Annotated in this window: 53 protein-coding genes and 2 tRNA genes (1 of these 55 running past the window's edge); 30 read left to right on the forward strand and 25 right to left on the reverse strand. The window is 36.2% G+C overall.

Features of this window, described 5'->3' with window-relative positions; all coding sequences use genetic code 11:
* Positions 1-355: 355 nt before the first annotated feature.
* A complete protein-coding gene (locus F3J23_RS17760) occupies positions 356-517 on the reverse strand; it encodes a bacteriocin-like protein (RefSeq protein ID WP_167032129.1) in 162 nt (53 codons plus the stop codon).
* Positions 518-744: 227 nt separating this feature from the next.
* On the opposite strand from F3J23_RS17760, the gene F3J23_RS17765 reads away from it, so the two are divergent.
* Entirely contained in the window at positions 745-1,017 is a 273-nt protein-coding gene (locus F3J23_RS17765) for a hypothetical protein (RefSeq protein ID WP_167032132.1), read from the forward strand.
* A gap of 56 nt (positions 1,018-1,073) precedes the next feature.
* Here F3J23_RS17765 and F3J23_RS17770 read toward each other — a convergent pair whose 3' ends face one another.
* Positions 1,074-2,024 (reverse strand): isopenicillin N synthase family dioxygenase, encoded by a 951-nt coding sequence (locus F3J23_RS17770; RefSeq protein ID WP_167032134.1) that lies wholly within the window; start codon positions 2,022-2,024, stop codon positions 1,074-1,076.
* Between the two features lie 84 nt (positions 2,025-2,108).
* Here F3J23_RS17770 and menD point away from each other — a divergent pair, with 84 nt between their 5' ends.
* Positions 2,109-3,779: a 2-succinyl-5-enolpyruvyl-6-hydroxy-3-cyclohexene-1-carboxylic-acid synthase gene (menD, locus tag F3J23_RS17775; protein WP_167032137.1), complete on the forward strand. Its 1,671-nt coding sequence runs from the start codon at positions 2,109-2,111 to the stop codon at positions 3,777-3,779.
* Between the two features lie 5 nt (positions 3,780-3,784).
* Here the strand turns inward: menD and F3J23_RS17780 are convergent, their stop codons facing one another.
* Positions 3,785-4,411 carry an aminotransferase class IV gene (locus F3J23_RS17780; RefSeq protein WP_167032139.1) on the reverse strand — a complete coding sequence of 209 codons (627 nt, stop codon included), beginning with the start codon at positions 4,409-4,411 and terminating at the stop codon, positions 3,785-3,787.
* Positions 4,395-5,372 carry an aminodeoxychorismate synthase component I gene (locus F3J23_RS17785; RefSeq protein WP_167032142.1) on the reverse strand — a complete coding sequence of 326 codons (978 nt, stop codon included), beginning with the start codon at positions 5,370-5,372 and terminating at the stop codon, positions 4,395-4,397. The genes F3J23_RS17780 and F3J23_RS17785 overlap by 17 nt, the downstream gene beginning before the upstream one ends.
* Positions 5,373-5,419: 47 nt before the next feature.
* Here F3J23_RS17785 and F3J23_RS17790 point away from each other — a divergent pair, with 47 nt between their 5' ends.
* From F3J23_RS17790 to F3J23_RS17805, 4 genes are all read left to right on the forward strand, one after another.
* The gene (locus F3J23_RS17790) at positions 5,420-6,142 is read left to right on the forward strand and encodes a hypothetical protein (RefSeq protein ID WP_228455374.1); all 723 of its coding nucleotides are present in this window, start codon (positions 5,420-5,422) and stop codon (positions 6,140-6,142) included.
* A gap of 72 nt (positions 6,143-6,214) precedes the next feature.
* The gene (locus F3J23_RS17795) at positions 6,215-6,943 is read left to right on the forward strand and encodes a beta-carotene 15,15'-monooxygenase (RefSeq protein ID WP_167032147.1); all 729 of its coding nucleotides are present in this window, start codon (positions 6,215-6,217) and stop codon (positions 6,941-6,943) included.
* Positions 6,944-6,956: 13 nt separating this feature from the next.
* Entirely contained in the window at positions 6,957-8,036 is a 1,080-nt protein-coding gene (locus F3J23_RS17800) for an AI-2E family transporter (RefSeq protein WP_167032150.1), read from the forward strand.
* A gap of 21 nt (positions 8,037-8,057) precedes the next feature.
* A complete protein-coding gene (locus F3J23_RS17805) occupies positions 8,058-8,285 on the forward strand; it encodes a DUF3820 family protein (RefSeq protein ID WP_167032507.1) in 228 nt (75 codons plus the stop codon).
* Positions 8,286-8,361: 76 nt separating this feature from the next.
* On the opposite strand, the gene F3J23_RS17810 is transcribed toward F3J23_RS17805, so the two are convergent.
* Complete coding sequence (locus F3J23_RS17810) at positions 8,362-10,062, reverse strand: LuxR C-terminal-related transcriptional regulator (protein WP_167032153.1); 1,701 nt, start codon at positions 10,060-10,062, stop codon at positions 8,362-8,364.
* 352 nt (positions 10,063-10,414) lie between these two features.
* Positions 10,415-12,406, reverse strand: coding sequence for an excinuclease ABC subunit UvrB (uvrB, locus tag F3J23_RS17815; RefSeq protein WP_167032157.1), 1,992 nt, complete (start codon positions 12,404-12,406; stop codon positions 10,415-10,417).
* A 237-nt stretch (positions 12,407-12,643) separates the two neighbouring features.
* On the opposite strand from uvrB, the gene F3J23_RS17820 reads away from it, so the two are divergent.
* Positions 12,644-13,861 (forward strand): PQQ-dependent sugar dehydrogenase, encoded by a 1,218-nt coding sequence (locus F3J23_RS17820; protein ID WP_167032160.1) that lies wholly within the window; start codon positions 12,644-12,646, stop codon positions 13,859-13,861.
* 41 nt (positions 13,862-13,902) lie between these two features.
* Here F3J23_RS17820 and F3J23_RS17825 read toward each other — a convergent pair whose 3' ends face one another.
* The 8 genes from F3J23_RS17825 to F3J23_RS17860 form a co-directional block, all read right to left on the reverse strand.
* Complete coding sequence (locus F3J23_RS17825) at positions 13,903-16,332, reverse strand: TonB-dependent receptor plug domain-containing protein (protein ID WP_167032163.1); 2,430 nt, start codon at positions 16,330-16,332, stop codon at positions 13,903-13,905.
* A gap of 162 nt (positions 16,333-16,494) precedes the next feature.
* Complete coding sequence (locus F3J23_RS17830; protein WP_167032167.1) at positions 16,495-17,652, reverse strand: pyridoxal phosphate-dependent aminotransferase; 1,158 nt, start codon at positions 17,650-17,652, stop codon at positions 16,495-16,497.
* Between the two features lie 4 nt (positions 17,653-17,656).
* A complete protein-coding gene (locus F3J23_RS17835; protein ID WP_167032170.1) occupies positions 17,657-18,733 on the reverse strand; it encodes an FAD-dependent monooxygenase in 1,077 nt (358 codons plus the stop codon).
* Positions 18,734-18,990: 257 nt separating this feature from the next.
* Entirely contained in the window at positions 18,991-20,367 is a 1,377-nt protein-coding gene (locus tag F3J23_RS17840; protein ID WP_167032173.1) for a tryptophanase, read from the reverse strand.
* Between the two features lie 90 nt (positions 20,368-20,457).
* A complete protein-coding gene (locus F3J23_RS17845) occupies positions 20,458-21,075 on the reverse strand; it encodes a DUF502 domain-containing protein (RefSeq protein ID WP_167032176.1) in 618 nt (205 codons plus the stop codon).
* Positions 21,076-21,102: 27 nt separating this feature from the next.
* The gene (locus F3J23_RS17850; RefSeq protein WP_167032178.1) at positions 21,103-21,681 is read right to left on the reverse strand and encodes a tRNA-(ms[2]io[6]A)-hydroxylase; all 579 of its coding nucleotides are present in this window, start codon (positions 21,679-21,681) and stop codon (positions 21,103-21,105) included.
* Positions 21,682-21,755: 74 nt separating this feature from the next.
* Positions 21,756-22,844 (reverse strand): acyltransferase family protein, encoded by a 1,089-nt coding sequence (locus F3J23_RS17855; protein WP_167032181.1) that lies wholly within the window; start codon positions 22,842-22,844, stop codon positions 21,756-21,758.
* 121 nt (positions 22,845-22,965) lie between these two features.
* Positions 22,966-23,853: a metalloprotease gene (locus F3J23_RS17860; protein WP_167032184.1), complete on the reverse strand. Its 888-nt coding sequence runs from the start codon at positions 23,851-23,853 to the stop codon at positions 22,966-22,968.
* 185 nt (positions 23,854-24,038) lie between these two features.
* On the opposite strand from F3J23_RS17860, the gene rplU reads away from it, so the two are divergent.
* The 4 genes from rplU (at position 24,039) to F3J23_RS17880 (ending at position 26,610) form a co-directional block, all read left to right on the forward strand.
* Entirely contained in the window at positions 24,039-24,614 is a 576-nt protein-coding gene (rplU, locus tag F3J23_RS17865; RefSeq protein ID WP_081983514.1) for a 50S ribosomal protein L21, read from the forward strand.
* Positions 24,615-24,626: 12 nt separating this feature from the next.
* Positions 24,627-24,884: a 50S ribosomal protein L27 gene (gene rpmA, locus F3J23_RS17870; RefSeq protein ID WP_002984034.1), complete on the forward strand. Its 258-nt coding sequence runs from the start codon at positions 24,627-24,629 to the stop codon at positions 24,882-24,884.
* A gap of 191 nt (positions 24,885-25,075) precedes the next feature.
* The gene (locus tag F3J23_RS17875) at positions 25,076-25,243 is read left to right on the forward strand and encodes a hypothetical protein (RefSeq protein WP_167032187.1); all 168 of its coding nucleotides are present in this window, start codon (positions 25,076-25,078) and stop codon (positions 25,241-25,243) included.
* A 158-nt stretch (positions 25,244-25,401) separates the two neighbouring features.
* The gene (locus tag F3J23_RS17880; protein ID WP_167032190.1) at positions 25,402-26,610 is read left to right on the forward strand and encodes a T9SS type A sorting domain-containing protein; all 1,209 of its coding nucleotides are present in this window, start codon (positions 25,402-25,404) and stop codon (positions 26,608-26,610) included.
* 146 nt (positions 26,611-26,756) lie between these two features.
* On the opposite strand, the gene F3J23_RS17885 is transcribed toward F3J23_RS17880, so the two are convergent.
* The 3 genes from F3J23_RS17885 to F3J23_RS17895 form a co-directional block, all read right to left on the reverse strand.
* On the reverse strand, positions 26,757-29,288 hold the full coding sequence (locus F3J23_RS17885) for a DUF5686 family protein (RefSeq protein ID WP_228455375.1): 2,532 nt from the start codon (positions 29,286-29,288) through the stop codon (positions 26,757-26,759).
* A gap of 379 nt (positions 29,289-29,667) precedes the next feature.
* Positions 29,668-29,741: transfer RNA gene (locus tag F3J23_RS17890), tRNA-Asn, on the reverse strand.
* A 203-nt stretch (positions 29,742-29,944) separates the two neighbouring features.
* Positions 29,945-30,787 carry an AraC family transcriptional regulator gene (locus F3J23_RS17895; protein WP_167032196.1) on the reverse strand — a complete coding sequence of 281 codons (843 nt, stop codon included), beginning with the start codon at positions 30,785-30,787 and terminating at the stop codon, positions 29,945-29,947.
* 109 nt (positions 30,788-30,896) lie between these two features.
* On the opposite strand from F3J23_RS17895, the gene budA reads away from it, so the two are divergent.
* The 4 genes from budA to F3J23_RS17915 are packed head-to-tail and all read left to right on the forward strand — an operon-like array spanning position 30,897 to position 34,498.
* A complete protein-coding gene (gene budA, locus F3J23_RS17900) occupies positions 30,897-31,661 on the forward strand; it encodes an acetolactate decarboxylase (RefSeq protein ID WP_167032198.1) in 765 nt (254 codons plus the stop codon).
* A 49-nt stretch (positions 31,662-31,710) separates the two neighbouring features.
* Positions 31,711-33,117: an L-dopachrome tautomerase-related protein gene (locus F3J23_RS17905; protein ID WP_167032201.1), complete on the forward strand. Its 1,407-nt coding sequence runs from the start codon at positions 31,711-31,713 to the stop codon at positions 33,115-33,117.
* Between the two features lie 52 nt (positions 33,118-33,169).
* Complete coding sequence (locus F3J23_RS17910) at positions 33,170-34,186, forward strand: SBBP repeat-containing protein (RefSeq protein WP_167032204.1); 1,017 nt, start codon at positions 33,170-33,172, stop codon at positions 34,184-34,186.
* A 15-nt stretch (positions 34,187-34,201) separates the two neighbouring features.
* The gene (locus F3J23_RS17915) at positions 34,202-34,498 is read left to right on the forward strand and encodes a putative quinol monooxygenase (protein ID WP_167032207.1); all 297 of its coding nucleotides are present in this window, start codon (positions 34,202-34,204) and stop codon (positions 34,496-34,498) included.
* 62 nt (positions 34,499-34,560) lie between these two features.
* Here F3J23_RS17915 and F3J23_RS17920 read toward each other — a convergent pair whose 3' ends face one another.
* From F3J23_RS17920 to F3J23_RS17935, 4 genes are all read right to left on the reverse strand, one after another.
* Positions 34,561-37,758, reverse strand: coding sequence for a S41 family peptidase (locus tag F3J23_RS17920; protein WP_167032210.1), 3,198 nt, complete (start codon positions 37,756-37,758; stop codon positions 34,561-34,563).
* Between the two features lie 388 nt (positions 37,759-38,146).
* Positions 38,147-38,220 (reverse strand) — tRNA-Asn (locus tag F3J23_RS17925).
* Positions 38,221-38,301: 81 nt separating this feature from the next.
* A complete protein-coding gene (rseP, locus tag F3J23_RS17930; RefSeq protein WP_167032213.1) occupies positions 38,302-39,792 on the reverse strand; it encodes an RIP metalloprotease RseP in 1,491 nt (496 codons plus the stop codon).
* Between the two features lie 107 nt (positions 39,793-39,899).
* Entirely contained in the window at positions 39,900-40,340 is a 441-nt protein-coding gene (locus tag F3J23_RS17935) for a DUF6646 family protein (RefSeq protein WP_167032216.1), read from the reverse strand.
* 220 nt (positions 40,341-40,560) lie between these two features.
* On the opposite strand from F3J23_RS17935, the gene F3J23_RS17940 reads away from it, so the two are divergent.
* Positions 40,561-41,313 (forward strand): nitrilase-related carbon-nitrogen hydrolase, encoded by a 753-nt coding sequence (locus tag F3J23_RS17940; protein ID WP_167032219.1) that lies wholly within the window; start codon positions 40,561-40,563, stop codon positions 41,311-41,313.
* Between the two features lie 37 nt (positions 41,314-41,350).
* Here F3J23_RS17940 and F3J23_RS17945 read toward each other — a convergent pair whose 3' ends face one another.
* From F3J23_RS17945 to F3J23_RS17960, 4 genes are read right to left on the reverse strand one after another with little or no spacing between them, the layout of a single operon-like run.
* Entirely contained in the window at positions 41,351-41,650 is a 300-nt protein-coding gene (locus tag F3J23_RS17945; RefSeq protein WP_167032222.1) for a thioredoxin family protein, read from the reverse strand.
* Between the two features lie 13 nt (positions 41,651-41,663).
* Positions 41,664-42,041: a rhodanese-like domain-containing protein gene (locus F3J23_RS17950; RefSeq protein WP_167032224.1), complete on the reverse strand. Its 378-nt coding sequence runs from the start codon at positions 42,039-42,041 to the stop codon at positions 41,664-41,666.
* Between the two features lie 3 nt (positions 42,042-42,044).
* A complete protein-coding gene (locus F3J23_RS17955; protein ID WP_167032227.1) occupies positions 42,045-43,454 on the reverse strand; it encodes an MBL fold metallo-hydrolase in 1,410 nt (469 codons plus the stop codon).
* Positions 43,455-43,512: 58 nt separating this feature from the next.
* Positions 43,513-43,677, reverse strand: a complete 165-nt coding sequence (locus F3J23_RS17960; RefSeq protein WP_167032230.1) for a hypothetical protein — start codon at positions 43,675-43,677, stop codon at positions 43,513-43,515.
* A gap of 125 nt (positions 43,678-43,802) precedes the next feature.
* Here F3J23_RS17960 and F3J23_RS17965 point away from each other — a divergent pair, with 125 nt between their 5' ends.
* From F3J23_RS17965 to F3J23_RS18030, 14 genes are all read left to right on the forward strand, one after another.
* Positions 43,803-45,329, forward strand: coding sequence for a helicase HerA-like domain-containing protein (locus F3J23_RS17965; RefSeq protein ID WP_167032233.1), 1,527 nt, complete (start codon positions 43,803-43,805; stop codon positions 45,327-45,329).
* A gap of 157 nt (positions 45,330-45,486) precedes the next feature.
* A complete protein-coding gene (locus F3J23_RS17970; protein WP_167032236.1) occupies positions 45,487-46,710 on the forward strand; it encodes a PolC-type DNA polymerase III in 1,224 nt (407 codons plus the stop codon).
* Positions 46,711-46,970: 260 nt separating this feature from the next.
* A complete protein-coding gene (gene lysA, locus F3J23_RS17975) occupies positions 46,971-48,173 on the forward strand; it encodes a diaminopimelate decarboxylase (RefSeq protein WP_185156477.1) in 1,203 nt (400 codons plus the stop codon).
* Between the two features lie 219 nt (positions 48,174-48,392).
* Complete coding sequence (locus F3J23_RS17980) at positions 48,393-50,126, forward strand: thiamine pyrophosphate-dependent enzyme (protein ID WP_167032239.1); 1,734 nt, start codon at positions 48,393-48,395, stop codon at positions 50,124-50,126.
* A gap of 156 nt (positions 50,127-50,282) precedes the next feature.
* Complete coding sequence (locus F3J23_RS17985; RefSeq protein ID WP_167032242.1) at positions 50,283-50,765, forward strand: hypothetical protein; 483 nt, start codon at positions 50,283-50,285, stop codon at positions 50,763-50,765.
* A gap of 3 nt (positions 50,766-50,768) precedes the next feature.
* A complete protein-coding gene (locus F3J23_RS17990) occupies positions 50,769-51,188 on the forward strand; it encodes a hypothetical protein (RefSeq protein WP_167032245.1) in 420 nt (139 codons plus the stop codon).
* Positions 51,181-51,960 (forward strand): hypothetical protein, encoded by a 780-nt coding sequence (locus F3J23_RS17995; RefSeq protein ID WP_167032248.1) that lies wholly within the window; start codon positions 51,181-51,183, stop codon positions 51,958-51,960. The genes F3J23_RS17990 and F3J23_RS17995 overlap by 8 nt, the downstream gene beginning before the upstream one ends.
* Before the next feature lie 112 nt (positions 51,961-52,072).
* The gene (gene miaB, locus F3J23_RS18000; protein WP_167032251.1) at positions 52,073-53,509 is read left to right on the forward strand and encodes a tRNA (N6-isopentenyl adenosine(37)-C2)-methylthiotransferase MiaB; all 1,437 of its coding nucleotides are present in this window, start codon (positions 52,073-52,075) and stop codon (positions 53,507-53,509) included.
* Positions 53,510-53,727: 218 nt separating this feature from the next.
* Positions 53,728-53,904 carry a hypothetical protein gene (locus F3J23_RS18005; protein ID WP_167032254.1) on the forward strand — a complete coding sequence of 59 codons (177 nt, stop codon included), beginning with the start codon at positions 53,728-53,730 and terminating at the stop codon, positions 53,902-53,904.
* Positions 53,876-54,673: a tetratricopeptide repeat protein gene (locus F3J23_RS18010; RefSeq protein WP_167032257.1), complete on the forward strand. Its 798-nt coding sequence runs from the start codon at positions 53,876-53,878 to the stop codon at positions 54,671-54,673. Before F3J23_RS18005 ends, F3J23_RS18010 begins: the two co-directional genes overlap by 29 nt.
* Before the next feature lie 36 nt (positions 54,674-54,709).
* The gene (locus F3J23_RS18015) at positions 54,710-55,996 is read left to right on the forward strand and encodes a sigma-54 interaction domain-containing protein (protein WP_167032259.1); all 1,287 of its coding nucleotides are present in this window, start codon (positions 54,710-54,712) and stop codon (positions 55,994-55,996) included.
* 13 nt (positions 55,997-56,009) lie between these two features.
* On the forward strand, positions 56,010-56,717 hold the full coding sequence (locus F3J23_RS18020) for a hypothetical protein (protein ID WP_167032261.1): 708 nt from the start codon (positions 56,010-56,012) through the stop codon (positions 56,715-56,717).
* Positions 56,707-57,258, forward strand: a complete 552-nt coding sequence (locus F3J23_RS18025; RefSeq protein WP_167032264.1) for an LptE family protein — start codon at positions 56,707-56,709, stop codon at positions 57,256-57,258. Before F3J23_RS18020 ends, F3J23_RS18025 begins: the two co-directional genes overlap by 11 nt.
* A 1-nt stretch (position 57,259) precedes the next feature.
* Positions 57,260-57,671 carry the 5' end (the start) of a hypothetical protein gene (locus F3J23_RS18030; RefSeq protein ID WP_167032267.1) on the forward strand. The gene runs 1,628 nt beyond the window's last position, so only the first 412 of its 2,040 coding nucleotides appear in the window; its start codon is at positions 57,260-57,262; the stop codon falls past the right edge of the window.

Raw genomic sequence — 57,671 nt, forward strand, 5'->3', positions numbered from 1 at the left:
TGTCATCCCGAAGGGATCCAAGCTATTCAATACTTATTCTATCCCCATCGGTACAGTTCCTTTTTTATTATGAACTACTTTTGTAAGTATTATAAGAATCTGTAATCCCTTCTTACTGTGTTTTCCCAAAGGGTGCTAAGCTAATTCAATATCTTTTTATCCTTAAACCTAACACTTATTATAATCCATTTTTTAATCTCATTTAAGCCTTTATATCGCTTATAACAAAAAAACTTACCTGAGGTTCCAACTCTCGATAAATCTCAGAGATAAACCCTATTTTAGGCCATAGGTAAATAAAAAACCGTCTCAGTAAAGAAACGGTTCAAATTTTATGGCATTTTGATTTTCAATCTTACATATCACTGTTAGTGTCCGGACATTTGAAATCATCACTGCAACCTGCACAAATAATTGTACCATTACAATAATACATACAGAAATCTTGTTCAGGAAGGTTAGTTCCTCCAGAAATGTTTTTTAATTGGTCTTTTCTTAGTTTTTTTAAATTTTTCATATTGTTTTAATTAAAATTTTGATAGTGATGTAAATGTAATTAAAATATTTTGAATTGGATTGCATGTGGTATATAAAAAATAAACTTATTTAGAATAATAATATTGTTAAGGTGTTTTTTGATTTATTTTAAGTTAATTATTTGAATATTAGTATAATAAATATTAAATTTAGACAAGCGTTATCCGAAAAGCTTATAGAGTAGGAGATACCAAAAAATCAAAAACTATGAAAAAACTTAAGAAACTTTCAAGAGAAGACAGAAAGAAAATTGTGGCAGGGATTGATTTCCCAGCTTACTGTTTTGACGGTGGAGGCCCTGGTGAAGGAGGCTGCTCTGCGGGATATATCTGTTCCGGAGGGCAATGTGTTCCTTACACAGGTAATCCGGGAGGAGGAGGAAACCCAGGTGGCGGCGGAGCTACATATACTTGCATTTGCCCTTGGGGAACCTTTACCCAATCTAGCCCTTGTCCGGAATTTTATTGTATTACAGGTTAAAAGATAAAAAAGAATAGCCAGTAATTTAATTACTGACTATTCTTTTTCTATTATCATTATTTCTTAATCAATCCCAATTCGATCAATCTTTCATGTAAGAATTCTCCTGCTGTTGTATCTTCGTATAACTTTGGATTGTTTTCGTCAATACAGTTTTCAAGAGCATTTAAAGACATTGCACTGATAGGGTGCATAAAGAAAGGAATAGAGTATCTTGAAGTGCTCCATAGCTCTCTTGGTGGGTTTACCACTCTATGGATGGTAGATTTCAATTTGTTGTTGGTATGTCTTGAAAGCATATCTCCAACATTGATCATTAATTCATCCGGTTCTGCAATTGCATCGATCCATTCACCATTGTGGTTCTGAACCTGAAGACCTTTACCCTGCGCTCCCATTAAAAGAGTAATAAGGTTGATATCTCCGTGTGCTGCTGCTCTTACGGCATCATCCGGTTCTTCATTGATTGGTGGATAGTGGATTGGTCTTAAAATAGAATTTCCTTCTGCGATCTTGTCGTCAAAATAGAATTCATTGAGACCAAGATGTAAAGCTAAAGCTCTTAAAACATATTGTCCAGTTTTTTCAAGCATCTGGAAGGCTTCTTTACCTACCTCGTTGAATTTCGGAAGTTCATCAACGATTACATTGTCGGGATACTCCTGTTTGTATTTTGAATCATCAGACAGGTACTGTCCAAAATGCCAAAATTCTTTTAAGTCTCCTTTTTTGAAACCTTTTGCAGTTTCTTTACCGAATCCTACATAACCTCTCTGGCCACCAATTCCTGGAATCTCATACTTTTGTTTCGTTTCCACTGGCTGGTCAAAAAAGTTTTTTACCTCTCCATATAAGTCATCTACTAGGTTGTCATCAAGAAAGTGGCCTTTTAAGGCAACAAAACCAATTTCTTCATAAGCTTTTCCGATTTCATTTACAAATTTCTGTTTGCGTTCCGGGTTGTCCGAAAGGAAATCACGCAGGTCTACACTAGGTATTTTATCCATTTTTAGAAATTTACGAATAGCAAAATTACATATTTTTTAAATTAAATGATTTTAAAATCATTATTTATAAGTTAAATTTGCTGTATGAAAAAATATTCTTCTAAGAGAAGTATCCAAATACTTGCACATCTTCTTCAGCAGTACGGAATTGCAGATATCGTAATTTCTCCGGGATCAAGAAATGCCCCTTTAGCGATTCATTTTTCAGAGATTGATAGTTTTAACTGTTACAGCATCGTAGACGAAAGAAGTGCCGCTTTTGTGGCAATGGGAATGGCTAAAAGCGAGAAGAAACCTGTTGCAATTACCTGTACAAGCGGATCTGCTGTTGTTAATTATTATCCTGCGGTCACTGAAGCATTTTATCAGAATATTCCACTTTTGATACTGACTGCCGATCGCCCTACGGATTTTGTTGATATTTTCGATGGACAGACCATAAGGCAGAAGGATGTTTTTCATCAGCATTCTTATGGTGATTTCCAACTTCTGGAAGACAGCAAAGAGAATGCGGAAGATATTAATTTCGATATTATTAAAAAGGCTATCGAGCTTTGTTTTGAAAAACAAGGGCCGGTGCATATTAATATTCCTCTGGAAGAACCTTTATATGAACTTGTTTCCGAACTTCCTACTTTTCCAACGGTTGAAAAGACTATCAAACATAAAGATTATGAAATTCCATCCAATCTTATTGCAGAATGGAATACATCTCAAAGAATTATGCTGTTGGTAGGAACAAAGGATTACAGTCCGGAATTGGAAAATCAGTTAACGCAATTGGTGAAAAATCACTCTGTGATCGTATTGTGTGAAGCCAATTCCAATCTGCACCATGAGAAGTTCTTTAAACATATTGACCGTTACATTTTCAATTTCACTGAAGAAGATTATAAAATGTATGCTCCGGACCTGTTAATCACAGTAGGGCAGAATGTAGTTTCTAAAAAAGTAAAGCAGTTTCTGAGAAGTGCACGGCCAAAGCAGCACTGGCATTTGGATGAAGTATGGCAGCCTGATACCTATTTTTCATTAACGGAAAAAATAGAGGTTAAACCTGAAGTTTTCTTTTCGAAACTCTTGAAGTTTATCAATCTTGAACCAAGACCTTATTTCAATCTTTGGGATGTTTTAAGGGATAAAAAAGATGCAAAACACGAACAGTTTTTAAATACTGTTGACTTTTCAGACTTTTATTTTTTCAATAAAGCGGCACAAACGATTCCTGAAAACTATAATATCCATTTCAGTAATTCGTCCGGTATCCGATATGCCCAGCTGTTCGATTTCGGTAAAAGAAAAATGTATTGTAACAGAGGAACCAGCGGTATTGACGGATCAACATCTACTGCAATGGGATTTGCCATCAAAAATGAAAATCCTACTTTGCTGATAACCGGAGATCTGAGTTTCTTCTATGATATCAACGGGCTTTGGAATCAATATATTCCACCGTTTGTAAGAATTATGATCTTCAACAACGGAGAAGGGAATATCTTTAAAATTATTCCGGGTCCGGGTAATGCCAATCCGAATACGCTGGATGAATTTATTGCAACCAAGCATCGAAAGAATGCGGAACATCTTGCAAAGCATTTCGGTTTCTCCTATATCAAAGTAGAAGATGAACTGACGCTGGACAGAGTTCTTGAAAATTTCTTCAAACCTGACGCACAGCCCAAAATCCTGGAAGTAAATACTTATGGGAAAAACAGTGCAGATGTACTGAAGTCTTATTTTGAATTCATGAAATAATAATATTAAAGATCAAGATATTCTTCATTATCGGGCAGATTGATAATTCTGTCAATTGGATAGATGAACATATCATCAAAATCATTTAATGCATTAATGATCTGGAAATGGGTAAATTGCTTTATATTCTGTAAAGTGATTTCCGTTTCTTTGATCTTTTTTTGTTTTAAAAGATACTGCCTTTGTACGCCGTTTAAAAGGTAAGTATTTGGGGTAAACCAGTCTTTTCCTTTTAAAAATAAAAGGTTGGAAAATGAGGTGTCGGTAATATGATTATTTTTAACAATAATAATTTCTTCGGCTTTGGCTTTCATCTTCATTTTATCCAGCTCCTTGCGGTCTTCGAACTTGAATGAATAATCGAAACTGTTGTTTTCTACCAACTGGAAATCCTGTATTTCAGGAATAGCATAAGGAATCATCTGTGTACGGACCCTTTTATCGAGATCATAAGCAATTCTTAGTTTGAAAAGACCATCTTCGTCATGCTGTAGATTTTTATAGATCTTGGCCAGATCAATAGAGTCTTCCTTCCCAAAATGAGAAAATGTTTGATTGACACGTTTTTGATGTAGATCTAATAAAAAAATCTTCTGATCTTCTACTTTAATGCTTTCAATGAATTGGGACATAGATTTTGTTTTTCATTTCCTGATATTCGTCTTCTAATTTACTCATGTGCGTTATTCCGCCTCCGCTTTTGAAATAAAGTTGATCTCCTTCTTTTTCAATAAAACGTATCATTACACAACTGTCTACATTCTGGCCGTCAAACCAGCCGCAAACTCCCGTATAATATCCTCTGTCATATCCTTCAGCTTCCAGAATTATTTCCAGGGTTTTAGGTTTGGGTGCTCCTAAAATAGATCCTGCCGGAAGAAGTTTCTGCATAATACTTCCTACTTTTCCATTATACTCAGGTTTTAATTTTCCTGATATTTCGGAACTCATTGCATACAAGCTTCTGTGAAACGTTTTGATGAAGTCTATGTATTGAAAATGATCAAGTTTTACCTCATCAGCCACCATACTCAGATCATTTCTTAGTAAATCTACTACTGTATAATGTTCTGCTTTCTCCTTTTTATCATTTTTCAGTATTTCTGCCGCATTTTCTAGAGAAGCGTCAATGGTGCCTTTCATGGGATACGTTAAGATTTTTCCGTCAATGATCTTCACAAAAGTTTCAGGAGAAAAAAATACAAAAAAATCTTTATAAAAAACTTTGTATTTCGCATTTGAGTGATAAAAAATTTCTTCGAGACTTAAATTCGTATCAATTTTAGTTTTTCTGGTATAATTTACCAGATAAGAATTTCCTAAACGAATATTTTTCTGAACTTTATCAAAACCTGTTTTAAAACTTTCAAGGGTCTCAGGATAAGATTTCCATTCTACTTTTTTATCTAATTCAGGTCTCTTTTTAGTGTTTGAAAATGATTGAAAATCAATAATTAAGCTTGATTTTTCAATTTCATTTTCTTTATAAATTTCAACATTCTCCGAGAGAAAGTCAATAACAAAAAAATAGGGAACTTTCTGGAGTGAAAGCTCATCCATTTCCATAAATTTTTGATGATTCATTGAAAACATTCTGCAAAAATACTTATTGATGTTTACTTTTGCATAAAATTTTTATGATGCAGAACAAATATCCCCAGAAACCGGGACTTGATTTTATATTGAAGCAGGCTTTTTTTTATTGGAATAAGACTCTGATCTTTCAGCTTATGTTTTCCATGGTCTTTTTTGGAATACTTCTTACCTCGTTGTTTTTCTTCGGTTCCAGATATGGAATATTAGAACAAAACCAGGTACTGGCAGAAGCTCTTAAAGATGGTGCCAAGGCTTATATGGAAAAGATTGCGGAATTAAGTGCTACTGAAAATTATCAGATGTTCACTCTTGCTATCTGGATGACCAGCGCATTTCTTTATCCGCTGAATCTTGGAATGTTCCAGATTTTCAGAAAGCTTGATCTTAATGAAAAAATTGTGTTGGGAGATTTGTTTGCAGGGTATAATGGGATTAACTTTTTTAAATACCTGGGGTATTACCTTTTCTGGTTCTTTATTTACAGATTTACAGTTCCTACAGTATTATTGGCGATACTTTGGGTAGCTATGACCATTTTTGTAGCTCCATTAATGTTTTTTACAGATAAAAGAATCTTTGAAGCTATTTCACTGAACTTTAAAGCTTTTAAAATGTATTTTGTAGAAATAATGGTTTGCATAATGGTGGCTGTTTTGTTTAAATATTTGGGCTTCACTCTGTTTTTGGTGGGAGGTCTTTTTACTTTTCCTTTCTGGAATGCCATGATTTATTCATTATATAAAACTGTTTTTTCAGAGAAAAGTTAAATTTCATGGATGTTTAATGTGTTTTTTTATCAAAAAAAGTTAAATTTGATAAAATCATTAAATATTTAAACTATGTCTGAATTTAACGAATTTGACCAGCAAGGATCTGTCCCAAATAGAGATACAGGATCAATTATTTCTCATGCTTTTGAAATGTATAAAGGGGTTTTCGGCTATGGAATCGTAGCGATGATCGTTTACCTGATTGGCGGGTCAGTTATTCAAATGCTTACTGGATTCAACTCTGCTTCTATGATGGAAGAGATGCGGTCTTCAGGAGGAGATTTCAATTACTGGAATACACCTGGGCTTTCTTTATATATGGGGGCTTCCAGTCTTTTCGGGATTTTACTGTCTCCGTTATATGTGGGATTGATCTATATGGTTAATAAATACAATACCAAAAATCCGATTGAATTTACGGATTTGTTTATTGGTTATCGCCAGAATTTTGTCAATATCCTGATCTATAGTTTCCTTTCGGGAATTATTTCTACAGTTGCATTAATGTTATGTGTTATTCCAATCATTTTTGTGTATCCTTTACTATTATTAGGGTATCCGATTTTGTTATTTGAAAATGCTTCAGCAACTGATGCTTTGTCAAAATCTTTCAATATTGCTAAAGAAAATTACGGAACTTTTTTATTGACCACTTTTTTAGGAGCTTTAATTTCCGTAGCTGGAGTAATTCTTTGCGGAATAGGTGTTATTTTAACCGCTCCGTTCATGATGATCGTTATGTACTCAGCCTATTGTGCCTTTCTAGGAAAACCAAGGCAGATCATGTACAGTAAATAATAAAAAAGAATAAATGATGAATAAAGATAAACAGATAAGCAGTGTTGCCATAAAGCAGGTGTCTTTGCTGGCAATTATTTTGGTGTTGGCAGGATTGATCTGTTTTAACCTTTCGTTGTTTATTCCTTCCGTTTTAGGAGCGATTACCATCTATGTTGTGTGCAGGAAATATAATTTTTATCTGCAGGAAGAAAAGAAATGGAAACCATCACTTGCTGCATTTGCTTTGATGTTTGCAAGTCTTATTGTCCTTATTCTGCCTATCTATTTCATTGCAGATCTGATTATTGATAAACTAGGAAACGCACAGGCTTATATGGCTAAGTTCAATGTTTTTCTGGATAAAATACACTCTTATATTTATTCTAAAACAGGATTTGATATTTTGAGTCAGGAAAATATGAATAAACTGAAGAACTCTGTAGGGAAAATATCTACTTCAGCACTCAGCGGAACATTTAATACCCTTACAGTGGTGATGTCCATGTATTTTATTCTTTATTTTATGCTGGAAAAACCAAGGTTGTTTGAAAGAATACTGAGCACTTCAGCTCCGTTGAAAAGATCAAACATTTCTTTGATAGGCGATAAAATGAGAAAACTTATCATGGCCAATGCTATTGGAATTCCTGTAGTGGCAGTTGGGCAGGGAATTGTAGCGCTTATCGGGTATCTTATTTTTGGAGCGCCAGGAGCGGTATTGCTTTTTGCTTTGACGGCTGCAGCCTCCGTAATTCCCGTAGTAGGAACTGCAATTGTGTACGTTCCCGTATGTATCTTTATGATTGCAGAAGGCAATACTGTTCAGGGATTAGGATTAGCTGCCTACTGTGTAATTGTGGTAGGGCTTACGGATAATCTGCTTCGTTTTACCCTTTTGAAAAAATTGGAAAATATTCATCCGTTAAATACGGTATTCGGGATTATTATGGGAATGAACCTGTTTGGCTTTATGGGACTTATTTTCGGGCCTATTTTGATCTCACTTACACTTCTTCTGATCCAGGTATACAGAAATGAGTTTTCTGACGAAAATGCCCCGCCTGATCTTGAATTACCCGATCAGAATAAACTGGACGAAAAATTAATTTAATTATATAAAAAAGTGGACGGAATAAATCCTGAGATATTAAAAGAAATCTGTGTTATTAAAATGCCTTTCGGGAAGTATGAAGGAACAGTACTTGCCGATCTCCCGGTAAGTTATCTGGAATGGTTTAACAGAAACGGAATGCCTAAAGGGAAACTGGGAATGCAGCTTTCTACAGTTTATGAAATTAAAATCAATGGTTTAATGGATTTGCTGATCCCTATAAGAGCATCAGTAAGAAACGGAATATAACAAAAATTTACCTGTAAACCAATTTCGGGCAGCATCGAAGATGCTGCCCGAAATTGGTTTATCCTTATATATTCAATTAAAGTAGAGCCAGAAAGGAATTCAGATCTTGATTTTTGGGCACATTAAGTTTGTTTTTAATTTTTGTTTTATACACTCTGATAGTTCCCGGTGAAGTATTTTCAATGGTAGCGATTTCCTTTGCAGAAAGATCCATTTTGAAATAATTGCACAGCTTTAATTCAGTTTTGGTAAGCTTTGAGATGGCAAGTAGTTTCTCAGTGAAAAGCTGATTTTCGACGCTGTTTTCGTAGTTGTTTTCAACAAATTTTTTTTTATCAATATTTCCTAAATTATTGATTGTTGAAATCATTTCCTTGATGGTATTACTGGATTCTGTATCACTGGAGTTTTTGATCTTTTTTAAGTTTTCTAAAATGATTTTCTCAGTGTCTTTTTTAAGGTTGATATTTTGATATAATTGATTAATTTTCTTTCTGTCAGAGGATAGTCTGTTTGCAAGTAACTTTTTTTCACCCTCAGTCTCTGTTATTTTTTCCCGATGTCTTTTTATAATACAAAGTGTAATAGAAATCAGAATAATGGATACGGTGATGAGTAACGCATAGGTTAATAAACTTATTTTCTTATTGGCATCTATTTCACTTTGATGATTTTCGCTTAGCTTACTAACCAGTATATTGTCTGAGATAGAAGAAATATTTTTTATATTCTCTACCTGCTCAACATTAAATTTATCATAGAGTACATTTACCTTTTGGGATATGCGGATAAGATTTGGTAAATCATTATTCTGAATATAATAATTCTTAAAAATTTTATTAACAGTAAGAAGATCTTCAGTAGATTTCAACTGATGTTCAAACTCTTTCAGATGAAGAATAATATCTTTGTTTTTTAAATTTTGTCCGGAATTTGTATACAATTCAAATAAGGTGTTGTAACAGTGAGTCAGTTCATGATAATTGTTGGTAAGATTATAATGGTTAAGAGCTTCTGTTAATTCCTGTTCCGATTCTCCATAATTTTTGATTTTAAGTAAATAAACGGCCAGGTGCTGTTTCATAAAGAAAAGAAAATTTTTTTCATCTCTGGTAAGGCTTCCTTTATCTATTAAAATATTAATTCCTTTTTTAACTTCCTCAATTGCTTTTTTATAATTTCCTGTTTTACGGTAAACGGAGCTGAAATTATTATACATGGAAGCTCTGAAAAGATATTCATTCTCCGCTAATTTATTTAAAGACTGATTAAAAAATAACAAAGCTTTAGAATAATCTTTTTTGTTATAATAGAACCTCCCCTTAGCATGGTATAAATGTGCTATAAAATATTCTTTGGGCTCTTTTTTGTTATACATAATTGCACTGTCTAAAAATTTCATAGCGAGATCCGGAGAAGATTTTTCAAGTTTAAGGGACAGATGAAAATAACAGGACATTGATATGAAACTGTATTTGTCGTTATTAAGTTTTAATAAATCTAGGGCTAAAGGTATCTGATCGAAATATTTTGCAGGGCTTGTTTCTTCACGTAACAAAAGAAATTCTATGTACTTGCTGCTGATAAGATATTTTTTTTCACCAGTTTTTTTATATTTCTCAAATTCTCTCGCCTTAGCTTTATTAATATAGCTTGTGTCATACTGGAACGGGCTTAATTCTTTAGTGATATTATAAAAATATTTATTGGAATTTTCTGCTCTTTTGCAGCTTATAAATAGCAGAAAAAAGATAAATAAGTAGGGCTTGTATTGCATGTGTTAATAAGTCATTGAAGGGAATTAAAAATAAATATTTTTTAGAGATATGAAATAGATACGCTAATGGGAATAGTCAATACAAAGCTTTTTCTTTGAAGCAGCTAAAAAATGTTTTAAAACAGAAAAAATAGAGGACTTTTATTCTTTAAAAGGGATAAATGACAGAAAATAAAAAACTGAATAAAAGTCGGAAAGCCCTATCAGAAGCTAATTTACTACTCCATAGATGTTGTTAAAGACTCCTGAAAAGCGCTACTTTAAACAAAAATGAAAAGAACATAAAAAAAGAGCAATGCACATTGAGTTGTACATTGCTATATTTGTAAATCGGGTTATATGATCTGAAATTTTACGCTTTTAGAGCAGCAATTTCATCTCTTAACTTAGCCGCTTTTATAAAATCAAGATTTTTAGCAGCTGCCTCCATTTCTTTCTGCTTCTGGGCAATCATTTTTTCGATATCTTCTCCGGCATAGGTGGCTTTGGTTTCAGCAACTTTCTGAAGAATTTCTTTTTGAGTATATTTTTCATCAGGGAAATCTTTACTTCTTCCTACCAGATTTTCAGAGATTTTTTTGTTCAAAGCTTTTGGCTTCAGTCCATTATCTTCATTGTACTGCATTTGTTTGGCGCGGCGGTATTCCGTTTCGTCTAACGTAGCCTGCATAGATTTGGTAATTTTATCAGCATACATGATCGCTTTTCCGTTAACGTTCCTTGCGGCACGCCCAACCGTTTGGATCATTGATCTTCTGCTTCTCAGCATTCCTTCCTTATCCGCATCCAAAATGGCAACCAATGAAACTTCAGGTAAATCCAATCCTTCCCTTAATAAATTAACCCCAATAAGAACATCAAATAGCCCAAGACGAAGATCCTGCATAATCTGAATACGTTCAAGAGTCTCCACATCAGAATGAATGTATCTTGTTCTGATTCCGAACTTTGTAAAATATTTGGTAAGCTCTTCAGCCATTTTCTTGGTTAAAGTGGTCACTAAAACCCTTTCATCAGCATCAGCTCTTTTCTGGATCTCCTCCATCAGGTCATCAATTTGGTTTAATGAAGGCCTTACCTCGATAATAGGGTCAAGAAGTCCTGTAGGACGGATAATCTGTTCAATATAAGCTCCGCCTGTTTTTTCCAGTTCATAATCTGCAGGGGTTGCAGAAACGTAAATTACCTGATTCTGAATGGCTTCAAATTCCTCAAATTTTAAAGGCCTGTTATCCATAGCAGCAGGAAGCCTGAATCCATATTCTACCAATGCTTCTTTTCTGCTTCGGTCACCTCCATACATGGCATGAACCTGCGGAACGGTAACGTGGCTTTCATCAATAACCATTAAAAAGTCTTTTGGAAAATAATCAATAAGGCAGAAAGGTCTCGTACCAGGAAGTCTGCCATCCAGATATCTCGAATAGTTTTCAATTCCTGAACAATATCCAAGTTCTTTAATCATTTCAAGATCCAGTTCGGTTCTTTCCTGAAGTCGTTTAGCTTCTAACGGTTTTCCCACAGAACTAAAGAAATCTACCTGTTTCACCATATCGTCCTGAATGTCTTTAATGGCCCCGTTTAGCGTCTCCTTGGAGGTAACGAAAAGATTGGCAGGGTAAATTTGTATTTGATCAAAATTGTCTTCTACATTTCCTGTAACAGGATCAAAACTTTGTATTTTTTCTATTTCATCTCCAAAAAACTGAATTCTGATCGCATTGTCAGTATAAGCAGGAAAAACATCAATCACATCACCTTTTACCCGGAATGTACCTCGTTGGAATTCATTTAATGTTCTGGCATATAATGCATTAACTAAAGAATGGAGAAGCGCGGTTCTCGTTACTTTCTCACCAATTGCAATAGATATCAATGATTTATGAAACTCCGTTGGATTCCCAATACCATAAATACAGGAAACAGATGCTACTATCAGAACATCTCTTCTTCCGGAAAGAAGACTGGCGGTAGCAGAAAGACGAAGCTTTTCAACCTCTTCATTAATGCTCAGGTCTTTCTCAATATAAGTTCCGGTGGTTGCAATATAAGCCTCCGGTTGGTAGTAATCATAGTAACTCACAAAATATTCCACAGCATTTTCCGGAAAGAACTCTTTAAACTCCATAAAGAGCTGAGCCGCTAATGTTTTATTATGGGCTAAAACTAAGGTCGGTCGCTGAACATTTTGAACAACATTAGCAACAGTAAATGTTTTTCCGGAACCTGTTACCCCAAGAAGTGTCTGATATTTCTCGCCGATCTCAATGCCTTCGGTAAGTTTTTCAATAGCTTGAGGCTGGTCGCCGGTAGGTTTATATTCTGATTGAAGCTTAAAATCCATAGAAAAGAATGTATATAACAAAAATACGAAAGAAATTATTAGGCAGGATAATGTTTTGGTGCTGAATATTTTGATAAGAAAATTTTAACCGATTGAAGATATATTACCAGGTTTTATTCCTTTCTTTGTGGACGTAAATAGGCTATTCATCTGATCTTATGGTTACTATCCGTTTATTAAGACCTGCTTTATGGCATTATTTTTCCATTCATCTTCAAACCACTTAATCATAATACTATGAAAATCAATCAATTTTATGTTCCTGCATTAAGCATATTTCTTATCTTATCATCATGTAAAGAAAATCATGCGAATGCTCAGCAGACCGGTAATGACGGAAGTGTAGAGACCGAAAAGCCTAATTCTGATTATAAGCCTGCATTTAAAGGACAGACAAGAATTAAGGCAGTAAAAACTTCATCAGAATATAGTGTAGATATTCTGAATAAAGAGCTGGGAAGACCATGGGGAATCATTAATTTACCGGATGGAAGATTTCTCATTACAGATAAAAAAGGCTATATGAACGTAGTTTCAACCGATGGAAAGCAAGTTTCTAAAATAGAAGGCTTCCCAAAGGTGGACTCAAAAGGACAAGGAGGAATGCTGGATGTAGCTCTGGACCCTGATTTTAAAACCAATAATATTATCTACTTCAGCTTTTCTGAACCTTTTGGAAAAGGAAACCTAACTTCCGTAGCAAAAGGAAAACTGTCGGCAGATCTTAAAAATATTTCAGAAGTAAAAGTAATCTTTCGCGCTGAGCCATCTTATGACGGAGATAAACATTATGGCAGCCGACTGGCTTTCGATAAAGATGGGTATCTATTTGTAAGTACAGGAGAAAGATCAGATAAAGTAACCAGAGTATATGCCCAGAAAACAGATAATTATTTAGGAAAAATACTTAAAATTACAAAAGAAGGAAAACCGGCTCCCGGAAATCCATTTATAGGAAAACAAGGATATAAACCTGAAATTTATGCTTACGGAGTACGAAATCCACAAGGACTGGCCATAGACCCCAACGGAAATCTTTGGGACGTGGAAATGGGGCCAAGAGGAGGAGATGAGATCAATCTGATCCAACCCGGGAAAAATTACGGCTGGGGAGATGTTACTTATGGTATTGAATATTCAGGAGATAAAGTGGGGCAGGGAATTACTCAAAGACAAGGAACAGAGCAGCCTGTCTACTATTGGGACCCCGTTATTTCTCCCAGCGGAATTACATTTTATACCGGAAATATTGATGAGTGGAAGGGAAATCTGTTTATCGGATGTTTAAGTGGTGAACATATTGACAGAATTGTTATGAAAGACAATAAAGTGGTAGGCGAAGAACGTCTTCTCGCAGATCAGAAAGAACGCTTCCGCGATGTTTTGAACGGAATGGACGGAAATCTGTATGCCGTTACAGACAGCGGTAAACTCTATAGAATTGCAAAAAAATAAAACAAAGTCGCCTGAAATTTTCAGGCGACTTTGTTTTTTATCTAAAATTTAAAGTTCATTCTCAGGAAAACCTGTCTTCCGGCAAATCCCATCTGCACAGGATCAAAGATTCCTCCGGACTCGGTATTTCCGCTGCTTACCTGGGTAGTTTGTAAGGTAGGATATCTGTTGAAGAGGTTTTTACTTCCCAATGTCAGGTTAAGGTTTTTTGAAAATTCATATCCAAATGAAAGATCAGTTGTCACCTTTGGATTGTAAATCTGTTCTGTACCATCATACCCGATCAGGGTTACTTTATCAAATCTTACCATCTGAAGGTTCACATTAAATTTGTTTATTTTATAGTTGAGATTTAAATTAACTTTTGTTTTTGGAGCAGAAGCAAGAATAAAAGCTTTTTCTCTTGCACTCAGATAAATATCTTCTTTTCCTGCCAGCTGTTCTGAGGTATTCACTTTTGTAATTTCCATATCATTATAATTCCCGGCTAAAGTAGCGGTAAGTTTCCCGGGGCCAATGTTTTCATTATAACTTAAGATAAGGTCAACTCCTTTCGTACGGGTATCAATTGCATTAGAAAAGAATTGTACTTGGTCGATATATGGATTCTCTGCCTGAACGTCTGCCGGCAGGTCTGCTCGTGCGAAATATCCTGTCAAAACAATTCTGTTTTTTACCTGAATATAATATCCATCAACTGTTGCCGTGAATTTACCTGTATTGAATGTAAATCCGGCACTTCCATTCACCGATGTTTCTTGTTTCAATTGAGGGATCCCAAGGCTGTTGGCCAGCTTGCTGTCGTTAGAAGCCAGCTGAATAGTAACCAGCTGCCCTCCTTGAAAATTGGTAAACTGTTGGCTATAGTATTTCTGAGCCAGAGAAGGCGCTCTGAATCCGGTAGAAACAGACCCACGGAAAGCAAATTGCGGGGTAAATGCATACCTTGTTGCAAACTTACCATTCAGCGTGCTTCCAAAATCATTATAATTTTCAAATCTTCCGGCTACACTGATCATCCAGTTCTTTGTAATATCCAGTTCAGTATCTACATAAGCGGCAAAATTATTTCTGCTTTTTCCAATATCTGTAGAGTATCCCGGAAATCCCTGAGATCCGCCGGGTCTTACATTTCCGCTCAGAGGATTAGTGACTAATAATGCTTCAGGGGTATCCCGGGTTACAGGATTTCCATTTTGATCATACATTGTATAAGAGGCTTGTTCCCCTTTAATAATGTTAAATTTTTCGTATCTGAATTCTGATCCGAAAGCTACATTGAGTCCTTCAAGCACTTTGAACTGTCTAACAGCATTAAAGCCGGTTGTGTTCTGAAGTAAAGAATGTCCTCCGGCGTAAAAGTCGGTAGGAGACTTAACACCTAAGGTTGCATTAATGGTATTATTGATGTCATAAGTAAACCTGTTATTTCCGAAAGCATTATAGAAATCCACTTCCCAGTCAGCAACCTTAAATTTTAGCCCGTTATCGAAAGTGAAATCTGTAATACTGGTATTTTCGATCGGGTTAAAACCATTGGGATAAACTTCCGGAATGTTTCCATCTGCATCCGGTGTTCGTGTCCAGGCATAGGCTTTTGTATTTCTGTGAGAAAAACCTTGTCGGGAATAAAATTTCAATCCATCAGACAAGGGAAGTTCAATATTTCCAAAGAAATAAACATTTTGTGCCTTGGCATCTCCAAAGCGTTGCCTTGGTGAGGTGTACATTGCAGGATTAGCATTTCTTATCGCATATTCCTTATTGATAAACTCAGCAGTGAAATTCCCGAAACCACCTTTTGACCCGATTTTTGTTCCTAAATTTCCACTGAAATCAAAAGTGCCTCCGTCTATTTTATGATCTGATACAACGTCATTATTGCCAGGACTCTTAAAAAGGTTCATCCCATAAAAAGCATTCCCTTCAAATCCTTTGTCACGATCATTCAGAATAACATTGATTACGCCGGCTATTGCATCAGATCCATATTGAGCAGAAGCTCCATCACGGAGCACTTCCACTCTTTTGATGGCCCCGATCGGAATAGTGTTCATATCGTAGCCGGTATTTCCTCTTCCTTTGGTTCCGAAAAGATTAATCAATGAAGACTGGTGGTATCTTTTCCCATTGAGAAGCAGCAGTGTCTGATCAGGTCCCAAACCTCTTAATGTAGCCGGATCTACGGCATCTGCACCATCCGATCCCGACTGTTTGTTGGAGTTAAAAGACGGAGCCGCAAACTGAAGCAGCTGGTTTACTTCTACCTGACCTGTTGCCTGGCTGACCTGTTTGATATCAATAATATCAATAGGAACAGGGGTATTGGTAACTGTTCTTTTTTTGTTCCGGCTTCCGGTAATAGCCACTTCGTCTATTTTTGATTCTTTGATAAGTGTGTCTTTTACCTGTTGAGCATAAGACAGGGAACTAACACCAAGAAAAATGATGCTGATGTATTTTATTTTCATATTAATGATTTTGAATGGAGATTTATTCAAAATTATCAATATTTATTTTTAAATCACTATCTAATTTAAATATTTGTTATGAAAATATTAATTTAATTTTGTTTTTGAACATTTTTAGAATAATAATAGTTAAATAATGTTTTTCAACGAATAATTTTAATTTTAAAAGCTGGAAATGATTCTGTTAATCCCTTCTTCCAAAATTTCCTGTGAAGTAGAAAAGCAGATTCTGATATGTCCTTCCGCTCCTTTTCCAAACCATCTTTCCGAACCAGGTACTATGGCAACCTTTCCCTGTTGTAACGCATGAAGGGCAAACTCATCGCTGGACATTCCGTTTTCAATTTTCGGGAACAATACAAAAGTGGCCTCAGGAAGAGTCGGGGTAAGAATTTCCGAACGGCTCAATAAATTAAAAGCAAGATCTCTATTTTGCTGTAAATGATTAAGGAATTCTTTGTACCAGGGTTTGGCTTTTTCCAGCGCAACACTTCCAGCAATTTGTGATAAAGTAGATACGCCTTCAATGGTAGAGTTGAAGTTGGATTTTTCTGTAAAATCTTCCAGAATATCCTGATCATTGCATAAAACAGCACCAATTCTCAAACCGGCAATTCCAAATGATTTGGAGAATCCATAAACTGTAAAACTCTTTTTCTTTGCTTCATCAGAAACAGATGAGTAGGTATGGAATTCTTTATTATCATAAATGATATCACTCCAGATTTCATCACTCATCACCCATAAGTTATGTGCTGATGCAATTTCAGAGATTTTTTTTAATGTTTCCTTAGAATAAACTTTTCCCAGCGGATTATGTGGATTGCATATGCTGATAAGTTTTGTTTTGGAATTGATCAGTGAAACCATTTTTTCAAAATCAATTTCTCCGGTTGTGGTGTCAACAGGGCAAAGCTTTACTTTTCCACCGGCTGTTTCCACCGATTTTTTAAAAAGAAAATCAACAGGATCAAGAATAATAGCCTCGTCTCCGGAATTGAGAACATAAGATGCGATGAGAAACATCCCTTGTGCCGCACTGTTTACTGCAAGTACATTTTCAGAAGAAAATGTACCGGATTTTTCCTGATTAAAATGTTCAGCAACACTTTTCTTAAACTCCGGAAGTCCGGAAAAGGGGCCGTAGCTGAGGTATCCATCTTTAATATATTCGATAATTCCCTGCTCTATTTCCGGTGCTGTTCTGAAATCTGGATCAGCGGCTGTCAACGGGATAATTCCATCCTCCAGGGTAGCCCATCTTCCGTTATAGGCTTTTCTTTTTAATGCTTCAAAGTTGATATCGTTGTTGGTGAACATTTTTTTATTTATAAGATATGGGTAAAATATTTTCTGTTTGCTGGTCGAGAGGAAGAAGGAACTGATTCAGTAATATCCTTCCGTTATTGATGTGAATCTCTATTTCCGGTTTCCTTTCTGCTTCATATTTTCTGAATGCTTCTGTAAGGTTTTCTTCTTCAACTAAATATTTAGTCAATGTGGACGAGTCTTTTAATGCTGAAGTAACGCCCTGGCTTGTAAAAGGGATCAGCGGATGAGCTGCATCCCCTATAAATACAATATTGTCCTTGTAAAATGGATTCAGATGTTCCAATTCATATACACACCACAAATGTACATTTTCATAATTTGATTTTTTAATTATAGATGGAACTAGTGGATACCATTCTCTAAATATTTCAAGCATATATTTCTTCAAATTATCAGCAGGGCATTCATTAATCCGGTACTTCTGATTGTCAAACTGTGAATACCATAAGATGGTATCATGGGAAAGCTTGAGGATTCCGAAAGTGAGCCCGCCTGCTTCATGATGAAACTTCATAAAATCATTCTCAATAGAATCAGCAATACCTCTGTCTTTAATAATATTCACTACTTCATTTTCCCTTACCACATTCATTTTTTCTTCTTTGAAGAGATTTTTTCTAATACGGCTTCTGGAACCATCTGAAATAATAGCAAGGTCAGCATCAATATAAGCTCCGTCAGATTGCTTTAACTTCCCTTTTTTTGCATTGCAAGGAGTTATGGTTTCTTCATACGTTATTTTTTCCGGAGAGATATTTTGCGCCAAAAGATGAATTAAAGAATGTCTTGAAATGGCAAAAACGTTATCGAGTTTCTTTTCTGCAAGTACTTTTCCGGTATGTGAATATTGTATGTATTTTTTCAGAAAACTGCCATGCTCAAAAAGGAGAGAGCGGTCTATGATTTGTGAAAGATATTCAATTCCTTCCTGTGGAATCAGAAAGCCATGGCCTGCCAGATCATCTTTTTTTCTTCTTTCATAAATGTGATAGTCAATCTTGTGTTTTTCTAAGTAATTCGCCATGCTTAAGCCGGAAATACCGGCGCCCACGACAGCAATTTTGTTCATTTTCGGAATAACGGATTTTCAGGTTGGTTTTTAAGTATTTTAATCTATATGATTAGATCGATACAAAATTAAATTAAAAACATTCAATATTTAAAAAAAATAAATTAATTTGATTTCTATTTTTTATAAAATAAATTGAAAATCATAACTTATTCGGGTTCATAAGAATAATTTTTTGAAGAATATTTATAGTGAAAATAAGTTTTCCTGAGAATTGCTTTTAAATAAAAAAACCGGAAAAGCTTCCGGTTTTATGGTTATGCTTTTTCAAGCTGAACAGTAAAGTGTCTTAAGATTTCCGGTTCCCAGGTAATCTTATAACCCTTTGCCACTTCCTCTCGTCTTTCATATACATTTTTGATGGCTGCAGCAATATAATCCATATGATTATTGGTATATGTTCTTCTAGGGATTGCCAAACGTACAAGTTCCAGTTTTGGATAACGGTTTTGTCTAGTCTCAGGATCTCTGTCTGCCAGTAATGTCCCGATTTCTACGGTTCTGATTCCTGCTTCCTTATAAATTTCAAGACCTAGTGTCTGCGCAGGATATTCTTCACGGGAAACATTAGGAAGGAAATTTAATGAATCGATGAATACAGCGTGTCCTCCAATTGGTTTTTGTACAGGAATCCCGTATTCAATAAGCTTATTTCCGAGATATTCAACCTGGGAAATTCTGCTTTCCAGGTAAGCGAACTCAGTAGCTTCATCAAGACCTACTGCAAGGGCTGCCATATCTCTTCCTGCCATTCCTCCATAGGTAATGAATCCTTCATAGATAATGGTGAAATTGGATGCTTTTCTGAAAATCTCTTCGTTGTTTAGAGCGATAAATCCGCCAATGTTTACCAGTCCGTCTTTTTTGGAACTCATTGTCATTCCGTCTCCGTATGAGAAGATTTCTTTACAGATTTCCTTAATGCTTCTATTTTCCTGTCCCGTTTCTCTTTTTTTAATGAAATAGGCATTTTCTGCAAATCTTGCCGAATCAAAGAATACGGGAATCCCATACTGATCGGAAAGAGCTTTTACTGCTTTCATATTTTCCAGAGAAACAGGCTGTCCCCCTGAAGAGTTACAAGTGATCGTGATTAAACAGAAAGGGATGTTTTCTTTAGGGTGGCTTTTGTAAACCTCTTCCAGCTTTTCAAGGTTGATATTTCCTTTGAAAGGGTGAAGGTCATTAATGTCGAAAGCTTCATCTATTGTACAGTCGATAGCATGTGCTTTTCTGAATTCGATATGCCCTTTCGTAGTATCGAAATGAGAGTTTCCGGGAACTACATCTCCCTCTTTTACCAGAACGGAGAAAAGAACATTTTCTGCAGCTCTTCCCTGGTGTGTAGGTAATAAATATTTGAATCCGGTAATTCTTTCAACCGTGTTTTGTAATTGTTCAAAAGAACGGGATCCGGCATAGCTTTCATCCCCTGTCATCAATGCTGCCCATTGTTTGTCAGACATTGCTCCGGTTCCGGAATCCGTAAGCAGATCGATGTATACCTGCGAAGATTTTAAATTAAAAAGGTTATAATTTGCTTCTTTAAGCCATTGTTCTCTTTCTTCTTGGGTGGATTGATAGATTTCTTCCACCATTTTAATGCGGAAAGGTTCCGCGTACGGTAATTTCATGAGTTAAAATATGTTTTAAATTGTTTTTAAAGAAAATCGTTTTGAAAATAATTTTCAAATTCATCAAAGTATAAGTAAGGGGGGAAGAAATTATTCCGGAGCCTTAAATATATTTTCATCAGAATGGAATCCGGCAACACCGCCGCTTACTGCAAACTTCATGGCAGAAGCTGCTGTCATTCCCACTACAGGTTTGATGTTTTTTTCTTCAGTAACAATTACCCAGCCCGATATTGCATAAGAATGGGGGAGGTATACCGCAACGTAGTTATGTTTGTCAACGTCTGACATTTCTTTCTGTGTCAAAAAACCAATTCTCCAGATTTCCGGATTCTCATTGGTTTTTACCCATACAGGATCGTTGAATTTTTTCTTATCGCCTACGAATGAAGACATAACGTCTTTTGTAGGTGTATAGATATGTTTTACCCCGGGAGTTTTTTCCAGCAGGCTATCCATGGTGTCGAAAAAGAATCTTCCGACTACAAATTTATTTCCTAAATATCCAAGAATGGCAGTAAATAGTATGATAGAAACAAAAACAAGCCCTGGAATCTGTTTGGCAAGCGATGGTATCAGATTGTCAATAGCACTTACAATATACCAGATAACGAAAATGGTAAGCCCGATGGGGCCAATAATGAGCAATCCCTGAAAAAAATTTTTCAGAAAAATATTGGCTATATTTTCAAAGCTTGGCTTCTTCAATGTGTACTCTTTACTTTTATATATATTCTAACCGTGAATGGTTTCTTTATTTCCATATGATTTAATAATGCCGGCTTCATATTCCAGCCATTCTTCCCAGCGTTGATTTACTTTATCGGGGTCTCCCAGCTGTCTTGCGAATCCTATGAATGTGGTATAATGATTGGCTTCTGAAATCATCAGTTCTCGGTAGAAAACTTTAAGTTCCTCATCCTTGATGTTTTCAGTAAGTACTTTGAATCTTTCGCAGCTTCTTGCTTCAATCATAGCGGCAAACAGCATCTTGTCTACGATAAGATCTTCTCTGCTTCCCTGAATGATAAATTTTGCCAGTTCATTCACATAATCATCTTTTCTTGCTCTTCCAAAAGCGTAACCTCTTTTTTTAATAATCTCATGAACCTGATTAAAATGATCAAGCTCTTCCTGAGCAATAGCAAGAAGTTCGGTTACAATTTCAGGATATTCCGGAAGCATAGTAATAAGGCCGATAGCATTGGTAGCTGCTTTTTGCTCGCACCAGGCATGATCCGTTAAAATTTCTCCAATGTTTCCTTCTGCAATATTAGCCCACCTTGGGTCGGTAGGGAGTTTCAACTTAAACATGTTGTAAAATTTTTGTAAATTTAAGCAAATTGAAGTAAGAAATGTGACTTTATTTCAATTTGGTCGTTAAAGTCCTAAGATGCGGTCTTTCTTCTTAGGAATTCCAAAATATTCCAACCCGCCGTATCTACTTTTTTCAATCCCGCAGAGATAATGAATGCTAAGATGATATTGATGACATAGATGATGATCATTAATAGCCACCAGGTCATATTTTCTTTTAACGGAACCACGAGAAAGTAAACCAATGACGAACTTAGACCTTGTGCAAAATAGAAGAAAATAGCGTTTTTCCCAATATAAGTGATGAAATTATCTTTCGTGATCTTTAATCTGTTGTAAAGAACAAATAAGGTTACCAATGAGAACAAAGCCCAGATAATATAAGGAATCTGTGGTGGGAATTTATTCTTGTTGATCTTATAAAAAATTTCATTTCCATAAAACCAGAACATCCAGATCAGAGCACCGGCTACCAAAGCATATAAAAGAGGAATTATCTTAGTCGGAATTCTTTTTCCACGCATTCTGTTTCCTATCAGAAATACGGCTAAATAAAATGCGACATAACCCACTTGCCCTGTCGGATAATATTCCGGATAGATGTTGAATGCTAAAGTTAAAGCAATGCAAAGACCAATCAACCAGTTGACATGTCTTGGAAAAAATCTTAAAATCAGGACTCCGAAAACGGTGAGTATAAAATATACCTTCAGATACCAGAAACTTCCCATGACCACCGGAAAAGTGTCTGCATTGGTATATTGATGCAGGTACCAGTTTCCGAGATTCTGCCATTGAGGATATTCTGAAATACTTGTAGTAGAGTATTTTGAACCGAATGTTGAATAAAAATTTTTCAGCCACTCCATAGAAAAGAAGCTCAATCCAAATACTTTAAAGAAGTAATCAAGGAAGAACAGAAATGTTACAAAGATCATATAGGTGATCTGTAATTTTAATAAACGGTAAAATGTTTTTTCAATATTAGAACCGGAAGTGATCCCGCTGAGTGCATAAAAAAGAGCAACATCAAAAACGAGAGAAAAGACCCTGACTTCTGCCGGAATATAAAACTGTCCGGACCAGAAAGCCGTATGGATAAAGATAATGGAAAGTGTGGCCAGCCCTTTGGCGAAGTCAATATAGAGATCTCTGTTCATTATTGTAGGATATGGTGTCAAAAGTAAATAAACTTCTGTGATTTTTCAAGCCAAATAAAAAGAGATGGAACACATAGTGTCCACCTCCTTATTTAAATATGCTAAAAATGAATGTTTGCGTTTATTTAAGATTTTTAAATTCTTCTGCAGAAATTTCTCCAGACTGAATTTTTCTCAGCTCATCAATATATTGACTCATATAAGCATCAATTTCAGGACTTACCGTGTTCTTAGCCATTTTATAAGTTCCGTTCAGAACTCCTTGATAATAATAGAAGAAATTGTAATCAAAATTGGATGCGTTAAGATCGTACTGACCTAAAAGGAACCCTAAACGAACTGCAGATCTTCTCTGTGCAGGCGTTCCGTGGTGGCCGGGGCTTGTGGTTTGATAATCTCCGATACTTTGTGCAAATTCGTAAGCTGCTGCAATTTCAGAGAAATTGGTTTTGTTATAACCGTTGGGTCTTCTCAGATAGTATCCTGCAAAACCGTCGGCTTCAAGCTCATTTGGTCTTGCTGTATTTTCGTTTACTGAAGGCAGTCCAAAAATATACTGCAGCTGATGTCCATATTCATGAGCAAGAATCATCGCGTTTACAATATCTCCTCCTTTTGCTTTTGCATCATAATAGATGGCGTATCCATAATAGATTTTTCCTGTGGAGTAGGAAATTGCATTGTAGGTTGAGTTAAAATTGGAGGGGTCATTTACAAATCTAAGCGTAGGGTTGCTTCTTCCCCACATGCTTGCAATTTTTGTCATCTGGGAATTCATGAAATTGGTGTCTGTGGTGTTTTGAAGCCCGGTCATTAAAACAGAACTTGAACTCCAGTTGTTATCTACATAGTAGCAGACTTTTTCAAGATCACCGGGTTGATCAATTTTTGCACTCAGCGTTTCTTGTTGAGGTTGAACAGTTTCGTTCATTGGATCATCATTACATGCTGTTAATGAAGTTACAGCGATGGCGCCTGCTAATAAGCAGAGGTTAAAGTTTCTTTTCATATGTTAAATTCAATTTGGTAAAACGAAGGTAATAAATTATCTCTTAAGTGTGAGTACTTTATTTAAAAAAATTATTCAAAACATAGTGAATAGGATTTATTGTAAAAAAACATTGCTTTGATTGTAAGCTAATTAGAAATTAATTTGTATATTTGCACCTCGAAATAACTAAAAATTTATAAACAATGTTTGCAATTGTAGAAATAGCAGGGCTTCAATACAAAGTTGAGCAAGACCAGAAGTTGTTTGTAAACCGTTTAAAAGGAGATAAAGGAGGAAAAGTTTCTTTCGATAAAGTTCTTCTTACTGTAAACGGTGCAATCACTGTAGGCGCCCCAGCTGTAAACGGAATCACTGTGGAAGCAGAGATCCTTGACCACGTTAAAGCTGATAAAGTAATCGTTTTCAAAAAGAAAAGAAGAAAAGGTTACAAAGTGAAAAACGGTCACAGACAATCTTTAACTCAAATCGTAATCACTGGTATTACAGGTTTTGAAGGAGGTGCTAAAAAAGCAGCTAAAAAAGAAACTGTGAAAGGTGAAGTTCTTTCTGACAACGCAACTGTTAACTTTAGTGAAGATCACGAGCTGAACTATCACTTAAAGAAAAACAACTTGTCACAGTCTAAAGAGAACAGAGAAACTTTAATTACTTTAGGTAAAGCAGTTAAAGTTGAATTAGAAAAGAATATTCTTACACATGAAGAAGTAGATGCTGCTATCATTAAGAATATCGATCAATTTAAAGCACTTAATAAATAATCCACTAATAAAATGGCACACAAGAAAGGAGTCGGTAGTTCCAAGAACGGTAGAGAGTCTCACTCTAAAAGATTAGGTGTGAAGATTTTCGGAGGACAAGAAGCTATTGCCGGAAACATTATTGTTAGACAAAGAGGTACTCAACACCACCCAGGTGATAACGTGGGAATCGGTAAAGATCACACTTTGTTTGCACTAGTAGACGGTAAAGTAGTTTTCAGAAAGAAAGCAAACAACAGATCTTTCGTATCTGTAGAACCAAACGCATAATTAAATTAAGCGTTTTATAAAATGTAAAGCTCCAGCATCGCTGGAGCTTTTTTGTTTTTAATTAACGATAAATGATTTTCAGGTATTCAATTGTTTGTGAAATATATTTATATTTGTTAACTGTCAAATTATAAGTCAGTTGCGGAAGCCGAAAAGCATTATGAGTAGGCGGAAAATTAAACAAAATATCTATGAAAAATCTAAGAAAATTAAACAAGAAGAGGTTGAAAAAAATTGAAGGAGGAGTAGCTGCCAATTGTCCTTCAATGTTTCAGTCATGCGAAGAATGGTGCAACTGGTCTCCGTGGCAGAAATCACATTGTATGCTTTCACAGGCGTGCACCGATTGCTTTGAATAGTATTTCTGTTATGCATAAAATTAAAGAAGGCCGCGGTTTCATCAAAACTGCGGCTTTGATTTTGAAAGCTATGTTAAATTTTAATTGAATTTTAATTTTTCAAAGACCAGGCAGTTCCAAAGTATTATAATTTTGTACCCCATTTTAAATAACTTGACATGAAATGTAAAATTATACTGATACTGGGGTTGCTGGTATCTGCAAACTGGCAGGCACAAATAAAAGTGTTATTTGATGCTACTAAAGCAGAATCTGCAGGAAATGCAGACTGGGTAGTGGATGCGGATGTTCATAATCTTAAGTTTAGTGCAACAGGGGTTACTACCAACGGAACAGAGTCTAATCCGCAAAGATTTCCTACACCTGCGCAAAGTGGTATTACAGCAGCAACCCCGGAAACTTATTGGCAGGGAGCCCTGAGTAATTGGGGAATAGATCTGGTAAAGCAAGGTTACACTATAGAAACATTACCTTACAATGCAAGTATTACCTACGGAAACTCATCCAATCCACAAGATTTATCTAATTACAAAGTTTTTGTTGTAGTCGAGCCTAATATAAGATTCAGTGATTCCGAGAAAATTGCAATGCTGAATTTTGTACAAAACGGAGGTGGCCTTTTTATGATTTCGGATCATAATCAGAGCGACAGAAACAATGATGGATGGGATTCTCCTGCTATCTGGAATGATTTTTTTACAACAAACGGTGTCATTCCAAATCCTTTCGGAATTAGTTTTGATCTGAATAGCGTGTCTCCAATCACAACGAATTTTGTTCCGATAAATGTAAACCCAACCATTTTATCCGGCCCGCAAGGAACACCCACGCAGATGAAATTCTCCAGCGGAGCTACAATGACGCTTGATAAAAACAGTAATGCGTCTGTTCAGGGGCTTGTGTTTACCAGCAGTGCTTCCACTGCAGGCAGTACTAATGTTATGTTTGCAACTTCCACTTATGGAAATGGAAGGATCTGTGCATTGGGAGACAGTTCTGTTCCGGACGACGGAACCGGAGACCCAAACGATACTCTATATAATGGTTATACAGGTGATGCTAACGGAAATCACAGACCTTTACTAGTGAATGCTATAATCTGGCTGGCAGGTTCTTCCAGTTTAAGTACTCAGGAAGTGGTAAACAAGGAAAATGCTGAAGTCTATCCAAATCCTTCGGCGGATTATATCTATATTAAAAATAATAAATACAAGACCTATAAAGTGATAGATGAGGCAGGTAGGATAATGGCTTCAGGAATATTGCAGGGAAATAGCTTTAGTATTCAGTCTATACCGTCCGGAATATATTATCTGATTCTTCAGTCTGATAAAGAAACTCAATCAACCAAAATTGTAAGAAAGTAAAATGAGAAATCTAAAAAAAAACACTGAAAATCAATTGAAACTAATTGTTGATGCTAAAAGTATTTGGCCAATCTAATTATCAGATGTCTGAAGATAAGTTCGGCGGCTTCAAAGAAGCCGCCGAACTTATTTTATAATGTTTTTGTCTAAAATCCTACCTGGAACCCGGCTTTTACACCAAACTTAGAAATGTCAGGTCTATCGAGATAATTTCCTCTCCAGTTGAAGTCGACCCTGAAAATTCTGAGGTTTCCGATTCCGATATTTTCAATACCAAAGCCATATTCATAATAAATATGTTCACTTGGGGCAGTATATTTAAATCCTTCTACATTGATGGCTTTAGAAGCGTCGCTCAGAGTTCCATATGCTCCACGGATAAATGCCACTTCTCTAAGTTTCAGTTTTTTGATCAAAGGAATATAAGACAAAATTTTACCATTAAAATGATGTTCCAGCTGAAGAGTGGTATAAGCATCTGTAACAAACTCATAATAGTTCAGCTGAGAAAAAGTATTGGGAACCAAACCATACGATAAATTCGCAGGAATGATATTCTGCAATGCCAAAGGAACAGTATTGAAGTTTTTCCCTGCTTCAAAATTTACTATCATTTTTCCAAGGCTTCCAATTAGGAACGGCTTGTATAACATAAACTGAAGTTTGTTATAATTGAAATCAGCATTGAAAAGCCCTTCTATACCCCTGGTATATCGCAGAACAATAGTAGGAGCCAGGTTTCTTGCCTGATAACGGTCTATTCCGGTCTGGGAAAATTTAGCTCCGGGTTTTGCAATTAAGCTGATCGTCACATGAGAATCATTTACCGTCTGTCTCAGATTACCATCCTTATAATACATCAGGTTGAATTTCTCCGGAATTGCAGATTTAATACTCTGCATCACCCCGTCTACTCGTATCTGGAAATTTTTCCAAGGCTCAATAGCTGCAAAAACGCTGGTTTGATTTACTGAACTTAATGAAATATTTTCTCCTCTGGCAAAAAAAGTACTGGAAGATAAAGATCTTGATGCAACCCCATCTCCGGAAGTCAGCTGCCCTCCGAGCTGAACAATATCTCTGCTGGTTCCTGCTCCAATCATAAAACGGTTCAGCCTGTTGAACATATATCGTGCTTCAACTCCATATTTTACCTGTTTATCCTTAAACCCGTAAGCCGTATAAAATTGTACTCTCCAAGGATCATTAAGCCCGAAATATGATCTTGCTCCAAGTCTTATTCTATCGCCTTCCACTTCATTTCTTCCGTATACCGAGAAAATAGGCCCGAAATCTACTCCTTTAAAAGCATTATAATATCTGGAACCAAGAGTTTCAAACAGTTTTACCATTCTGTTGAATTTAGGGGTCTGCTGAAGCTGGTCAAGCATATTGTAAACCCCTTGTTCAGATTTGGATAGTGTATCGGGTCTTGCCTTTGTCCAGTAAGCCTCATCCTTGTCTGTAAACTTATCCTCATATTCCTCTTCTTTCCTTTTAAATACACTTGGGTCAAGAGGCTTGTTGAATTGATAATTAGAGTAATCCACAGATCTTTTAGCGATAATGCTTTTAGATCCTTTCTTTTTGGAAAAAGGACTCATTTCAAACTCTGTAACGAGTTTTTTAGGAAGAAATGTCTCTTCATCAGGATTGTCATATTCCAGCTGAGTATAGACACTGTTAACAAAATTGACGTTGATTTTCTGTGTTGATTTTAAAGTAGCACCTAAAATAGCATAAGTGTCCGTATCAATATATAGATTCCCTTGGAATGCAAGGATATCTTTTCTTTTAGGCTGATATCTTATCTGAAACGCTTTTTCGCCACGGATGGTAATGGTATCCATAAGGCTGTAATCATACGTGGAAAATCCATCTGTTCCTACCGGGCTTTGAAATCCGATATCAAAATAATTTAATGTATTATCGTAAATATTAATATCCCTGTACAGGTTTTTAGCAGAAACCGTGATCACCTGGTTATCCTGAAAACCAGAGGTTTTTTGAGCAACTAATGTTCTTTTACTGTCTTTATCAGGTCTGTTTTTACCATAATTTTCATAAACAGCTTCATTCAGGAAGATGGGAAGCCCGAGTCTTCCGCTGGCCGTAGAATCTGCGTAGTCAAAAATAAAGTTCAGTTTATTGAAGATCTTTTTCTTCATAAAGGCACTGTCGATATTATTAAGATCGAATTGAGTCTTTTCGTATTCTTTGTATGAATAAGTGTCAAACTTCTCCAGTCCGTTATTTCTTTTGTGTGCCCATACTTTTTGCATGATGGCATAGGCCGGGTTTTCTTTTTTGTTTTTGTATTTGGGTTTTCCGCTTTGAAGGACAATTTCCTGAATGTCACTTACTTTGGACTGAGATAGCTGAACAAAGATATTTTCTGCATTTTCAGGAGTAATTTCTAATGTTTCGGAAGTATAGCTTTTTCTTGAAAATTTTAATTGACGAATAATGCTGTCTGACTGAATAATGAAGCTGCCTGATGTTGTCGTCAGGGAAGGTGTTTTGCTGTTGTTGATAAAAATATCAACTTTGCTGAGTTCTTTATTATTTTTTTCATCAACAATTTTACCGCTGGCTTTGTTTTGTGCAGATACAGAACCGGTAAGTATCAGTAAGAAAAATAATATATAGTGTTTTGGGGAGTTATTGTTTAACATCATTCGTTTCTTCAGGCAATTAGCACAAACAAAAAGCATGCAGTTTATTTTAAAAATATGAAAAAAATAAAAATATTTTTGGTGTTTCAGATAAAACAGCAAATGTAACGAAAATAATACATGTATTTATTAAAAAAATGTCACGAATTTTTAAGGCTTATGAGATAATAATCAATGAATTAATAACGAAATAATAACTATTTTATTGATAAGTTATTCTGCTATTTTTCCTTTATAAAAAATATCAGCTTTTGTACATGAAAATAAATTGAAGTATTACACAGGAATTGCTAGTATAATTATTTGAAAAGAGAAAACAATTAAACTTTTGAAATTTAGTCAGGATATAAAAAAAGACCTACATTTCTGTAAGTCTTTTTTGCTCCTCCTGCTGGGCTCGAACCAGCGACCCTCTGATTAACAGTCAGATGCTCTAACCAACTGAGCTAAGGAGGAATGTCCTTTGTTTTAAGTGGTGCAAATATAATAGGAATATCCGTACCAAGCAAGTTTTTATCCCTTAATATTTCACAGAAATTGCTATCGATTTATTTTTCAATAAATTAAAATTTTGAAAATTATCTGTTTTTTTACAGATAGCCTGAGATGGCAGTGTTGTAATGATAAATTTTCCTATATAATGAGTATTTCGGAAACATTTAAAGGGCTACAAATTCCATTCTGAAAGCCTTGGGACTTTTTCCGCGTTGCGCTTTGAAAAATTTGTTCAGATGGCTTTCATCTGTGAATCCCAATTCGTCAGCAATTTCGGAAATTCTGTTGCTGCTATGCTTCAGACGGTGCTCAATGAGTGTCGTTTTGTAATTGCTGATATAAGACTGAAGGGTTTCACCACTATGTTTTTTAAAATATTTACCCAAATAGTTTTCTGAGAATCCAAATGTTTTACAGATGTTCTCGGTCCGGATTTTTTCAGGCTCATAAATATTACTCTGAATGAAATTGAGGATATTAATGATCCTTGATTCGGAGGCTTCGTCTATTTTTTGAGGAAGATACTTGGCAATATTACGGGCTACTACTACAATAAGTGTATTGATGAGTTGTGATGTTATATCGCTGTGGTAGACATCTTTATTGACAGCCTCTCTGATGAGCGCTTCCACAAGAGGGCGCACCAGTGTTTTGTCAGACTGATTCTTCAAAATACATCCAGGCTTATGATTGGCATTTTCCAGAATAAATTCGAGCCGCTGGATATTTTCTTTCGAAATTCTATTGTCTTTCAGGTAGATGTTGCTGAATTTTAAAAAGAAAAACCGGGTGGTAGTGTCAATCCAGAATTGGCTGCAGTCCTGTGGTGTCAGAAGAAACATATGATTGTCTGAATAAGAAAAGCTGTGCTTATTAATGCAATGCCGCCCGGTTCCCGATAAAATGAAAACCAGTTCAAAAAAATTCTTTTTGCTTTCCTTATCAGGAAATACATCCAGCGTTTCAAAATGAATGCTGAAGGGTTCATATAATACATTTCTGTTCATCAGTATTGTTTTTTATATAGCAAAAATATACAAAAATACAGAAGTCTTATACCGGTAAATTGCTAAATATCAGTATAATTTTGCTTCATCCAATACGAATTATTGCATTATGATAAAATTATTATTAATCGGATTAACAGCCTGGTCTGCGTGTATCAGCGCTCAGGAGAATAAAGATGGAATTTTTCACTATTCCTCTATGGATGCAATGAGAAATGGAGTTTATACCGGCAATCTTACTGTAAAAGATGTTAAAAAGAAAGGGGATTTCGGTTTAGGTACTTATAATTTTTTAGATGGTGAGTTGGTTATGCTTGACGGAAGTGTTTATCGTATTGTTTCTGACGGATCTGTAGAAATAGCAGATCATAAAAGAGAAATTCCTTTCGGTTCCTTTACTTTTTTCAAAAAAGAACACTCAGAAGAATTGAGAAATGTAAAAACTGTGGAAGAATTAATGAAAAATATCCGTGAAATACTTCCGTCTTCCAATCGCTTTTACGCTATAAAGATAGAAGCTGTTTTCAAAGAGCTCACGCTGGGAGGTGCCATAAAAGTTAACGAAGAGGACAGAACCGGTATTGCAGATCTTATGAAAACGAGGCCTTTATATATAAACCAAAATATAAAAGGTACTCTTGTCGGATTTTACAGCCCTTCCTATGTTGGAGGTCTTGATCTTTCCCCGTTTCATTTCCACTTTATTTCGGAGGACAGGAAAGTTGGAGGGCATTTGGTAGAAGGGACTTTTGCCTTCTCAAAATTTACAGTTCAGCTGGATGAGAAAAATACCTACGAGGTGATGTTACCCAACAATGACAATAAAGGATACAGGAGTAAATGGGAATCTTCCGGGGCCAATTCACAATATTAAAAATTTAACAAGTCATGAAGGTTCATGGCTGTAACAATACAATATACAAATGAAAACAAACATATTATTTTTTATTTCTTCAATAGTGCCCGTGTTTTTCTTTAATTCAGTCTCTGCACAGCAAAAAGTGCTTCAAACTGATTTTAATAAGGGGATTTGGGAGCAGGTTGGGAAAGGTTTACAGCGTAAATGGGTATCAGGTTCTGAAAGTACATTTGCTTTTTGGAAAATGGATAAAGGGGCTCATGTAGCACCTCATAATCATCCGAATGAACAGGTAACTTATATTACAAAGGGCAGTGTAAAAGTTCTGATGAATGATAAAGAGCATATTGTAAAAGCAGGTGGCATACTGATCATTCCGGCTGGGGTTACCCATGAATTTTTCTGTCTGGAAGATGGAACTGAAGATCTGGATTTTTTTACACCTGTCCGTAAAGATTGGATAGACGGAACTGCTTCATATCTTCCTCAGCAGGGGAAAAGTCTTGAAGTGGTAGCTCAGTTCAATGATGCCCGCCCTGGAAATGTTGCGGTAAGCCGTACCGGACGAGTATTTGCTACAATACATCCTTTGGCAGGAGCAAAACAGCAGCTGGTTGAAATTGTAAATGGACAGCCTATACCATTTCCCTCAGCAGAATTACAAAAAAATGGACAACCTGCGGATAATAATAAGTTTGATACCCCACTGGGAATCATAACAGATAAACAAAATCGTCTCTGGATGATCGACATGGGGCTGGAACTTGGAAAAACAAGGCTCTGGTGTTTCGATCTTAAGAAAAATAAAGTAATAGAAAAGATTGAACTTCCTTCAGCTATTGCACCCAAAGGCAGCTTTATACAGGATGTTGCTATTGATGAGAAAAATGGATGGGCCTATCTTGCTGATATTGCCAATCCGGGAATCGTTGCTTTAAATCTTAAAAATAAAAAAGCCAGGAGATTCAGTGGGCATACATCATTACAAGCGGAGGATGTAGATATGATTATTGATGGGAAAGTGATTGATTTTGGTGGTAAACCAGCAAGAGTAGGAATTAATCCGATTACACTTTCAGATGACAGAGAAACCCTGTTTTTCGGAGCAATGAATGGGACTTCATGGTATAAGCTTCCAGCCGGGCTTTTCCGTGAAAATGGAAATGACAATGTGATAGAAAATGCTATTCAAAAAGTGGGAGATAAGCCGGTAAGCGACGGAGCTGCAACAGATAAGGCAGGTAATCATTATATCACCAACCTAGGTGGTCACAGTATCAGTAAGCTGGACTCAGACGGTCATCTTACAGAATTTATTAAAGATCCAAAATTAAAATGGCCGGATAATGTTGCCGTTTCAGAGGATGGGTATTTATACATTTCAGTAAATCAACTGCATACTACAACTGCATTTTCAGGACTGCCGGATGCGGGAAGACCTCCTTATTTCATCTATCGCGTTAAATTGTGATGCGAAGATGAAGAGAATTCAACTAAAAAAACACAAAATAAATATAAACACAATGAACAAAAACATTTTAACTGATTTTTTCTTATCAGCCGTATTAGCATTAAGCCTGTCTTCATGCAGAAGCAACGACTCTTCTGATCCTATTGTGAAAGAAGAACCAAAATTGCTTGAAAATTATTCTTTTCAACTCACGGGAGCTTATCCTGAAGGTGTTGATTATGATACTAAAAACAAACGTTTTGTTATCAGCTCTTTTAATAAAGGAATCGTCTATACTTTAGGGATTGATGGTAAAACTTTCGCACCATTAATTAATGATCCTCATCTTATTGCCGCATTGGGTGTATATACTGATGAAGAAAACGAACGTATTATAGTCGTAAGCGGTGATGCTGGTGCTTCAGAAAAAAGTGGAGCAGGAGGAAGTACAGCCGGACAGGTTGCTTATGCAGGGGTTTATAATGCAAAGACCGGAGCATTGATCAATAATGTTAATCTGAAACCTCTTGTAGCTTCCGGAGGCGTATTTCCCAATGATATTACCGTAGATAAAAACGGAAATATTTATATTACCGATTCTTTTTCTCCTGTTATTTATAAGATTGATACAGGTTATAAAGGTTCTGTTTTTGTAAATAACAGTGCCTTTTCAGTGTCACCCAATGCTTTTGGGCTTAATGGTATAGTTTACCATAAAGATGGCTATCTCATTGCAGCTCATACTGAAAAGGCTAAACTATTTAAGATCAGTATTGCCAATGGAGAAGTTTCAGAAATTACAGGGGTTAATGATGCTTTTAAAGCTCCTGATGGCCTTGAATGGAAAGGTAATGATCTGGTGGTTATAGAAAATGGACTGGCCGGTGGTAAAGCGCACGTATTAAGTAGTAGTAACAATTGGGGATCTGCATCTAAAGTTAAAGAAGTATCTATAGGGGCAGCTGAATTTCCTACTACAGCTTATGCCGCATATAATGGAACTGTATATGTGCTTAATTCTTATCTGGGCAAACTTTTAGGGGGTGACAAAACCCATGCTGATTATCAGATCAAAGGGGTCAAATTATAAGATAAAAAAATTATTATGAATAAACAATTTAGATCAATGGCTGTATTAAAGGCAAAACACGGTAAGGGTGAAGAATTAAGAAATGCTTTATTACTGTTGATAAATCCTACCCGTAGTGAATCCGGCTGTTTATATTATATTCTTTTTGAAGATAAGAATGATTCAGATACTTTCTATATGTGGGAAGCTTTTGAAGATGAGGAAGCTTTTAAATTTCATACCCAAACAAGTCATTTTCAGGGTTTTGCTGCCAGAACAGATGAATTGTTGAATGGCCCCATACAATTGATAGAATTAGCTCACGTTTTATAAAGCAAAAGACTTACAGAAATGTAAGTCTTTTGCTTTTATATCGGCTTTAAGCTGGATTTTCATTATTTCTTTAAATCCTTCAGAATTTCCTGAATAGCTCTTTCCAGCTGAGGATCGTTACCCTGCTGGCGGTCTAAGAAGGTATTTTTAACGTAGATGTCAGGTTTTACACCTGTTTTTTCCAGGTTTTGACCATCCAGGGTGTAAGTTCCCCACCCAGGTAATCTGTAAAAAGAACCGTCTACAAGGCTTTTTCCCGAAGTGAAAATAATCCATCGGTAAGTGTCTTGCCCAATAATTTTTCCCAGTTTGAGTGCTTTGAAACCTGCTGCAGTCATTTCAGCATCACTTAATGAAGCTTCATTGATCAGTAGAACAATAGGTTTTCCGGAAGGAGCAAAATTAGGCTGTGTCGTCATTTTTCCTTCGCGGTATTTCCATTGTAAATAAGGTTTCTGAGCAAGGAAATTCAATACTTTGTCATGAACATTTCCTCCGGTATTGTAACGCAGATCAAGGATGACTGCATCTTTTCTGTTTTCCTGTTCTACCATATCCAAAAGGAAGCGGTCCAGCTCATCGGTACTCATGTTTTTCATACATGAATAAGCAATGCGGTTGTTGCTCAGTTTATCAACACGCTGGCGGTTGTTGTATATCCAATCATCATAAAGCAATCCTTTCAACTCTGAATTTGAGATCGGGTGTACTTTTGTAGTGATGTTTTTACCGCCACGATTGAAAGTAAGGATAAGTTCATCCTGTTTCTTAGGGGTTGTAAAATAGGGTTCGCTGTTTTCATTAATATCAATGTTTTTCCCATTCACAGAAACCAGCTGGTCGCCAGGCTTAATATCAACGCCGGAAAGGAATGCCGGAGATTTCCTTACAATGCTTTCTACAACATAAGGCTGGTCTTTCTTAAAGACAATTCCGGTTTCATTAGTGAAATAATTCAGGTATCTGGTTTCTTCTTTTCCTGATGAAGAAAATCCTGTGTGAGAAGAGTTAAGTTCACCTAAAAGGTCATTTAATAAAATTCTCAGATCATTTCTGTTATTTACATAGGGAAGGTATTGGGCATACTGTTCCTTTTTTGCTTTCCAGTTAATACCATGAAATTTTTCATCATAAAAATTCTCCTCTACACCGGTCCAGGCTTCATCATACATCTGAGTAAATTCAGACGCAAGATCTTTATCAAAAGAGTACTGGATGGTTATTTTCTCCGGTTTTAGAGCTGCTACAGTTGTTTTATAAATATTACCTTCTATTAAGGCATACAGATTTTTATCATTTTTTACAATATAAAATGCTGGCTTATCAAATACCTTCTCAGATTTAGTCGGTTCAAAGTCTGTGAATACTTTTTTGAAAAGCTGTTTTTTTCCGTTATCCTGATTAGAATTAAATAATAGAATTTCTTTCTTATCATCAGCAATAACTATAGGATCATCCTGATAGCCATATCGGTCAGTAACCAACTCAATTCTTTCCAGGGTATCATCAGGGTTTACTTTCAGTTCTTTGATAACCGGTTCTTTCTCTTTGGTTTCCTTTTTATCCTTGTCGTCTTCTTTTTTCTCTTTCTCCTTCTTGTCTTTGTCTTTACTGTCTTTTTTATCCTCAGTAGATTTTGTATCCTTCTTTTCTTCAGTAAAAAGGGTATCGAATTTTTCAGATTTATAAGGTTCATCAAACCAATCCAGAGCCATACGATAAATATTTGATTTCTGCGTACCTAAAGGGTAAGACGGATTGGTTCTGTCACTCGCAAAATAGATATATTTACCATTGGGTGACCAAACGGGATCTTCCTCCGAAACGCCTGTGTTGGTAAGGTTGATGGTTTGCCCTTTTTTGATGTTGTAAATGAAAATATCCAGCTCAAAATTCCTTTTGGCGGAAAATAATACATATTCATTATTAGGAGAAAAAGAAGGAATTGAATTCTGGAATGCCCAGATTTCATCTTTTACAATTGTGGTTGAATTGAAATTCTTCAGATCCATTAACCTTACTTCATCCCGGCCGCTTAGATAAACTGCTTTTGAGAGATCGCTGCTGAGTGTTATACTGCGGTTATTGCGTAAATCCTGAGTCAGCTGTTTAGGCTGCCCCTTTCCGTCTGCAGCAATGGTAAACCAGTTCTGATACCCTTTATAAGTTTGGTTATAAAGTAATGTACGATTATCTTTCAGCCATTTTACTTCCATTACACGTTCCTTTCCGTCAGTAACCTGTTGCGAGAATTTTCCTTCAATATCAGAAACAAAAAGAATTCCCCGGCTTACAAAGGCCATTTTTTTACCATCTGGTGAAACATCGTAAAAGGAAATATTATTTTCCACATTGAAGTTTTGTTCTTTTTCCAGAGTTTTATTTGTGTTAAGGCTTATGTCTAAGGCTTTTGAGGTTTTTGCAGCAACATCATAAACATAGAGCTGATAATCTTTTTCAAATATGACTTTAGATCCGTTTGCTGAAACAAAAGGTTTTTTGATGGAGGTATCGAATTGGGTTAATGGTGTTTTCTTACCATTTTCTATTTTATAAAGATTGTATTCGTTATTATTCTCGTCAGAAATAAAATAAATAACTCCGTTTTTATCTACACTGGGATTGAAATCTTTTCCTTCGTAATTGGTATATTGCTTGAAAGAATTATTCTTCGGGTTGTAGCCCAGAATATCAGGATTGTTTTCTCCTTTATATCTTTTACGCTGTACCTGGTGAGCACTTTCCGATGAACTTGTGAAAAGGTATTCCCCGGCAGGAGTTTCTGCAAGACCATTGGTATTATTAAAGTAATTATTGAACAGTTTTTGAGGTGTTTTTCCTTCAATAGTTGTTTTAAAACTGCCAAAATTATTATTTCTGCTTGAAGTAAAATAAATAGTTTTGCTGTCCCATCCCCAGTTTTCTATTTCGTCTTTTCCCGTATGGAAGGTCAATTGTTTAATTGTTCCGCCTTCAGCAGGCATTAGATAAACATCATAGTTCCCGTACTGATTAGAGCTGAATGCAAGCCACTTTCCGTCAGGAGAAATACGTGGATTGATCTCTTCCCCGTCCAGAGCTGTAATTCTTGAAGCGTTTCCGCCATTAGAATCCACTTTCCATATATCTCCGTTATAAGCGAAGTAAGCAGTTTTACCATCAGGACTTAGTGAAGGGGTTGATAAGAAATAAGACTTTTCCTGTGCAGAAACTTGAGTAAAAGCAAAGGCAGTTAATAATGAAATAAGAGTTTTTCTCATGGGCTTATTTGGAATTTGTGCAATATGATATAATATTGATTTTATTATTCTTTATGAGTAAGTCGTTTAAAAGCATCCATATGTTTCATACATTGTAAAAAATATATAAATCAAAGGTTAATTTAATTCGAAACTATATGCTATGAGGAAGTTAATAGAGAAACTAATAAATGTTCTTTATAAAAAAGAGTACTGCTATGCTTTTTGATGATACCAGAAATAGTTGTAATGAGATGTTGCAGATCAAATAAGTGTTTTTCTGTCATGACTTAATAATAAGTTACAAATATCTATTTTTTTAACGATATCAGTAACCTTGATGATGATTATTTCTGCATTTCGAAAAGTTTAAACAAAAAAAAGACCTACATTTCTGTAAGTCTTTTTGCTCCTCCTGCTGGGCTCGAACCAGCGACCCTCTGATTAACAGTCAGATGCTCTAACCAACTGAGCTAAGGAGGAATGTCCTTTGTTTTAAGTGGTGCAAATATAGGACGAATATTTATACCCTACAAATATTTTTTAGAAAAATTTTCAAAAAAATTATAATTTCCCGGTGAATACTTTGAAAATATCACTTCCGAAGATTAGTAACATCAAGCCTAGCAGGAAGATAACTCCAATCATCTGTGCATTTTCCAACACCTTCTGAGGAACCGGTTTTCCTACTATAATTTCATATAAAGTAAATAAAACGTGTCCGCCATCAAGCCCCGGAATAGGAATAAGGTTAAGGAATGCCAGCCATACGGAAAACATTGCTGTAAAGCTCCAGAATGCCGTCCAGTTGATCGCAATACTCCCGTCAGCGTTCTTGTCAACAGGCATATTTTTCACAATCGCAATAGGACCACCTACATTTTTATACCCCTGAACTTTAGAATTAAACATGATCTTGAATTGCTTCACCTGAGTCGTTAAAGCTTCAATCGTTCTTGTAAACCCTCTTGGAATAGCTTCTCCGAAAGAGTATTTCTTATTCGTTACAATCGCCTTTGCTATAGATTTAGTGTCTAATCCTACTCCTATTTTTCCGTCTTTGTCAACAGAAACTGATGGTAATGTCTGTAAAGTTCCGCTTCTTTCAACGTCTACCGTAACAGATTTTCCTTTGTTTTCTTTTAAAAGAGTACTCACTTCATCGAAAAAAGAAACTTTCTTCCCATTGATTCCTACTACTTTATCACCTTTTACCAGTCCTGATGTCTTGGAGGAAGGGGTAGCCAATGTATCAATAACCATTGGAACTCTGGGGGTAATATATAATTTAGCTTCTCTTTGTTTAAGAACATCTGCAACACCATCAGCATTTACAGGGAATGTTACTTCCTGTCCGTTTCTCAGAACAGTAACATCGTTTCCTAGAAGAATATTGATGGATGTATTTTCCAGTCTTTCTGCAGGTTTTCCGTCTACACTAATGATTTTGTCACCATTCTGGAAGCCCATTTTCTTTCCTGCATCAGTAGCCTCAATACCATCATTGAATTTGGTGATGTCCGTATAAGTTTCTCCATTGAAGAATGAAAGACTACTGTAAATAAGCCATGCCAGGAAAAAGTTTACAGTAACACCGCCCAGCATAATAATAAGTCTCTGCCAAGCCGGCTTAGATCTGAACTCCCATGATTCTGCAGGCTTTTTCATTTGTGCGGTGTCCATACTTTCATCCACCATTCCTGCAATTTTCACATATCCTCCAAAAGGAAGCCATCCGATACCGTATTTGGTTTGCTCAGGATGCTTTCTCCAGTCATTATCCGGAAGTTTTGATATATCGATAGGAACTTCTTCCTTCTTTCCGTTTACCTCTATCACTTCAGAATCCGGCAGATTCTTTGATAAAAATTTATACTGCCATTTTCCGTTGATTTTCTTCATGGAGAATATGGAAAAATAAGGATCAAAAAACAGGAAGAATTTCTCTGCTCTGGTCTTGAACCATATTGCCGGTAAAAAATGCCCAAGCTCATGAAGAAGCACAAGTATAGAGATGCTCAGAATGAACTGAAAGAGTTTGATTGCTATTTCCATTAATAAATTTTAGATTTTAATTTGCAAAGGTAACAATTATCAAAACTATGCCAAATAAAAAAAGCTCCCCGAAATGAGAAGCTTTGTCATATTTAAAGACGTTTTGATTATAAATTGAAAGAAACTCCAAGACTGCCGTTATTTCCTACCTCTGCAAATACTCCTATTTTCTCAGTGAAGAAATAGCGCGCTCCTATGTGAGCCCCAATTCCGAAATCTTTTCCCAGCACTCCAAGATCAACACCCGGGTAGATATCCCATTTTGAAGGAAGACCTAAAGCTTCCTGTAAGTGAAAATTCAGTCTTCCAAAAACAAAAACACGATTGTCTTTATCATTGTTCTTGTAATTGTCGAAATAACCGTTAAGACCTGCACCTATCGAGATCAGCTTATTGAGACCGTAGTCGTAAGTTCCCGTTATTCCGGTTCCGTAGCCCCAGGCACTCAGCCCGAGTTGAACCTTATGATCTCCTTTTCCGTTCCAGGCCTGGGCATTGGCCATTGCTCCAAAAAAGAATATCATCACCATAAAAACCAATTTCTTCATAAATTTTATAATTTTAATGATATAATAAAAAATTATCAGTATCAAAAATGAAACCGAAAGAAAGCCAACACTGCAAAAATCAAAGACTTTAATAGTTTTTAAGAAATGAAAACGCGGGTTATTTTTTTTTAATTTCTTTCATTGATGCATTCTTCCGGGTAAATATAAAAGGCGTATTTTTATACATCAGATATTGGAATAATTTTAAAAAAAGAAAAAGATGAAAGTTGCCGGGCTTAATTTAGATATCATCTGGAAAAATAAATCAGAGAATTTTAGACTTATTGAAAATGAACTTCAGGGTGTAGAAGCGGATCTGTTCCTTCTTCCCGAGATGTTCTCAACGGGTTTCTGTATGGATGCTTCTGAAGTTTCGGACAGAAATGAAGAATCCTTGGAATTTTTAAAAAAGATCTCAAAAGATAAAAATGCAGCATTTTGCGGAAGTGCCCCTGTAGAGGAAAATGGGAGCTTTTATAACAGAATGTATTTTGTACAGCCGGATGCTGAAACCGTTTTCTATGATAAAAGACATCTGTTTTCTTTTTCAGGAGAAGAGAAAGTATACACACCGGGAAAAGACAGAGTAGTTGTGGAATATAAAGGAATAAGATTTCTGCTTCAGGTCTGTTATGATCTGCGTTTTCCTGTTTTTGCAAGAAATAATGATGATTATGATGCTGTTCTGTATGTGGCCAACTGGCCAGAAAAAAGAGTAGGGGCATGGGAACATCTTTTGAAAGCCAGAGCTATTGAAAACCTGTCTTTTGTATTTGGTTTAAACAGAATAGGAACGGATGGAAATGAATTGTTTTATCAGGAAAGTTCGCATTGTTTCTTTGCAGACGGAAAAGAAATTTCTCAGAAAGAAGGAAATATAGTACTTGCAGAATTAAATATGAACGAGCTTAAAGATTTCAGGAAGCATTTCCAGTTCCTGAATGACCGGGATAGTTTTTCTATTCAATTATAAAAAACTAAAGGCTGAGAAAATAATCTCAGCCTTTAGTTTAAGCATATTGTTGCAGGAGTTGGGTCAGTGTGTTTACGTCATGTACACCGCTTTCCTTCCATAGTAATTCTCCATTTTTGAAAACCGCTAAGGTAGGTACACCGCGAACTCCATATTGAGCTGCTAAAGCAGGATACTGATCTACATCTACTTTTATGATTCTGGCTCCTTCGCCGATGTTCTCTTTTACACTGTTCAAAACCGAAGACTGTACTTTGCACGGCTGGCACCATGTTGCGAAAAAGTCAATAAGTACCGGCCTTTCGGAGTTGATGATTTCCTGAAATTTCTGTGACATAGTTGAGGTTTTATTAGTTTATTTTTTTGATTGCTTCATCCTGGATGGCTTTTACATTTTTCCAGGTCGTTCCGTCATAAGCTTCCACTCCGTTTTTCTTTAGGATTTTCATGGCCTGATCTGCCTGTATTCCTTTATTACAGAAAACAACTACTTTTTTCCCTTTAAGGCTTTCAATATTGTTCTGAATTTCTGCCAACGGAATATTCACTGCATTCTTTGGTGTTCCTGCAGCATATTGCTCGGGAATTCTGACATCTATCAATGTAACATCAGAACTATTGACTATTTCTTTAATGTTAGCGTTAGAAACTTCTGTTAAACGATTTGTTTTACAGGAGTTTAACGAAAAAATAAAAACAAGAATAAGTACAGAAAATTGAATCTTCATGCCTTATAACGTTTTGGATTGGCACACAAAATCCGTTGTTGGGAATTTTTCTGTCTTTTTAATTCCATTAAAACCACCTTCTATTTCAGTGAAATTCCTGATTCCCTGTGAGTTAAGGAAGCTTGCTGCAATCATGCTTCTGTATCCTCCGGCACAGTGAAGGAAGAAATGTTCGGAATCATCAATATTTCGAGCCCATTCGCTAATAGTGTCCAGGGGCTTATTATAAGCATTATCAATATGTTCTGCGGTATATTCAGTCAGTTTTCTGACATCAATTACCGTTGAGTTTTCCGTAAACTGTTCAGCAAATTCTGCGGGAGTGATCCTCCTGATTTCGTCTGTTTCTTTACCGGAATTCTTCCATGCTTCAAAACTTCCTTGTAAATAGCCTACAACGTTATCAAAACCTACTCGGCTTAATCTGGTAATGACTTCCTCCTCAGTACCCTCATCCGTTACCAGTAATAAAGGATGCTTTACATCTACGATTAGGGTACCTACCCATGGGGCAAAATCTCCTTTCAGTCCGATATTGATGGCATTCGGAACAAAACCTTTGTGAAATTCTGCGGCACTTCTCGTATCTAAAATCAATGCTCCTGTTTCTTCTGCCAAAGCCTCGAAATCTTCAGGTGCAACAGGGTGAAGGCCTTTATCCATTACTACATCCAGGCTTTCATAGCCTCCTTTATTCAGGGCTACATTCATGCCGAAATATTTAGGAGGAGCAGTTAATCCATCAAGTACTTCTCTGATGAAGGCGTCTTTATCCGGCTGGTTAAGCGCATAATTGGTCTTTTTCTGATTCCCTAAAATATCTACCGTTTCTTTCTGCATATTCTTACCACAGGCAGAGCCGGCTCCATGGGCAGGATAAACAGTGATGCTGTCATCCAGCGGCATGATTTTATTCTGAAGACTGTCATACAGAATTCCCGCAAGATCTTCCTGAGTAAGGTTGGTTGCTTTCTGAGCAAGATCCGGTCTTCCTACATCTCCTAAGAATAGAGTATCCCCGGTAAAAATAGCCGTTTCAATACCATTTTCATCAATTAAAAGGTAGGTGCTGCTTTCCATAGTATGTCCCGGAGTATGCAGAACCTTAATTTTTATCTTTCCAATTTCAAATATTTGCTGATCTTCCGCAATGATAGTTTCAAATTCAGGAGCTGCGGTAGGTCCGTAAACAATAGGAGCACCAGTCTTCATACTCAGGTCCAGATGTCCTGAAACAAAATCAGCATGGAAGTGAGTTTCAAAAATATATTTTAAAGTGACATTGTCTTTTTCAAGACGATCCAAATAAGGTTTTACTTCTCTCAACGGATCAATAATAGCCGCTTCATTTTCTGATACAATATAATAGGCACCCTGAGCCAGACAGCCCGTATATATTTGTTCAATTTTCATTGGGTCTTTTTTTAATTAGTTAAAGATACAAAGTATTAGATAAATTCTAAATGAAATGTTAAATCCCATTGATAGTTTCTTTCAATACTGTGTTAAACGGATGTTTAACGTCTTTTGTTTTTTCAGCAAAAAGAATGCCTTCCATAGTATTAATCCGCAATAGCTGTTTTTTATCATGTGTCTTAATGAGAATAGGTTTGATATAGAGTGCTTTAATAGTCATGGTTTAAAATTTGCTTGTGATGGTACAAAATTATTTTCTGATGAGTATTAACAGAAGTTCATTAGAAAATATCGTTAAATATTTTACAAAAAATTTTATATTTATAAGTTAAAAAAAGTGATCAGATGGCAGATAAAGCACAATTTATTGAAGAATTAAATGCGAGATACACTCCGAAAGGAGAACATATTATATTAGGAAAAGCAATGTTGGACGGAGAAGTGGTTCCGGAAGTGAACGTAACAATTCCCCTGAAAACAATTAACAGACATGGGCTTATTGCGGGAGCAACCGGAACAGGTAAAACAAAAACACTTCAGGTTTTTGCAGAACAGCTTTCTCACGCAGGAATTCCGTCATTGGTTCTGGATATTAAAGGAGATTTCTCGGGAATTGCTGAACCAGGCCAGATGAATGCTATTATTGAAGAAAGATATGCAAAAACACAGCTCCCCTATAATCCGCAAGGCTTTCCGGTAGAACTGATGAGTATTTCCGGAGGAAAAGGAGTGAAATTAAGAGCAACCGTTACGGAATTCGGACCGGTTTTATTAAGTAAAATCCTGGAGCTGAATGATACTCAGCAAAGCATCATGTCAATCGTCTTCAAATATTGTGATGATAAAGGTCTTCCTTTAATTGATCTGAATGACTTAAAGAAAGTATTGCAGTATGTAACGGATAATGCACAGGGAAAAGCTGAACTGGCAGCCAACTATGGTTCCATTGCTCCAGCTTCTTTAGGTGCTATTTTAAGGTCTATCGTTGCACTGGAACAGCAAGGAGCTGCGGGATTCTTCGGAGAATTGAGCTTTGATGTTCAGGATCTGTTGGAAACAAGAGATGGGAAAGGAGTTGTAAATATTTTAAGAGTATCGGATATTCAAAATAAGCCTCAATTGTTTTCTACATTCATGCTATCCCTTTTTGCAGAAATCTATATGACTTTCCCAGAGGAAGGTGACAGCGGTAAACCGAAACTGGTATTATTTATTGATGAGGCTCACCTGATTTTTGATGAGGCTTCAAAAGCACTCCTGTCACAGATTGAAACAATGGTGAAACTGATCCGCTCCAAAGGGGTAGGTATTTATTTCATTACCCAGATTCCTGGTGATGTACCGGAGAATGTGCTGTCTCAATTAGGATTAAAGATACAGCATGCTTTGAGAGGTTTCACTGCAAAAGACAAAAAAGAGATCAGCAAAGCCGTGGAGAATTATCCTACTACAGAATACTATAATGCCTCCAGCCTTATCCAGAATCTGGGAATCGGAGAAGCATTTGTAACAGCTCTGGATGAAAAGGGGATTCCGACACCGCTGGTGCACACGTATCTTATATCTCCGGAATCCAGAATGGATGTGCTGAGTGAAGCAGAAATTTCAGATTTGACCAGCAGATCTGCATTGGTGGCGAAATACGAGCAGGCTATCGACAGAGAATCTGCCTACGAAATATTAACAAACAGAATGGAACAGGCGGTTCAGAATTCTGCTCCTACTCAAAAAACAAAACCGGTGAAAGAAGAGCCGGGAATGTTTGAACAGGTATTACAAAGCCAGGCAGGGCGAACCTTTACCAATACATTGATGCGGGAAGGTGCAAAAGCTATCCTGGGAATGTTCGGATTAGGAGGCAGAAGACGATAACCCTGGAGAATAATCTATGGTAACCTGCTATGTATTTGAAATATTTTTTATTATTTTAGCAGGTTATCTTTATTTAGATAGAGATATTTTACCCTTTTTATCGGGAGATAATAAAGGATTTTAATATGAATAATAAAAAGCAGTAACAGGAAATCAAATGTATTCAATTATAGATATAGAAAGTAATGGTGCAGGTTATAGGAATGAATGCATTATAGATATTGCCATCTACAGGTATGATGGCCAGAAGATTACTGATCAGTTCATTTCTCTGGTAAATCCTGAAGGTGATATTACTCCTTTTGTTCAGAAGCTGACCAGTATTACCCCAAAAATGGTCAAAACAGCTCCTAAATTTCATGAAATTGCTAAAAGAGTGATCGAAATTACTCAAAATACAACGTTGGTAGGACATAACATCGACTTTGATTACAGAATGCTTCGCCAATCTTTTAAAAGACTCGGTTATGACTTTAAAATCAATACTTTAGATACTATTCCGTTGGCTAAAAAGCTGATTCCCGATGAAGTAAGCTATTCATTAGGGAAACTAGTGAAATCATTGGGTATTCCTCTCACCAATCATCACAGGGCTGAAGGAGACGCAAGAGCAACCCTGGAACTTTTCAGATTATTGATTTCGAAAGATGTTGAAAATGAAATTATTCAGAAACAGCATGAGGAATCCAATGCCAAGACATATATCAATAAGATCAAAGAGTTAACACAGGATCTTCCTAATGATAAAGGTTTTGTTTATTTTCAGGATGAAGCAGGTAGAATCATATTCTCAGATTATGTTCAGGATATCAATAAGTTTTCGAAAAAGGTTTTCAATTCCAAATCAAAAAGATGGGAACAGATCCAGAAAGGAGTAGAGCAGATCAATTTCGAACTTACAGGAACTGATATTATTGCAAAATTGATTCTGAACTCCAAGAATATCAAAAAGAAAGAAATTTTACCGTTCGGGCTTTATTTCAGGAATAATAAATATGTTGTTGAAAAAAATAAACTGAATAAAACGGAAAAGCCTGTCTTAAAATTCAGATCTTTTACACAGGGAACAAAAGCGGTTCAGTTTATTGGTTCTCAGGAAGAATTTAATGACTTTGAAGTACTGAAACAAAAAATAGAATTCAGAAAAAGGAATGAATTGTGGCTGGGGCCAGGAAGGAAATTAGGTGAAAGACTATTTTTAATCATTGAAAACGGGAAGGTGGTATCCTTCGGTTTTTATGAATTGTTCACGCAGATTCAGACATTGAGTAAGCTGGCCAAATTAAAAATTGACCTTCCATTGTCTTCTACAGATTTAAACAATGAATTGCAGCTGGCACTGCTTCGAGGTGATTTTGAAACCCTGCCTCTCCCCAAATAATAGGGGGATTTAAGCTTTAAAGTTTTTATCAGCAAGGAGATGCTTTTCAAATCAATTTTCTCAAAGTAAAAAATAAATAGTATTTTTGCAAAAAATAAAAAGAAGCAATGCAAAATTTTAAACAAAATAAAACTGGTAAAAAGGGAGCTGTAAAGTTCTCTAAGGTTTGGAATATTTAAAAGACTTGTCTTGCATAAAAAATAATCAATGTGGCAGGCTCTTTTTCGAAGAATCTGCCTTTTTTATGTTAAAATGAAATTATGAATTCAAAAGAATTATTAAAGATTGCCCATGAGTTTGGCACCCCGGTGTATGTTTATGATGCTGAATCCATCAAAGTTCAATACGAAAAACTTACATCTTCTTTTTTAAAACACACGAAGTTTTTCTACGCAGCGAAGGCGTTGACGAATATCAACATCCTGAAGTATGTCAAGAAACTCGGTGCATCTTTGGATTGTGTATCTATTAACGAGGTTAAACTTGGATTAAAAGCAGGATTTCCGAAAGAAAAAATATTGTTTACTCCAAATTGTGTTGACTTGGCTGAAATAGAAGAAGCAATGACTTTCGGAGTTCATATTAACATTGATAACATTTCTATCCTCGAGCAATTTGGGAACAAATACGGAAATTCTTATCCTATTTTTGTGAGAATCAACCCGCATATCTTTGCCGGAGGAAATTATAAAATTTCAACAGGCCATATCGATAGTAAATTCGGGATCTCCATTCACCAGCTTCGCCATATCGAAAGAGTAATGAAGAGTACAAATCTTAATGTTGAAGGCCTTCATATGCACACAGGAAGTGAGATCAAAGATCCGGAAGTATTTCTTCAGGCTTTGGATATCATGCTTGAGCTTTCTGAGCATTTCCCTAATCTTAAATATCTGGATATGGGTAGCGGTTTCAAAATTCCTTACCAGGACAGCGAAGAGGAAACAGACGTTAGAACATTAGGTAAAAAAGTAGAGAAAGTTTTAGGTGAATTCTTAAAAACAACAGGAAGAAAATTTGAACTATGGTTTGAGCCGGGAAAATTCCTCGTAGGAAAAAGCGGCTATCTGTTGGTGAAGGCTAATGTGATCAAGCAGACTACAGCTACAGTTTTTGTTGGCGTGAACTCTGGTTTCAATCACCTGATCCGTCCGATGTTCTACGATTCTTACCATGCTATTGAAAACCTATCCAATCCAAAAGGAGCAGAAAGGATTTATACAGTAGTAGGAAACATCTGTGAAACCGATACGTTTGCATGGGATAGAAAATTACATGAAGTAAGAGAAGGTGATATCCTTGCTTTCCATAACGCAGGAGCTTACGGTTTTGAAATGAGCTCAAACTTTAATTCAAGATTAAAGCCGGCAGAAGTTTTATTCTTGGACGGAAAAGCTCATCTGATCCGTAAAAGAGATGAGTTTGAAGACTTGCTGAGAAATCAGATCGAAGTAGTAATCTAAACGTAAAATATAGCATATAAGCAGCCACCTATCTGGGTGGCTGTTTTGTTTTAGAAATATAATATTATAGATTTTTGGCTGAGATTTCAGAATAAAAAATTACGAAACTTTAATAGATGAAGAACACAGAAGTTCCAATTTAATTGGTTAAATTTGATAAAGGCAGTTCACCTCTGCTTCTATTTCTCACAAGAAAATAACTACCAAAAAATATTAATTATGGCAAAAAATATTGCAGAGCAGATCGTAGAAATGCTCGAAAATGCCAATGTGAAAAGAATTTACGCCGTCACTGGAGACAGTTTGAATCATCTGAATATTGCTGTTAAAAAAAGCAGCATTCAGTGGATCCATGTAAGGCATGAAGAAGTTGGCGCTTACGCCGCAGCTGCAGAAGCTGAGCTCGATGGTCTTGCAGTATGTGCCGGAAGCTGCGGTCCGGGGCATGTTCATCTGATCAATGGAGTGTATGAAGCGCACCGCTCTCATGTCCCAATGCTGGTGATTGCTTCTACCATCCCAAGTGAAGAAATGGGAATGGACTATTTTCAGGAGACGAATACCATCAAACTTTTTGACGACTGTAGTTATTATAACCAAATGATTACAAGGCCGGAGCAGGTGCAGAGAACGGTTCAGACAGCCATTCAACATGCCATTTCCAAAAAGGGAGTTGCTGTAATAGGTCTTCCTGGAGATGTTTCCGAACTGGAAGCGGAAGAAGCAGCTACTTCTGCACAGATATTTAAAACGAATCCTGTAGTAAGACCTTCAGATGATGAGTTGAAAAGCTTGTCAAAACTGGTAAACGAAAGTAAAAAAGTAACATTATACTGTGGAATTGGTGCTGGAAGAGCGAATGCTGAGGTCATAGAATTATCGCAACTTTTAAAAGCTCCTGTGGGATACTCTTTCCGTGGGAAAATGGCGATTCAGCCTAATAATCCTAATGAAGTGGGGCTTACCGGATTGTTGGGGCTTCCTTCTGCCTATCACGCCATGCACGAAGCCGATCTGGTTATTCTTCTGGGAACAGATTTTCCCTATCAGAAATTCATGCCGGTAAAGAATAAGATCGTACAAATAGACGAAAGCCCCGAAAGGTTAGGAAGAAGAGCGAGGTTGGAATTGGGACTGACAGGTGATGTAAAAGAAACAATTAAAGCTTTACTTCCATTGCTGGAGGAAAAAACAGATGTTCATTTTCTTAATGAGCAATTGACGTTTTATGAAAAGGTAAAAGAAAATCAGCTGGAATATGTGAAAGATTTTGGCAAAGAAAACTCAATCCAGCCGGAATATGTTGCCCATACTTTAGACAGGCTAGCTAAAAATGATGCTATTTTTACTGTGGATACCGGAATGTGCTGTGTTTGGGGTGCCAGATTTATTACCGGAACCGGAGAAAGGAAAATGCTTGGATCTTTTAATCACGGATCGATGGCCAATGCAATGCCAATGGCAATCGGTGCAGCTTTAGCCCACCCGGAAAAACAGGTTATCGCCATGTGTGGGGATGGAGGTTTGTCTATGCTGTTAGGAGACATGGCAACTATTTTTCAATACAAGCTGCCTATTAAACTAATTGTTTTCAATAACAGAACTCTGGGCATGGTAAAGCTGGAAATGGAAGTAGGAGGAATGCCGGATAATGAAACAGATATGATTAATCCGGATTTTGCGATGGTAGCACATGCCATGGGATATCCTGGTAAAAATGTACATCTTCCCGAAGAGGTGGAGAGCTCGATCAAAGAGTGTTTGGATTACAATGGTCCTTATCTTCTGAATATCTTTACCAATCCCAACGCATTGGCTCTTCCTCCAAAAATTGAATTTGATCAGATCATAGGAATGACTAAATCTATGGCCCAGCTTATGCTTGGTGGTAAAATGGATGAAGTTTTTGAAACAGTGAAAAGCAATTATAAACATATTAAAGGATTGTTATAGTTGTATAAAATTTTGTAAATCAAAGTTTTATTGAGTATAATTGAACGATAAAAATCTTTATTTTTAAAAACTTCATATTTGCGTGAAGTTTTTCTTTTTAAGAAATAAGGTAAATATTTAACTTTGCTTAATATTTAACGGTAAATAAAATCAATTATGAAAACTATATTTTTATTTTTGGCCATTTGTGTAGCAAATTTTTCATTTGCTCAGGACCAGGAAGATCGCGATGACTCTTTCATCAGAGATAGTAATAAGAATCTTTTGAAAATAGATATTAAAGAACCTTTTATGCAGGTTGCTGTGAAATGTAACGATTTTAAGCCGGCTGCATTTGAAGGTGGAGTTGCTGCTTATAAAACCGTTTTGAATAAATACATGTTTGCTTATCTGAATTCCGATTTTTATGCACTGACAGGAGATTTCGTGTTTACTTTAGTGCTTGATGCCAAAGGAAAAGTGGTTGATGTGAAAGGGATGCCAAAAGTTCCCAACAGCGAAGTGTTTTTTGATGATATGCAGTATGTGGTAAGAAGAATAAAGAAAAACTGGACTCCGGCATCTTGTAACGGACAGCCCGTAGCTTCACAAATCAAAGTGAAAATGAACTTCTCTTCAATTTCAACAGATATTGATTAACAGATGAGAAAATATATTTTAGCATTACCTTTATTGCTCTTAGGTTTTAAAGGTTTTTCCCAGGAAACGACAGCTCAGTATCAATATCAGAACAATGCTGATTTCCAAAAAGCAGAATTTCCGGGAGGAGAAGAAGCCTTTAAGAAAGAATTTCTGAATATGGTACATGCTTATATTGATATGGCTTTGTATGCGGTTCAGGGAGAAGTTACTTTCATATTTAATATTAATTCTAAAGGGAAAATTGATCATCTGGACGTACTTCCTAAATTCAAAAACAATGAAATGTTTATTGATGATATGAAGTTTGCACTTAAAAAGGTAAAAGGAAAATGGAGCCCGGCCACAAAAAGCGGGGTTCCGGTAGATTCTAAGGCAATCATGAAAATCCGTTTTGAACATAATGTGTATGATCATGATTAAGAAATTTTTGTTGCTTATCACTTTCTTTACTACAAAATTAATTTTTGGTCAAAATGAAGTTTTGGATAAATATCCTTATGGTCAAGATTTTTACGCCGGAGGATTAAATCAATTAAATAAGGAAATGGTGAAGATTGTCAAGGAACAAAAGTTTTTGCCTTGTGAAAAAACTGAAGAACAATATAATGTACAGATTCTTGTGCGCGAAAATTCGACCATCAGTTATGTTAAAGATTTTGATACTGTAAATATTCAAAAAAATAAATGTGCATTTGATTTCAGCCGTAAAATTATTCCTCATCTCAAAAGATGGATGCCGGCAAAAGTGAACGGGAAATTTATTGGAGCAATTGCCAGAATTGAAATAAACCCTTTTTATTTAGTTAATTCCAAAGATGATCCAAGTAAAAACGAAAAGAAAAACCCAACTTTTAAAAAAGGAATAAAAGCTTTTGGATTTGAGATTAAATCCATTTTTGAAAGATACGTAAAGAAAAATGAGGATAAAAGAGCTTGGTTGACTTTTGTTGTCAATGAAAATGGTGAAATGGAGGATTTGAAGATCGAAGGTGATTTTTCTGACTATGAAAAGAAAGATATCATTAATAGTCTATACAGAATAAAAGGGAAATGGAATCCTGCGACATTTAATAATATTCCAATTAGAGCTAAAATTAGCCAACCTATTCTTCAACAATTTGATCTTCAGGTAGAGTTAGAAAATCAGAATAAAATGATGGATCAAAATTTTCAGAATAACAGATACCGATAATCTCCTGCCATTCTGTCACAATATTTTGTATCTTTGCAGACTCATCTGTTTGGAGTTTAAATATCATCAATAAGCTTTGAATTTTTAAGTTCCGGACCTTAAATTGATTATCGTGCAGGAAAAATATATAGACGAAACGAAACAGGGCGAAGCCTTTGCTATTGCAGAAAGACCTGAAAATTCTAAAAAATTGTTTTTAGAAAGCTATGGCTGTCAGATGAATTTCTCTGACTCTGAAATTGTTGCATCTATCCTTAATGAACAAGGATACAATACAACGATGAAAGTAGAAGAAGCTGATCTTATCCTGTTAAATACATGTTCCATTCGTGAAAAAGCTGAGCAGACCGTAAGAATGCGTCTTTCCCAGTTTAAAAACCTGAAAAAAGAAAAGCCGAATATGACGGTAGGAGTTCTGGGCTGTATGGCGGAAAGATTAAAAACAAAATTTCTTGAAGAAGAACAATTGGTCGATCTTGTTGTAGGACCCGATGCTTACAGAGATCTCCCGAATCTTTTGAAAGAAACAGATGATGGGAGAGATGCCATCAATGTTATCCTTTCCAAAGAAGAAACCTATGCAGATATCAATCCCGTACGTCTAGGAGGAAACGGTGTTACAGCCTTTGTTACCATTACAAGAGGTTGTGATAATATGTGCACATTCTGCGTTGTTCCGTTTACCAGAGGAAGAGAAAGAAGCCGGGATCCTCATTCAATCATTGAGGAATGCAAAGATCTTGCTCAGAACGGATATAAAGAAATTACTCTTTTAGGTCAAAACGTGGATTCTTACCTTTGGTATGGAGGCGGTCCTAAAAAAGACTTTGGCAAGGCTTCTGAAATGCAGAAAGCAACAGCCGTTAACTTTGCACAGCTCCTTGATCTCGTAGCAAAAGCTGTTCCTGAAATGAGAATCAGATTCTCAACGTCAAACCCTCAGGATATGAGCATTGATGTGTTCAGAATGATGGCGAAACACGAAAATATCTGTAAATATGTACACTTACCTGTACAAAGTGGAAGCAATAATATGCTTGAAGCAATGAACAGACAGCATACACGAGAAGAATATCTTGATCTGATTAAAAAAGCCAAAGAAATTGTTCCGGAAGTAGCCTTTTCTCAGGATATGATTGTTGGCTTCTGTAATGAATCGGAAGAAGATCACCAGGATACCCTGAGCCTGATGAGAGAAGTAGAATATGACTATGGTTATATGTTTGCTTATTCAGAGAGACCGGGAACACCCGCCCATAAGAAAATGGAAGATAATATTCCGGCAGATGTGAAGCAGAGGCGTCTTGCGGAGGTAATTGCCTTGCAGGGTGAACTTTCCAGACTGAGAATGAAGTCTTACGTAGGAAGAGTACACCAGATTCTGATCGAGGGGATTTCCAAAAAGAATGAAAACCAATGGAAAGGAAGAAATTCTCAGAATGCCGTATGTGTTTTCGATAAACTTGAAGGACAGAAAATAGGTGACATTGTGAACGTTTTTGTTTATGATAACACCCAGGGCACACTTTTAGGAAGAACAGGAGAATAAATTTAGGTTTTAAAAAGTACGGTGCAGGTAAAGATATCCCTTTCAGCTTTCAGTATTATCATGGTACAAAGCAATTTAGCTATAAAGGAGAGAAAATAGCCATCATCGAAAAACTTAAAAAAGAAAATATATATTCTGAAAATAGGATAAACGGCTATATTACCGTCAGATTTTTAGTAAATTGTGAAGGAAAGAAAGGCTTGTTCAGATTGCAGCATATGAACCGGGATCTGAAAGATATGATATTGGATCCTGAGCTGGAAAACAAGCTGTTGCAGTTTACAAAATCACTGGATGGCTGGTTGCCGAAAGAAATCAAAGGTTTAAAAGTAGATTATTATCAGTATTTAACCTATAAAATTGAAAATGGAAAAGTTTCAGAGGTATTACCTTAGCTTTTTGTTACTTATTGTTTACACCAATACTATTGCACAGGTCAACTGTAATGCAGTAGAGGGTGAGAACTGCAAAAAAGCATGTGAGTTATACAACTGGGCTTCAGATCTGCAGGGTTCCGGAGAATCTCAGGAAGGCTTTGATAAAGCGATTGAGCTATGTCCCGATTTCTCCCATGCATACATGGAAAAATCTGTTTCCTATCTTAAAAACGGAGATTTCGTAACCTGGAAGATCTTAATAGATAAAGCCGTTGCTGCAGATCCAAAAATGTATCTTGGATACAGAGGTTGGTGCAAATTCCAGTTTTTAAGGGATTATAATGGAGCTGTTCAGGATCTGGAGGAATTAAAAAAATATTATCCTGAAGACTTAGGCAGATCTCAAAATGGAGATTATAACCTGGATGTTGTGAGAGCGATGTCCTACAGTGCGTTAGGGCAAAAAGAAAAAGCTGCAGGAATTATTGAAAGGCTTCTCGCTGCAAGAGGCTATGTGAAGGGAATGTTTGATCATTACCAGCTTGGGGTAACCTATTTTGAGCTGAGAAGATATGACAAAGCCCTGGAAAACTTCGAAAAACAAAGCAAAGAATACAACTTTGCCGAGAACATATACTTTAAAAGTAAAGTTTCTAAGATTAGAAACAAGGATTATTTGGATTTAAAAATGTTAGCATTGAAGACGTACGATGAAGAAAAAGTTATGAAGGACGTTTACACTCATCATTTTAACAAAATCTACAGACAGAATATTGAAGAACTGTAGAAGATTAACATTAAATCAATAATCAAAAATTTACTTATGAGCAACGAGTTACAAAACATAAAAAACCGTTTCGGAATTATCGGAAACTTTCCCGCACTCAACAGGGCTCTGGAAAAATCAATCCAGGTTGCCCCCACAGATATTTCTGTACTGGTAATAGGAGAAAGTGGAGTAGGGAAAGAGTTTATTCCGAAAATTATCCATTCAGAATCCAGAAGAAAGCATCAGCCTTATATTGTTGTAAACTGTGGTGCTATCCCGGAAGGAACCATAGATTCTGAGCTATTCGGCCACGAAAAAGGAGCTTTTACAGGAGCTACGGCCACCAGAAAAGGATATTTTGAAGTCGCTGATGGCGGAACGATATTTCTGGATGAGGTAGGAGAACTTCCGCTTCAGACTCAGGTTCGTCTTTTAAGAGTACTGGAAAGCGGTGAGTTTATGAAAGTAGGTTCTTCGCAGGTACAGAAAACCAATGTAAGAATTGTAGCGGCCACCAACGTGAATATGATGAAAGCAATTCATGATGGCAGATTCCGTGAAGACTTATACTACCGTTTGAATACCGTTCAGATTGATATGCCGCCTTTGAGAGAAAGAAAGGGAGATATTCATTTATTATTCAGAAAATTCGCAATAGATTTCGCAGAGAAATACAGAATGCCTGAGCTTGAATTAGAACCAAGCGCAGTTCATTATATTGAAAACTATACATTCCCGGGAAATGTCCGCCAGCTGAGAAATCTGGTTGAACAGATGACTGTGGTTGAAAGGAATAGAAATATAACCGCAGAAAAACTGGCGGAATATATTCCAATGGAAACACACCTTCCGATGGTAGTAAACTCACAAAATACACCTAAACAGAACGATTTCGGAAGCGAAAGAGAAATCATGTACAAGATTCTCTTTGATATGAGAAGCGATATTAATGATTTAAAATCCTTAACTTCGGAATTAATCAAGAACAGGGCAGGAGATTTAAGCAGTCATGAGAAGAATCTGATTAACAGGATCTATACTCCCGAAACACAGTCGCAGGTCAACTCGGGATCATTGTTATATTTTGACAATAATAATGATGCTCCGGCGGTTCAGACCCCTACAATCATTTCCACTCCGGAAGACAGCTATGAAGATTTTGAGGATATCGAAGTGGAAGAAAACAGACCAGAATCACTTTCTCTTCAGAATAATGAAAAGGATTTGATTATCAAGGCGCTGGAGAAACATAAGGGACGTAGAAACAGAGCTGCAGATGAACTGGGAATATCTCAGAGAACATTATACAGAAAAATAAAACAATATAACCTGGAAGATTAGCACAACATAAATAATGAAAGTAATTTTAACACCTAAACCGGTCAATTTTAAACTCGGAGAATATATTAATAAAGGGTTTGAATTTTTAAAGAAAGATTTCGGGGATATTTTTGTAGCATTTTTAGTATGCCTCATCATGTCTATTATTCCTTTTTGTGGGCTCTTAGCGGTAGGTAATCTATACAAATACCTTCAAAAGCGCAGTAGGAATCAACCCGCAAGTTCAGGAGATATTTTTGACTTTAAAGATTTTATGCCTTATCTTATTTTGCAGTTAATTGTCTTTGGAGGTGTTTTACTACTTTATATCCCTCTGATTATTGTAATGGCTTTAACAGGTGCCATGTCAGACGGTGGTAATGAGGCTAACCCAATGGTAATGCTTTTTATGTTTCCTTATCTGTTTTTAATAATTGCAGCGATCTACTATTTTGTATTGAAAGGATTCTATATCATTCCATTGATCAGCCTTAAAGGAATTAATGATATCAAACAAGCCTGGAATATTTCAAAAGTAATGACTAAAGGAAATCTGTTGTCTATTTTTCTTTTCTCATTCGTAGTGAGTCTTTTGGCTCAGGTGGGTATTCTTGCCTGCGGAATAGGGATTTTTCTTACCATACCATTTTTATATACTGCAAATTATTTTGCTTATGAAGATGCTATTGAACAAATTGAGCGTGATGAAATTACTGAAATTGGATCTAAAAATGAATATTAAAATTAAAAATATTAGCTTAAAACAGTCATTATTGACGGGGATACTTTTTGCTTTGCTGGGTATTTTAAATTCTTGTTACAGTTTTACAGGATCTTCCCTTACAGAGGAAAAAACGGTTCAGATCAATGAATTTCCCAATAATGCGCCGCTTGTGAACCCTGCGCTATCTCAACAGTTTTCTACAGCGATCCAGAACAGATTTCTTCAGAGAACAACTTTGAAAGGAACAAAAGAAAACCCTGATATACTTATAGAAGGAGAGATCACAGATTATTCCATTACTCCTACTACAATCAGTTCTTCTACACAGACTAATCCTTCCGGAGGAGTAATCCAGCAGGCACAAAATAAATTGACGATCACAGTGAAAGTTCACTATGAAAATAAAATCCGCCCCGAGGCCAGTTTCGACAGAACCTATACAGATGAAGCTACTTTCAATAGTGATGTTTCTCTGAGTCAGATCGAAGACCAGCAGGTTAAATTGGTGACAGACAGAATTATTAATAAGATATTTAACGACATTGTAGCGAATTGGTAAGATGAATCCGAGAGTTTTAGAATTAATAAAAAATCCGAAAAATATTCAGTTAGAAGACCTTGGTCTTTTGAAAGAAGAGATTCATGCCTTTCCCTATATTCAGAATATAAGGGCCCTTCATTTGTATGGAGTACACCTGTATGAAAAAGAGAATTACCAGAAAGAACTCTCTATTACCGCAGCCTATACCACAGATAAAAAAATTCTTTATCAGCTGATTAACGGAAAAATCAAACAAGAGCAGAAGCCTGAAATAGCAGAAGAGAATCAATCTTCCCAAACGACTGAAAAATCTGCTTCATACGCTCCGAAAAACAAGGTATTTCCAATTAAAAGAGAAGAAACAGAGACCTCTTCAGAAAAAGCTGCAGAAGAGGAAATCACCGCTTGTGTATTGCCTGCTTCACAAGAAA

It is taken from the genome of Chryseobacterium sp. Tr-659, from assembly GCF_011752975.1.
GTDB lineage: Bacteria > Bacteroidota > Bacteroidia > Flavobacteriales > Weeksellaceae > Chryseobacterium.

Coding starts and splice junctions, on each gene's coding strand:
- F3J23_RS17880 (WP_167032190.1), top strand. CDS start 25,402: ATGAAATGTAAAATTATACTGATACTGGGGTTGCTGGTATCTGCAAAC.
- F3J23_RS17790 (WP_228455374.1), top strand. CDS start 5,420: ATGCAGAACAAATATCCCCAGAAACCGGGACTTGATTTTATATTGAAG.
- F3J23_RS17800 (WP_167032150.1), top strand. CDS start 6,957: ATGATGAATAAAGATAAACAGATAAGCAGTGTTGCCATAAAGCAGGTG.
- rseP (WP_167032213.1), bottom strand. CDS start 39,792: ATGGAAATAGCAATCAAACTCTTTCAGTTCATTCTGAGCATCTCTATA.
- F3J23_RS17770 (WP_167032134.1), bottom strand. CDS start 2,024: ATGGATAAAATACCTAGTGTAGACCTGCGTGATTTCCTTTCGGACAAC.
- F3J23_RS17895 (WP_167032196.1), bottom strand. CDS start 30,787: ATGAACAGAAATGTATTATATGAACCCTTCAGCATTCATTTTGAAACG.
- F3J23_RS17765 (WP_167032132.1), top strand. CDS start 745: ATGAAAAAACTTAAGAAACTTTCAAGAGAAGACAGAAAGAAAATTGTG.
- F3J23_RS17980 (WP_167032239.1), top strand. CDS start 48,393: ATGGCAAAAAATATTGCAGAGCAGATCGTAGAAATGCTCGAAAATGCC.
- F3J23_RS17940 (WP_167032219.1), top strand. CDS start 40,561: ATGAAAGTTGCCGGGCTTAATTTAGATATCATCTGGAAAAATAAATCA.
- F3J23_RS17875 (WP_167032187.1), top strand. CDS start 25,076: ATGAAAAATCTAAGAAAATTAAACAAGAAGAGGTTGAAAAAAATTGAA.
- F3J23_RS17910 (WP_167032204.1), top strand. CDS start 33,170: ATGAACAAAAACATTTTAACTGATTTTTTCTTATCAGCCGTATTAGCA.
- F3J23_RS17820 (WP_167032160.1), top strand. CDS start 12,644: ATGAAAATCAATCAATTTTATGTTCCTGCATTAAGCATATTTCTTATC.
- F3J23_RS17760 (WP_167032129.1), bottom strand. CDS start 517: ATGAAAAATTTAAAAAAACTAAGAAAAGACCAATTAAAAAACATTTCT.
- F3J23_RS17840 (WP_167032173.1), bottom strand. CDS start 20,367: ATGAAATTACCGTACGCGGAACCTTTCCGCATTAAAATGGTGGAAGAA.
- F3J23_RS17835 (WP_167032170.1), bottom strand. CDS start 18,733: ATGAACAAAATTGCTGTCGTGGGCGCCGGTATTTCCGGCTTAAGCATG.
- F3J23_RS17885 (WP_228455375.1), bottom strand. CDS start 29,288: ATGATGTTAAACAATAACTCCCCAAAACACTATATATTATTTTTCTTA.
- F3J23_RS17960 (WP_167032230.1), bottom strand. CDS start 43,677: ATGACTATTAAAGCACTCTATATCAAACCTATTCTCATTAAGACACAT.
- F3J23_RS17855 (WP_167032181.1), bottom strand. CDS start 22,844: ATGAACAGAGATCTCTATATTGACTTCGCCAAAGGGCTGGCCACACTT.
- F3J23_RS18005 (WP_167032254.1), top strand. CDS start 53,728: ATGAACCGGGATCTGAAAGATATGATATTGGATCCTGAGCTGGAAAAC.
- F3J23_RS17990 (WP_167032245.1), top strand. CDS start 50,769: ATGAGAAAATATATTTTAGCATTACCTTTATTGCTCTTAGGTTTTAAA.
- menD (WP_167032137.1), top strand. CDS start 2,109: ATGAAAAAATATTCTTCTAAGAGAAGTATCCAAATACTTGCACATCTT.
- rplU (WP_081983514.1), top strand. CDS start 24,039: ATGTTTGCAATTGTAGAAATAGCAGGGCTTCAATACAAAGTTGAGCAA.
- budA (WP_167032198.1), top strand. CDS start 30,897: ATGATAAAATTATTATTAATCGGATTAACAGCCTGGTCTGCGTGTATC.
- F3J23_RS17915 (WP_167032207.1), top strand. CDS start 34,202: ATGAATAAACAATTTAGATCAATGGCTGTATTAAAGGCAAAACACGGT.
- F3J23_RS17825 (WP_167032163.1), bottom strand. CDS start 16,332: ATGAAAATAAAATACATCAGCATCATTTTTCTTGGTGTTAGTTCCCTG.
- F3J23_RS17905 (WP_167032201.1), top strand. CDS start 31,711: ATGAAAACAAACATATTATTTTTTATTTCTTCAATAGTGCCCGTGTTT.
- lysA (WP_185156477.1), top strand. CDS start 46,971: ATGAATTCAAAAGAATTATTAAAGATTGCCCATGAGTTTGGCACCCCG.
- F3J23_RS17950 (WP_167032224.1), bottom strand. CDS start 42,041: ATGAAGATTCAATTTTCTGTACTTATTCTTGTTTTTATTTTTTCGTTA.
- F3J23_RS17830 (WP_167032167.1), bottom strand. CDS start 17,652: ATGTTCACCAACAACGATATCAACTTTGAAGCATTAAAAAGAAAAGCC.
- F3J23_RS17970 (WP_167032236.1), top strand. CDS start 45,487: ATGTATTCAATTATAGATATAGAAAGTAATGGTGCAGGTTATAGGAAT.
- F3J23_RS17995 (WP_167032248.1), top strand. CDS start 51,181: ATGATTAAGAAATTTTTGTTGCTTATCACTTTCTTTACTACAAAATTA.
- F3J23_RS17920 (WP_167032210.1), bottom strand. CDS start 37,758: ATGAGAAAAACTCTTATTTCATTATTAACTGCCTTTGCTTTTACTCAA.
- uvrB (WP_167032157.1), bottom strand. CDS start 12,406: ATGGATTTTAAGCTTCAATCAGAATATAAACCTACCGGCGACCAGCCT.
- F3J23_RS17780 (WP_167032139.1), bottom strand. CDS start 4,411: ATGTCCCAATTCATTGAAAGCATTAAAGTAGAAGATCAGAAGATTTTT.
- F3J23_RS17795 (WP_167032147.1), top strand. CDS start 6,215: ATGTCTGAATTTAACGAATTTGACCAGCAAGGATCTGTCCCAAATAGA.
- rpmA (WP_002984034.1), top strand. CDS start 24,627: ATGGCACACAAGAAAGGAGTCGGTAGTTCCAAGAACGGTAGAGAGTCT.
- F3J23_RS18020 (WP_167032261.1), top strand. CDS start 56,010: ATGAAAGTAATTTTAACACCTAAACCGGTCAATTTTAAACTCGGAGAA.
- F3J23_RS18010 (WP_167032257.1), top strand. CDS start 53,876: ATGGAAAAGTTTCAGAGGTATTACCTTAGCTTTTTGTTACTTATTGTT.
- F3J23_RS17785 (WP_167032142.1), bottom strand. CDS start 5,372: ATGTTTTCAATGAATCATCAAAAATTTATGGAAATGGATGAGCTTTCA.
- F3J23_RS18025 (WP_167032264.1), top strand. CDS start 56,707: ATGAATATTAAAATTAAAAATATTAGCTTAAAACAGTCATTATTGACG.
- F3J23_RS17985 (WP_167032242.1), top strand. CDS start 50,283: ATGAAAACTATATTTTTATTTTTGGCCATTTGTGTAGCAAATTTTTCA.
- F3J23_RS17955 (WP_167032227.1), bottom strand. CDS start 43,454: ATGAAAATTGAACAAATATATACGGGCTGTCTGGCTCAGGGTGCCTAT.
- F3J23_RS18015 (WP_167032259.1), top strand. CDS start 54,710: ATGAGCAACGAGTTACAAAACATAAAAAACCGTTTCGGAATTATCGGA.
- F3J23_RS17935 (WP_167032216.1), bottom strand. CDS start 40,340: ATGAAGAAATTGGTTTTTATGGTGATGATATTCTTTTTTGGAGCAATG.
- F3J23_RS17860 (WP_167032184.1), bottom strand. CDS start 23,853: ATGAAAAGAAACTTTAACCTCTGCTTATTAGCAGGCGCCATCGCTGTA.
- F3J23_RS17965 (WP_167032233.1), top strand. CDS start 43,803: ATGGCAGATAAAGCACAATTTATTGAAGAATTAAATGCGAGATACACT.
- F3J23_RS17945 (WP_167032222.1), bottom strand. CDS start 41,650: ATGTCACAGAAATTTCAGGAAATCATCAACTCCGAAAGGCCGGTACTT.
- F3J23_RS17810 (WP_167032153.1), bottom strand. CDS start 10,062: ATGCAATACAAGCCCTACTTATTTATCTTTTTTCTGCTATTTATAAGC.
- F3J23_RS17850 (WP_167032178.1), bottom strand. CDS start 21,681: ATGTTTAAGTTGAAACTCCCTACCGACCCAAGGTGGGCTAATATTGCA.